Origin of the sequence: Corynebacterium sp. CCUG 51687 (assembly GCF_024453995.1) — a bacterium.
GTDB lineage: Bacteria > Actinomycetota > Actinomycetes > Mycobacteriales > Mycobacteriaceae > Corynebacterium > Corynebacterium pseudogenitalium.
In genome coordinates, this window is sequence record NZ_JAGPYT010000001.1 from 228,862 (window position 1) to 285,570 (window position 56,709).

Sequence of the window (56,709 nt, forward strand, 5' to 3'; positions counted from 1 at the left end):
TTCGCTTCGCCGATGCAGGGACAACCATAGATCTGCTGACAACGGTGTTGGGTAAGTTGGCGTCGTCAACGACGAGCCAACGAGTGCCGTCGCTGTCTTGCTCGACCGCAATTGTAGTTTTCGAAAGCCATGTCAAGAACCAAAAAACTAAACTTCCGATAACGAGCACGGGGATAATAAACCACCAAAAATTGCGGTTGAGCGTAAGTTGTGCCCCGATGAGCAGCGTTAATGCTGCACCGATGATCCACCAGTACCAAGGCACCCATTGACGCTCCGTATATAAGACTTTGGAACCACTGGATGCCGGTGCGTTTTGGTTGCTATTCATACCCTCATCAACTCGTCAATTCGATGTACTCCCGAATACGTTACCCAATAACACTAGGCGAAATTATCTTAAGAATGCACACGCAATGGAATCCCGTAAGGTGTATGAAGTGACCTCTCTTGAACCAATTTCAGTAAAACGTCTTGATCCAGACATGCCTCTTCCTAAACGAGCGCATGAAGGTGACGCCGGGGCGGACCTTTACTCCTCGGAAACACGGACATTGGCTCCCGGCGAACGGGCACTCATCGGTACCGGAATTGCTGTCGCGTTGCCCATGGGAACTGTCGGGCTCATTCATCCTCGTTCGGGACTCGCTGCCAAACACGGGATTTCTATTGTGAACACGCCAGGCACCATTGATGCCCAGTATCGAGGGGAGTTGAAGATTTGCCTTCTTAATACCGACCGTGAATGTTCGTTTACAGTTGAACGAGGAATGCGGATTGCTCAACTAGTGGTGCAAAAAGTCGAGTTGGTTGACTTCGTCGAAGTTTCCGAGCTTGACGATACCCAGCGTGGTGCCCAAGGATACGGATCAACGGGGCTCGCCTGAGGCCACATTGGGCCCGTACTAGAGTAATTCTCACCCGAAGAAACTTTTTTGAAATACACAACTTCACTCGAAAGGTGATCACCCATGGCATGGTGGCCATTTGGTAAAAAGAAGAAAGACCAGCAGAAGGAAGACGCTGCCCCAGCTCAGACGGAGGCAGAGACCAACGACGATCTAGAGGTCACAGCACCAAAGTCTCAGGACACGGGGATTGCAGCGGATACTGATCCATCCCAGACTCCATCAGCCACTGGTACTCTTGCCGATTATGATCCAATCAGTGGATCTACCGGTCCGTTCGACGGCGACAACGTCGACATTGAGGAGTTCGATTTTTCTGACTTCTCCCAGGTGAACCTCAACCTCGGATCAATGCAGATTCCGCTGCCAAAGGATTCGCAGGTGCAGGTTGAAATGGGCGAGAACGGCCCGAAGATGGTGCACATCGTTACCAGGTACGGTCGCATCACTCCGGTTGCTTTCGCTGCACCGCGTAACGGCGGCCTGTGGGCCGAATCGGCAGAAGAAATTGCCGAGGGCATGAAGAACGAGGACATGCCTGTCGAGTTTGAAGAGGGCCCCTGGGGAACCGAAATCGTTGGTACTGGCGCTAACGGCGTGATCCGCATCATCGGTGTTGAGGCGCCTCGATGGCTGTACCGTGTCACGTTGGCCGCTCCGGCGGGAATGGAAGAACAGCTTGCTGAGCTCGGGCGGGAAGTCGTAGCACGCAGCTTTGTTTACCGCGGTCCGGACCCAATTTTGGCGGGTAACTCTTTGCCAGTCGTCCTGCCTGCGCAGTTGGCTCGGCAGGTGCAGCAGGCTGTACAGGAGCGGGCTGCGCAGGAGTCGCAGCAGCAGAGCCCACAGGCTGGAAACCCGAACGCCCTGAGTGACGCGCTGAAACAGATCATCGCACAAAACAACGAAGCGAATAAGAATAATTAATGAGTGCCCAACCATCGCTGACACCAGGCGACAGCATTCAAGTCACATTCCACGCCTTTGCTCACGGCGGTGAGGCTATTGCCCTTGCCAATGACGGACGAGTTGTCTTCGTGCAAGGCGCTCTACCTGGAGAAACAGCGACCGTCAAACTGCTGAAAGTGAAAAAGCGGTGGGCTCGCGGTGAACTGCTCGAGATACAACAAACTTCACCAGATCGAGTGAAGGTAGGATGTCCTGCTGCTGCGGCAGGTGCGGGCTGCTGCGACTTTGCGCATATGAGTGAATCTCTGCAGCGGGCCGCCAAAACAGAGGTACTTGTTGGACAGCTTGAAAAAATGGCACGTCCATCTGGTGTGCCTGATGGCATTGATCTCACCGCCATTTCGGTTCAGGCTTTAGCGCCTACGACCGGATGGCGGACGCGTATCCGACTCGGCACTGATGCGCAGGGGCGTGCCGGTTTCAGGAAAGCACGTTCCAATGACGTCGTCGCCGAGCGTTGTACTCAGGCGATGCCGGAACTGTTTGACGGGATTGTTGGCGATGGGGCACGACGATTTACTCCTGGGTCTGAGATAGTCGTCGTCATCGATTCTCTCGGGAACCGGCATGTCGTTGAAACGAGCAAAGTCCAACGCGGACGGCGCGTGGAACGAATAGACCGTACGGTTGAAGGCTCCGGCAACATCGTAGAAATGGTCGGAAACGATAGGTTTGAGTTTCCGGCGACTGCGTTTTGGCAGGCGCACCGTAGTGCACCGTCGGCATATGCAGATCTGGTGCGTGAGTGGTCCCTTGCGGGGAGGCCTTATCAGAACAATTCCGGTTGGGACCTCTATGGCGGAGTAGGGCTCTTTGTTCCATCCATGTCCGCGGCACTCGGTGGTGGTCCGGTTGCAACCGTCGACTATTCGAAGTCCGCGATGGCGCATTCTCAGCCTGCACTTGCAAGCCTCGACGTCAACAAAGTCAACTCCCGGGTAGAAACAGGAATTCGATCCTTGCCCCCCGCGGGCCTGGTTGTGCTCGACCCTCCTCGAACTGGTGCTGGAGACAAAGTGATTCATGATATCGCAGCGGCGAGTCCGCAGCGAGTGATTCACATTGGGTGCGATCCGGCAACATTTGCTAGAGATTTAGCAAGTTGGGGAGCATGCGGATATCACGTAACTGAGATAAAAGTCATCGATGCATTTCCAGGAACGCATCACTTTGAAACGCTTGCATGCCTGGAGCCTCTGCGTCCTCATTAGGAATGGGGCGTGCGCCCCGCAAGGTGTAAACTAGCGTCAACTATTGCTTGTTCTAAAGGAGAAGTAGAGGACCGTGGGACTGATAGGTAAACTCAATTCGCCAGCGGATTTGAAGTCGTTGGCGCCTGGGGAATTATCAGATCTCGCTGATGAAGTACGCCAGTTTTTAATTGAGAAGGTGTCAGCAACGGGAGGTCACCTGGGGCCGAACCTCGGCGTTGTCGAGTTGACAATTGCACTGCATTACGTATTCGACTCGCCAACGGAACCGGTCGTTTTTGATACCTCTCACCAGTCGTACGTGCATAAAATTCTGACCGGGCGTGCTGGTCAGTTTGATTCCTTGCGTCAGAAAGACGGTCTTTCTGGCTATACCTCGCGCTCGGAGTCGGAACATGATTGGACTGAGTCATCGCACGCGAGTGCTTCGCTTTCAATTGCAGATGGCTTAGCGAAAGCCAAGTACATTCAGGGCAAGGGCGACGAAAATGTTGTCGTCGTCGTCGGTGACGGTGCACTGACAGGTGGGATGTGCTGGGAAGCGCTGAACAACATTGCAGCCGCAGAACGCAACGTAGTCATAGTCGTAAATGACAATGGTCGCTCGTATTCGCCAACTATTGGTGGTTTTGCGAACAACCTGACTCGCCTTCGTGATCAGCTCGCAGCTTTGCGCATGAAACCCGGCTACGACGACGTAATGGAATCCGGTAAGAAGACCCTCAAGTCGATGGGTTGGGTCGGAGAACGGACGTTTGAAGCGCTTCATGCGCTGAAAGAAGGAGTGAAGGCCCAGGTTATCCCAACAGAGATGTTCCCGGAGCTGGGGATGAAGTACGTTGGGCCAGTAGAAGGTCACGACCTCACGGCGTTGCTAAGCGCTTTCGAGTACGCGAAGACCTACGAGGGGCCCTTGATTGTGCATGTTGTGACTGAGAAAGGCCACGGCTTCGCCCCCGCAGTTAACAACATCGCCGACCAAATGCACTCCACTGATGCGATTGACCCTGTTACAGGAGAAACTCTGAAGAAGTCCAAGCCAGGGTGGACATCAATTTTCACCGAGGAACTTCTCGACGCCGCTAGGACTCGACGTGACATTGTCGCAATCACGGCCGCTATGGCTGGGCCGACAGGCCTTGCACCGTTCGCAGAGGAATTTCCTGATAGATTTTTTGATGTCGGTATTGCGGAGCAGCATGCGATTGCCTCTGCCAGCGGGCTTGCTCTCGGGGGACTGCACCCCGTTGTCGCGGTCTACTCCACATTTTTGAACCGAGCTTTTGATCAGCTCCTGATGGACGCAGCACTTATCAAGCAGCCGTTGACTGTAGTGCTCGATAGAGCGGGAGTCACTGGTACGGACGGCGCAAGCCACAACGGCGTGTGGGATATGGCGCTGACGTCAATCGTCCCAAATATTCGTGTCGCGGCGCCTCGGGATCCGCAGCAGCTAAGGGAACTGTTTAGGGAAGCTTTGACTGTTAAGGACGGGCCAACTGTTGTCCGGTTCCCTAAGGGGAGCGTCGGGGAGGACCTAGCAGCTATTAAGCGGCTGCCAGGTGGCGTCGATATTCTTCGAGAACCATCATCGACTGCGCAGAATGATGAAAGCGACCAGACAGTTGATGTGTTGATTGTTGCAGTGGGAGTTTTTGCGGATTCGGCACTACGGGTCGCTGAACGATTGGAATCGGACAATGTTCGAGTTACCCTGGTAGATCCCCGTTGGGTTGTGCCTGTTTCCCCTGATATTCTCGATCTTGCGGTTGAGTCCGATCTTGTCGTGGTGTATGAAGACGGGATCGTACATGGAGGCGTTGGTTCAGCAATTGCAGAAGCGTTGTCCTACGCTGAAATCGACACACCGCTGCGGCATATTGCATTTCCTCAGGTGTTCCCAGAGCACGCTTCCCGGGAACAGATCTTTGAAGAATTCGGTATGGACGAGTCAGCTGCGACGAAAAAGATTCGCGAGTGGGTACGCGGCCTTGAGGACCGCGATCAATAAGGCACTCGCTGCCTAGCGGCGAGGTTCCGGCTGTTCCGCCACGAAAATAGGTGCTAGGAAGTCTATTTGCCATTCGCGCAGTCCCATCTGCTTGAGCAGGGGACGGGTGTATTCCATTGGCCAATCTAGACGTTCGTGGAAGGCGGTCCATATGGTCCGTTCGAGGACCTTGTTCGTCAAAATCAGCTCTTTGCGGATCTTAAGAGTCTCGGCGATTTCGGTGACCCGATTGTTTATGTTTTGTCGCGTACGTAGCGCCACTTTGTTGTGCCTTGTCCACTCCCAAATGCTTTTCCTAGTAGGTAAGCGAAGTTGTTCCCTCAGTGCGGTTTCAAATGGGGATAACAGCGCATCATGGATTGTCTCGAGCCAGAAGTATGGATAGGTGGTGAGCGCATGGGTTGCACCGTCAAACGCCAGCAATTCGTCAACGGTCGTTGGGCGGGACTGAGCCAGTGGTACCAGCATCTTGTTCGGAAGTACTAATCCCGGAGCTATGTCTTGGTCGTAGGCAAAACAATCGCGAGCATCCCAAAGCCACTTCGTCAAAGTGAGCTCGAGATCCGACAATTTGTCCGAAACCTGGGGTATATCGAGCCAAGAATGTTTCTTTACCCCCGGGTTTGAACGCGTAGCTACCAAATGAGCAAATTCTTGATTCGCGTATTCAAGTTTGCCTTGCATATCGAGGAGGTGTACTAAGGCCTGTTCAAGGTGGGGCAGGTAAATAACGTCCTGCGCTGCGTACTCGAGCATTGAGTCGGTCAGTGGTGTCTGTGACCAATCGGCATCGCCGTGCTGCTTGGGAAGTGAGACTTGGCAAAACTCCTTTACCAACACGCCAAGTTTGGTTGCTGGGTAGCCTGCAAATCGTGCTGCAAGTTCGGTATCGAAAATAGTGGACGGACGTAATCCTAATTGCGCGAGACACGGTAGATCCTCTCTCGCCGCGTGTATTACCCACTCCTGATCATTGCAGACTGGTGCAAAGTACTGTTCGAACTCGTCTCGATAGTGCTCAGGGGCAATGAGGAACGTTCCCGCGTCTTTGCGGTAGATCTGTACGAGGAATGCTCGGTCATCGTAGCGGTACGCGCCGGCTCGTTCGGTATCGATACAAAAAGGACCAAGTCCTTCGGCTAATCGATCAGCTACCTCGGCAAACTGCGATGGATGATCGACAAAGGTGTAGGACAAATTCACTTCCATGCGTACACATACTAATGCTACGAAATGGTTCGCACACCTTCGGGTGGCAGACCCGCCACTAAGCTGAGGACATTTGCAAACGCTGCCACATGTGATGACAGATCAATTCCTTCAGCTGTCCAAGATGCGCGCATCTCCAATTGGTACGCCCGCGGAGGGCCGCCAATCTCCCCGTAGCGGACGGAAGCTGTGGAGGTTACCGTACCTCCAAGGTTGGTAAACCCGGCCCCATTGCCATCGAGCGACTCGTTAAGCCACTGCCATGCTACATCGGGGAGAAGTGGATCCGCCGCGACAGCATCGTCCATATCTGCCTGGATATAGGCGACTAGTCGCATTGAACCCTCCCAGGCGTCTTCGGCGTCGGGGGAATGAAGCAGGATGAGGCGACCGAACGCGTCACCTTGGTCTGGCTTGGTCTGGATAACCTCAAGCCCAACGGCGTGGCTAAACGGTGCAGGCCGCTGAGGAGGCCGAATGGTACCGATGGAGATTTCTGGGCGCACTTGAGCCTTATGCATCGATTCGACCGCTGCGGTGAACTCCGCAGGAGTCGACGCGCTCTCGCTTGGGGAGGTGGTATCCGAGTTCATCACGCCAACCAAGCTAATGAGGATGCGGCTTTGAGGGGGCGAGGCGCGCCGTATATTGGTTGGCAAGATTCAGCGTTTGCAGCGAAGTGTACACTGAACTAGTACTTTCGTTTGATGTATGTTTTTATAGCGACGGTTGGTCGCCTTGGCATCCAACGTGTTTCCGTGAATCTCAGAAGGAGAGTTTAAATGGCGAAGCTTGACTACGAAAAGCTGAACGCAACCCAGCGCTACCTGCAGTACGCGGTATTTCGTGCGATCCCAGGTGCACTTGGTACCGAGCGCGACGAAGTTATCGCAGAAGCGGAAAAGTTCTTTGAGCAGCTCAAAGAGGAAGGGAAAGTTGTCGTACGTGGTATCTATGACAACACTGGTATTCGGGCTGACGCGGACTTCATGATCTGGTGGCATGCGGAGGAATTCGAGTACATCCAGGATGCACTCGCGCGATTCCGCCGTGACACCGCGTTCGGTCAGCTGTTGGAGGTTTCGTGGCTCGGTAATGGAATTCACCGCCCTGCGGAGTTCAACAAGTCGCATCTTCCGAGCTTCATCATGGGGGAGGATCCGAAGGACTGGATTACGGTGTACCCATTCGTTCGTTCATACGACTGGTACGTAATGGAGCCTGAGAAGCGTCGCAAGATCCTAATGGAGCATGGCATGGCAGCACGCGACTATGCAGACGTTCGTGCCAACACCGTCGAGGCCTTTGTCCTTGGCGACTATGAGTGGATGCTTTCGTTCGAGGCGGACACGCTGGAGCGTATTGAGTCACTTATGAAGACGATGCGCTACACAGAAGCGCGCCTTCACGTCCGAGAAGAAATCCCGTTCCAAACCGGGCGCCGCGTTGCAAGCATTGCTGACGTCATAAAGGTTCTGCCGTAGCTGGCATTGCGAAATCAAAAACTCCCTCAGCGCATCTCGGCGCTGGGGGAGTTCTTTAATCGTCCTTTCTTGGGGCATCAAACTTCAGAGAAATTGAATTGATGCAGTATCTCTGATCGGTTGGTGTGTTGAAACCCTCACCCTCGAATACATGCCCCAGGTGGGAATGGCATTGAGCGCAAAGCACCTCAGTTCTTACCATCCCGAGAGAGTAATCGGCTCGCTTGATGACGGCGGCTTCGCTATCAGGAGCGTAGAACGCTGGCCACCCGCAGTGGGCGTCGAACTTCGTTGTAGAGCGGAACAACTCTGCGCCGCATGCGCGGCACACGTAGATGCCTTCTTCGAAATGGTCGGTGTACTCACCAACTCCAGGTGCTTCGGTGCCGGCTTGCCGAAGTACACGGAATTCCTCAGGGGCGAGGTGAGCTTTCCACTCTGCTTCCGTCATCTGCTGAAAACGATTCTCTGTCATGAGGGTCTCTGTCGCCTTTCTTTGTTGTGAACACTGTTGTGAGTACCCAGGTGGCCGTCGATACGATGAACACAGCCCAACCCAATGTGGGGAGGAATGTAGTAATCCAGTTCCCGATGAGAGGGTTTCGAAGTGTCGTCCATTGTAACGGTGCAAGGCAGAAAAATAGTCCGATCCAGGGGCCGCTGGTGTGCATTGGGCTTCGTGCTGAAAGAACAGTGAAAGCCGCCGGGAAGAGCATCATCGAGTAGTAAGCCTGGCCGAGGGACGAGAGCAAACATACACCCGCGAGTAAAACCGTGGAGCTAAACGTGAGCCATAGGAGCTCGTCTGACCAGCGCCAGCGGGCAAGCCCCAGGACCGCTATAGCGACAGTGATGCCGAAAAAGACGAATAGTGCGTCGTAGAACTGCGTCGGAAAGCCAAAGTAAGTCGTGAAGCCGGCAAGCGATGAATTGGCATAGTCGCGGGTGATCTTTAGATAGGGGACGACGACATCGATGTAATCGCGGGCGCCCGGTGTCATTGGCCATGCGACAACGTTGAAGAGCACGGGAACTAGGACACTCGGTACGACGCAACGCCAGCGGAGTTGCATGAGTGGCAACACCACCAAGGGGGCAAACATCGGCTTGACCAGTATGGCGAGGCCTAGGCAGACGCCGGCTAACACAAAGCGCCTGTGAGTATAGCTATAGAGGAATACGGTAAAGAGGAGCAGCAATACACCATTGATGTTCGAAAAGACGAGTGTGTTCACAACTGACTCGGTGCAGAAACTGAGCACGATGCTGATAGGTAGCAGCGGGTGGCTCAGCGGTTTTCCACTGAGCTTCGTGAGGATTCCAAGTGCCGCAAGAATGGCGGCGGTGTTTACTAAAACAAAGAGTGGACGGATCAGCGAGGCGTCGTCAAACAGGCCCAAAGGTGAGAGCAGTAGCGTAGCTCCAGGATTGTAAAGATAGTGCGGATCGACGTGGTGATACACCTCGTTGTAGACGGGGACGCGCTCGACAAAGCGACGGGTGGCAGCCCACACGGTGGTGAAGTCGTCGGTCTGGGAGCCGTGCCTTGCAAGAACGGCAACGCGGTGGATGATGAGCAGAAGTGCCAGTGGCCAGGCAGCTGCGTTAGCGGCGGTTTGTAGCGTGCGCGTTGCCGCTGTGGTGTGCGAGCCATTCTGTGGGGCAGGAGCGGTCCAGATGTTGTTCAGGCGCTGCGCCCAGGCGGGGGGAGTGTCTTGTGCGTACGTCACTCGCATAACAGTACCGAATGCAGTTACCCCTCGTGGGAAGCAGCAGTGCCCCACAGGCGGTAGCGCACGAACATCGTCGAGTCCTCGCTCACCCGCACGTCTTCGAGCTCGAGCGGGGTGACATAGTCTCCACCTCCGCCGAAGAGGGGCTTTTCTACCTTGCCTTGCAACGTAGGGTCGATGGTCAGGTGCAAAATGTCACCGAGCCCAGCAGTCAGGAGCATGTCGTAGAGTCCAGGTCCGCCCTCGCAAACGATGCGGTTAAAGCCCTGGGCGTGCAGGGCATCGATAATTGAGCGTGCAGTGCCATCGCCAGTGGACAGAATGCGGCCGCCCGCGTGCAGGAGTGCTTCTCGACGCTCGGCGAGCTCCGGATCGTCGACGTGGTGCTCCGGAGCGAGGAAAAGCGGAGGCACCTCCGTGTCGTAAAACAACTGTGTGTCCACGTCAAACTCGAAGCTTTCGGTGATGATCGCAAGCGGTGGGACCTCCGCCTGCCCGCGGGACCGACGTTCGGCCTTGTCCTCGTCGGTGCACTTGACTCCGAAGTAGTTTTCCGCCCGCGCGGTGCCTCCACCGACTAAGACAGCGTCGGACCACACACGCAGCAGGTTGAGCAGCGCGGCATCGATGGCGTTGCCAAGGGAGCGGGAGGTGCCATCGAGAGAGGCCGCGCCGGAAAGTGTCATGACCGCAAGCAGACGCAGTTCCGGGACTGAAGCGGGCAGCACAGTGCCCAGCAATTCAGCTGGTTCGAAAGTGCGGCTCGCGTCTATCATGGCGTCAAGCGTACACATCTGACTGCCAGGATTTTAAAAGGAGACAGCACGTGCTCGATCGTTTTCCGCTCGTGGAAGAGGCGCAGCGGGTATGGATAGGTGGCGAGAACCCTGACCGGCTCTTCGCAGCGCTCTTTGACCCAGACGTGGCAGATGCCGATTGGAAACAGCAGGTCTGCGTACTTGCAGACGCGGTGTTCGGTGAGACCGTCTACCGTGAAATCGATGCGTTTGAAGCGATGTTCAACGCCGTGACCGACGCAACATGGAAGGCACGTGAGCGCTGCCTCGGTGAGCACAACGAGGAATGGCTTCGGCTGTTGCCGGAATGGGCAAGGCAGTCTCGCACTGCAGAGTTCGCGCTCATCCTTATCGAGCTGCAACTCCATCGCTTCAACTTCGACCACGATGGCATCCGGCGCGTACTCGATATGGCGAACGATGCGCCCCTGCGCTTCCACAACCTGTCGGTGACCGTCAACCTCCGCTCAACCAGGTTTTTCTCACCTTCGCCAGGCTGCTCTCGGGTCGTAGGATTGACCCGCAGCACGTCTTCGACGCCGTGGGAGCCCCACCCAGCGACGGGAACGAGCATGCCGTTTCTCAGCTGGAACAAGTGCCACTGAAGCTCAAACATCTCATGCTCCACGGGTTGTGGCTCTACCCAGACACCGAGTATGGGGAGCAAATACTCGCCTTCTCTGAGGCAATCTTGCGCTATCACTCGCCAAACGACTACATCGCGCACTACCGGCGTGCCGAGGGATACCGCCGCATGGCAGCCATCGAAGCAGCACCACGCTCCGACGTGTTCTCGGGACACACGGTTCGTTCCCGGGACGACTTTTACGCCGAGGCACTTCACTCTGTGTAGATGGCCATTAAGAACCTACCCGCGGATGCCACAGCGCTGCACGGGGAGTTCGTCTCCTACCGGATGATGATTGCCACCGAACGGCAGGTACAAAACTCCATTCAAGGACGTGTAGATGCAGAGCTTGCGCACGTCGACGCCGAAGTAGAGCGGATGTCGGAGAGGATTGAAGCAGAGTCACGCAACAGTCTCTTACGGAGCATAGAGATTCTGTCTGTCTTCCTCGCTGTCATTGGGGTGCTGTCTTTCAACATCTCGCTCGCAGGGCTAGAACAGATTGGCACCTTTGAACGCTTCGGCCTGATCCTTACCGCCGGGGTCATCCTGGGCGCATTCTCCTGGATGGTGCACGTGGCGGTCTACCGCCATACGCACGCCGAACCGGTGGTGATGAAAACGCGACGGAAACAAATACGAGAGCTGCAGCAGCGAATTGCAGCGCTTGAGGAAAGGACGAAAATTGGCTGTGACGGATAAAGGCTGCGAATACGTCGCCGACGAGCGCAGCATCGAGCCAGGTACATACGAGATCACCGAATATGCGCCAGCTAAACACGCTGTCGTCGACTACCTGCGTGCACGCCTCACAGCGGTGCTCGGGCGCTGGCCGGGGCGCCCCACTCTCATGCTCTCCGGCGGCGTCGACTCGATCCTCATCGCCGCGGTGCTCGCCCAACTGCGTACCGACGTCCTCGCGGTGACGTTCAGCCAAGACTCCTCGCAAGAGGCAGCGGAGGAGACCAAGGTGGCGAGTGAGGTGGCCCGCGCACTCGGCTTCGAGCATCACGTCGTCGCCCCACGCGGGGAAGCGCTGGAGACGCTGCTCAAGGAAACCATCGAGCGCCTCGACACCGTGGAACCTTGGGAAGTGCTCTCTGGGGCCATTTTGGTAGCCATCGACACGTACAGGCAGGAGTGTCATGCCGACGGCGCACTCATCACAGGGGCAGGTGCGGACGCACTGTTTCTCGGCGGAAAAACCATCGATACAGCAGCCAACAATTACCTCCAACTGTGGGATGACCAGGTACGCCGAGGGATCAAGGCAAACTTCACCAGGCAACGTTTCATCCCGGACTTCTACGAGCGCCTCATCACAGACCCCGAGCGCCACATTCAGGTTTGGCAGACACACGAGGCAGTCGATCTCGCACTGCGCATCCACCCACGAGTCATCCGTGGGGCGGACATCGCACATGACAAGGCGCTCTTCCGTCGCATCGCTGCAGACATGGGAATCAGTCCGGAACTCGTGCAGACCACGAAAAACCCGATGCAAGTCTCATCAGGAGGCGTAGACGCCATTGTCACGCTCGTACGGGAACAGCTGACGCGCCGGGCGGGGGAGAAGACGTACTCCGACCCGATGAGGGAACCGTTGGAGTTTACGGTGGCTCGCATGTTCCTCGAACAGCTGAAAACCCAGGCGCGCGGTGAGTAGGAGGGCCCACGGCCCTAGATATATGTGGGCCAAGGCACACTGAAACCGCGGCGTCCAACCGATATGAGAAAACTCACGCCCTCGCGAATCCCGAGGGCGTGAGCCTATGTGGAGCGGATGACGAGACTCGAACTCGCGACCCTCACCTTGGCAAGGTGATGCGCTACCAACTGCGCTACATCCGCATGCACATTTTGAAAAGAGCTGTGCGGCTCTGTGCGCGATACTGGGATCGAACCAGTGACCCCTACCGTGTCGAGGTAGTGCTCTACCGCTGAGCTAATCGCGCGAGGTTGGAGGTGGATACGGGAATCGAACCCGTGTACACGGTTTTGCAGACCGTTGCCTAACCACTCGACCAATCCACCGTGAGTACCTCCGAAGTACTGAAAGTACTTGGAGCGGATGACGAGACTCGAACTCGCGACCCTCACCTTGGCAAGGTGATGCGCTACCAACTGCGCTACATCCGCATGCACATTTTGAAAAGAGCTGTGCGGCTCTGTGCGCGATACTGGGATCGAACCAGTGACCCCTACCGTGTCGAGGTAGTGCTCTACCGCTGAGCTAATCGCGCAGAGTGTCTAAAGACACTTGGAGCGGATGACGAGACTCGAACTCGCGACCCTCACCTTGGCAAGGTGATGCGCTACCAACTGCGCTACATCCGCATGCTCTCCGGAAGCGGAACCTCCGTTGTGCGTGAACAAACATTATCTGTTGGCTCTAAGTTTTCCAAATCGCCAGCACAGGGCCGGTCTTGGCAGGTGTGTACGATGGTGAGGCGCTGGGTTGGCAGGGAAATTGCTGTTACTCGGTGAAAGTGTTGCTGTACTGCGGATTCGTTGAAGGAGTGGAGGGGGTGTAAAGTAGTTCGCGTTCGGTCCTATGGCTCAGTGGAAGAGCGTTCCGTTCACACCGGAAAGGTCGCTGGTTCGATCCCAGCTAGGACCACTGAATGCCCGCCTTGCGGGCATTTTCGCTTTCTATGGTCCGGCACTGGGCATGCTGGGGAACTAATCCGCCATTCGTTACGACTAATGTTGTACTGGTTTAAAGTCAGTTCATTTTGTAGGAGGGATCCGAATGTCCAAAGCAGGACAAAGGGTACAGCGAACGGCATGGGCTATATTGAGTGCCGTATGTGTAGCTTCTGCGTTGGCCGGATCAGCGGAGGCACATGATGCCGTTATTGGGGGAGATCCATCAAACGGGTCCGTGGTAGCCGAGTTTCCGAAAGAGCTGTCGTTGGAGTTCTCGGGTCAACCCCAGGAAGGCTTCAACACGTTCGCGCTGTCGCGGGTATCGGACAACGAGATCCTCTTTACTGGAGAGCCAGTGCTCGACGGACGATTTGTGTCCCTTGAACTTCCAGAGAAAGTTCGCGAATCTGGTGACAAAGTGCCAGGAGAGTACCGGATCGGATTTCAGATTGTCTCTTCAGATGGGCACGCCACTAAAGGGATGACAACGTTTACATATGCGCCGGAAGGTTCACAAGTTGTCGATGAAACTATGGAAGATTCCGTGCCAACCGGAGAAGTGAGCGGTTCTTCATCCAGTTCCTTTAGCTGGCTTTTTGTCGGCGGACTAATCCTGCTTCTTTTCGGTGCTGTAACGGCACTTTTACTGCGTCGCGGCTCCTTGAGCAAAGATTGAGCCAGTACATACACAAGTTTTTAGCAACGACTAAGGAGAAATATGAAAAACATTTGCACTGCAGCTATTTCGGCACTTGGTGTCGCCGCTCTTGCCCTGACGGCTTGCTCGCCATCGCAGGAAAACCCGTCGACATCTGCGCCAACCGCTGCAGAGACAACAACCGTGGAGTCCACTACGACTGCTGCTCCAGACAATGACAAGCTTCAGGGCGAAGGCGATATCCGCGTTGAGTCCGCGGCTATTCGTGCGAAAGCAGAAGCAGGCGCGGAAGACGGAAAGTCCATGACCGGGTTCTTCGGTACGCTGCACAACACCTCTGACAAGGACATTCACATCGTTGGCTTCACTACGTCACTCGGCGACGCCACCTACGAGATCCACGAGGTGGTAGATGGAGTCATGCGCGAGAAAGAAGGCGGCATCGAGATCCCCGCCGGTGGGACATATGAGCTCAAGCCTGGCGGTGACCACTTCATGATCATGGGCTTCGACCCTGCAATTCCGGCAGGCGACGTGGTCGATGTAACGCTTGAGTTCGCCGACGGAACCGAGGAGCAGATTCCAGACGTAGCCGTTCGCTCTATGCTTCCGGGTGACGAAGACTATGGTGAGCACGGGGAGCTCCAGGGGCACCAACATGGGTCCATGGGGGAAGGCCACAACCACTAATTGAAGGAAAGTCGAATGCCTGTCAACCGTCGTCATTTTCTCGCCGGGACTCTGAGTGTTGCTGCCGCCGGGGCAGCCACAGCTTGCGCGGAAAGCCGCGATGCTGTGGTGAATGCTCAGCAAGAGCCTGCGATAGACCTTGCCACAGCAACGGTTCCGTTTGACGGCATACACCAGGCAGGCATTTCGACGCCTCAACAGTCCTCACTAAATCTGATTGGTTTCAATTTTAAAGATGGCGTCGATAAGCCTGCGATTGCTCGATTGATGCGACTGTGGACTGAGGATGCCCGTGCGTTGACAGCCGGCGAAAACCCGTTGGCCAGCCTGGAACCAGAGATGACGGAACACCCCGCAAACCTCACCATTACCGTGGGGTTGGGAGAGAAGTTTTTTGATATCGCCGCGCCTGAGAGCAAACCGTCGTGGCTCCACGACATTCCGGCGCTCTCGCGAGACGAGCTTTCACGGAAGTGGGGCCAGACTGACGTGGTGTTGCAGATTTGCTCAGATGACCCACTGATGTGCGCATGGGCGATGCGTCATATGGTGCGAGCTGGCGTCGATTATGTAGCTACCGCGTGGGTGCAGCAAGGGTTCATGAATAACCCTGCTGTACACCGCGAAGGAACCACGCCACGGAATCTCTTTGGGCAGATTGATGGCACGGTAAACCCTCACACTGATGAGGAATACGACGCCCAGGTGTGGGCAAAAGGCGCTGCAGAGTTTGAAGGTGGAACGTCGATGGTGGTTCGTCGAATAGCGATGAACCTTGACACCTGGGAAATGCTCGACCGGACATCCCGTGAAGAGGCCGTCGGGCGCAGGCTAGACAACGGAGCACCCCTTTCGGGCGGCGAAGAGTTCACTCCGGTAGATCTGGAAGCGCGGGACGAATATGGCCTGCCAAAGGTCGATAGAAACTCGCACGTTGCCAGGTCAATGGCGCCTGAAGGGCACCCGGAGCAGAAATTTAAACGGCGCCCTTATAACTACAATTTGCCGCCTGAGCCTGGGCAAGAACAGCTGTCCAACGCTGGCTTAGTGTTCATTGCATTTCAGGAAAACCCAGATACGCAATTCACTCCGGTCCTCAAAAGGCTCGATGAGGCTGACCGACTGAATGAATGGATCACGCACATTGGTTCGGCGGTGTACTGGATACCACCGGGCACGCAGGCGCAAGATGGTGCTCCGAGTTTCTGGGCCGAGTCACTACTCGCGTAGTGAACGCGGTATGATTTTTGCCATGTTTGCCGACCGCAATATTTAAAGGTTCCGGCGAGCTTGTACGAATCCAGCTGGGTGCGTCCAGGTATGACGTACCTCATTGAAGCGCAAAGGAGCGCACGAACATGACGAATAACGACCAAACCCACCTTGCAGCCCAGGCTTTCACGGTCCCGGCGAACACTCCTGCCGGGGTTGCGATGCGCGAATTGTCGCTGCCGAATAAGGGCCCGGAGGCGGTTGTCTGCGTGCAGTCTGAAGACGGGTCGTTGAAGGACCTGTCATTTACGCCGGATGTAGACACCACAGTAACTCCAGTCACCGCGAACACTGAGCTGGGTCGGTCCGTGATTCGCCACTCGTGTGCTCACGTGTTGGCGCAAGCAGTGCAGATTGAGTTTCCGGGGACGAAGTTAGGAATTGGGCCAGCCATTGAGGGCGGCTTCTACTACGACTTCGACGCAGCTGAACCGTTCACACCAGAAGACTTGAAGCTGCTCGAGCGCCGCATGAAGAAGATCATCAAGCAAGGCCAGAAGTTTGTTCGTGGAGTCTACCCGTCGGCTGAGGCTGCAGCAGAGGACCTAGCTGATGAGCCGTACAAGCTTGAGCTCGTGCAGGACAAGGGAAACGTGGACCCTGACTCGGACGAAGCTACTGAAGTCGGTCACGGAGAGCTCACCCACTACGACAATGTGAATCCACGGACGAATGAAGTCGAGTGGCGCGATCTGTGCCGCGGGCCTCACGTGCCAACTACTAAGTACATTCCGGCGTTCGCACTGACACGTTCGTCAGCTGCGTATTGGCGTGGTAACCAGAATAACGCCGGGTTGCAGCGTATTTATGGCACCGCCTGGGAGTCGAAAGAAAAGCTCGATGAGCACATGTTGATGCTTGCAGAAGCAGAGAAGCGTGACCACCGTCGTCTTGGCAATGAGCTCGATCTTTTCTCCTTCCCGGAGGAAGTTGGGTCTGGTTTGCCAGTATTCCACCCGGATGGAGGAATTATCCGGATGGTGATGGAGGAACACTCCCGACAGCGTCACCTCGAGGCAGGCTATTCATTCGTCAACACCCCACACTTGACGAAGGGTGAGCTTTTCGAAAAATCTGGCCACCTGGACTGGTACGCAGACGGCATGTACCCACCGATGCAGCTCGACGGCGAGACCGACGACGAAGGCAATGTGACCAAACAGGCAGTCGATTACTACGTCAAGCCTATGAACTGCCCTATGCACAACCTCATCTTCGATTCACGTGGACGCTCGTACCGTGAATTGCCACTGCGACTATTCGAGTTTGGTACCGTGTACCGCTACGAAAAGTCCGGCGTGGTGCATGGCCTGACTCGTGCACGCGGTTTTACTCAGGACGATGCCCATATCTACTGCACTGAGGAACAGCTTGAAGATGAGCTGACGAGTGTGTTGGAGTTCATTATTTCTCTGCTCAGAGACTATGGGCTTGATGATTTCTACCTGGAGTTGTCCACCAAGGATCCCGAGAAGTACATCGGTGATGATGATATCTGGGAGCGTTCAACGAGCATCCTAGAATCAGTTGCTACCAAGTCTGGGCTCGAGCTTGTTCCGGACCCAGCAGGTGCAGCGTTCTACGGTCCAAAGATTTCCGTACAGGCTCGCGACGCCATCGGTCGTACCTGGCAGATGTCCACGGTTCAGCTCGACTTCAACCTGCCTGAGCGTTTCGATCTTGAGTACACATCCTCAGACGGAAGCAAGAAGCGACCAGTCATGATTCACCGTGCGCTCTTTGGATCAATTGAGCGATTCTTCGGCGTGCTGCTTGAGCACTACGCCGGTGCATTCCCGGCTTGGCTGGCACCGCACCAGGTTGTAGGTATCCCCGTTGCTGACGATTTCGCTGGACACCTTGACGGCATCATCCAGCAGCTGCGGGCGCGCGGCATCCGAGCTGAGGTCGACCATTCCGATGACAGGATGCAGAAGAAGATTCGGACGCACACCACTCACAAGGTTCCGTTCATGCTGCTCGCTGGCGCGCGTGATGTGGAGGCAAACGCTGTAAGCTTCCGCTTCCTCGACGGCACCCAAATTAATGGAGTCGGCGTCGACGAGGCTGTCGAGCTTATCACCAACTGGGTGGACGAAAAGTTCAACGAACAACCAACGAAAGAGCTGGTTGAACAGCGCCAGGCTGACCAGTAGAAGTAGAGAGGCGCTCAGAAATGTATGAGGACATTGGAGTTGGTACTCCAGACAGACTTCAGCGTCTTTGGGCGCCGTACCGTTCGAAGTACATCGCGTCAACGCCACGCGATGAGAAGGGGTCAAGTGATCCTTTCGTGCAGATTCCTTCGATGAGCGATGAAGAGGGGCTCATCGTGGCTCGAGGGGAGACCGTTTACGCGGTGCTGAACCTTTATCCGTATAACGCTGGGCATATTTTGGTCGTGCCGTACCGTAAGGTGGCGGAGATTGAAGCCCTGACCGCGGAGGAATCAGCCGAGCTTATGAGGTTCGTAACGCTCGCAGTGAAAACTCTCAAGGCGGTATCAGACCCCGAAGCGATAAACGTTGGCATGAATTTAGGCAGGGCCTCCGGAGGCTCTATCGGAGATCACCTACACGTGCATGTGGTTCCGAGGTGGGCAGGGGACTCAAATTTTATGACAGTCATCACTGGCACCAAGGTGCTTCCGCAGCTGCTGCGTGAAACGCGCCAACTATTAGCAGAGAGCTGGAAAGAAGTGGCGGCTCAACAGACTGGAGGGGAGTAGGCAGATGCTCAGTGTCCATGGACGAAAACCTGCCGCCGTTGTCGTAGAACCGGTCGCCACTGCATTGCTTAAAGCTGGTCTAACACCGAACTGGACAACGCTTGGTGGAACAGCGCTCACTGTGTTGGTAGCCGTCGTGCTCATTCCAACTGACCATCTTGTTTTGGCAGCTATTCTGAGTGGTCTTTTCGCGGCTTTTGACATGGTGGATGGCACGATGGCCCGTCTCCGCGGGGGAGGGACTGCTTTCGGAGCTACGCTTGACGCAAGTTGTGACAGGATTACTGACGGAGCGCTCTTCGGTGCCATCGTGTTCTGGCTGGTGTACGTAGATCAAGCTTCTCCGGCGCATGTCGCAGTTTGCCTTGCGGTACTAGTACTCTCCCAGGTGATTAGTTACGTTAAGGCGCGCGCGGAGGCCGGGGGTATCAAGATTGTCGGCGGGCTGGTTGAGCGGCCTGAGCGTCTTCTCATCGCGCTTGTCGCGCTGGGATTGGAAGGCTTCGGTGTGCCGTACGCCATTGAATGCGGGCTTTGGCTGCTGTTTTTCGGCTCGATATATACGGTTGCGCAGCGACTCGTTATTGCAGCGAAGGATCCTGCATCAAAGCGGCAGATTGCCGCGCCAGCAGGAGCTAAAACGTTTGGGTCGCGCTAGGACCGAAGCGCGCATGCAAACGTTCAAGGATGAGTGCGTATATCGCAGCTACTGGATGGGGTGGAAGCTGCTATCAATGCTGCCTTACAGTATCGCCTACTGTCTGATGATGTTCGTTGCCGACATTTACTCTCGCAATGGGAGGTTACCGGAGCAACTTCGTAAGAATCTCTCGCGTGTGGTTGGACCTGAGAACGTCACGCGTTCGCTTGTGAAGAACTCGATGCGGTCATACATGCGGTATTGGCTCGAGGTCTTTTGCCTGCAGAAAGTAATCTCGAACGAACGGTTTCACAAGCAATTCTCTGCATCGATACAAGGAATTGAGCATCTGGAGTATGCGATTCAACAAGGCAAGGGTGTAGTGCTCGCATTACCGCACTCGGGGAACTGGGATCTTGCGGGTGCATGGCTTGCTCACCGATACGGGAGCTTTTCGACGGTCGCGGAGCGGGTAGAGCCCGAAGAGCTCTACGATGCGTTTTTGGAATTTCGACGTGGGTTAGGAATCCAGGTGATTCCTTCGCGTGGTGCGTCGAGACCTCCAATGCAACTCCTCGAGGAAGCTCTGTACAAACAAGGGATTGTCTGTTTGTTGGCAGATCGTGATCTCGGTGGGCACGGGGTGCCGGTAGCATTTTTTGGAGAGCAGACGACAATGCCCGCCGGTCCGGCAGTATTAGCGGAGAAGACTGGTGCGACACTGCTCGCAGTACACAATGCATTTGAGAGTTCAGGCAGCATGGATGGGTGGGTGACTAGCGTATCGCCGCCGATTGTTGCAGATTCCGTAGAAGGTAAAGTGGAAAAGCTTGCGGGCTGGTTTGAGCGCGGAATCAAAAAGCACCCACAAGACTGGCATGTGCTTCAGCCGTTTTGGATCGCAGACCGGAAGAAAAAGGTAGCGAAGGGATGAAAATTGGTATCGTGTGCCCGTATTCTTTCGACGAACCAGGTGGGGTTCAAGCGCACATCCTTGACTTAGCTGAATCACTTTTGCGCCAAGGGCATGAAGTGAAAGTGCTCGGGCCTGCGCGTGATGACACGCCTCTTCCCGAGTTTGTAAAGAAAGGCGGGCGTTCGTTACCTATTCCGTATAACGGCTCTGTCGCGCGCCTGGCGTTCGGCCCTAAAGTTTTTACGACTACTCGCGAATTCCTGTGTGATGGCGAATTTGATGTATTGCACATCCATGAGCCCAATTCTCCTAGCTATTCGCTCGCAGCGCTTATGTTGGCTTCGGGACCGATCGTCGCTACATACCACACGTCTACAACTGGGTCTCGCATTTTGCAGCTTGCACTGCCGTTTTTGCGGAAATATTTGGAAAAGATCCGCGGGGGTATCGCAGTAAGCGAGCTTGCTCGGAGGTGGCAGGTTGAACAGATCGGAGCCGATCCGATCGTTATCCCTAATGGAGTGGACACTCGGAAGTTCGTAGCCGCCCGGAAGCTAGCGCCGTTGAGCTCCGTCGGGCCTGTTCGAATCGCATTCTTGGGGCGTATCGACGAGCCAAGAAAGGGGCTAACGCTGCTTCTCGAAGCGTTCGATCACCTTGAAGGACGAGTCGAACTCACGGTGATCGGAAGCGGGGAGCCTCGGCAGATTCCAGGAGTGAACTTCGTCGGTCGCGTAAGCGAGGAGGAAAAGGCGAGATTGCTGGGGGCGTCGGATATATTTGTCGCTCCGAACACTGGGGGCGAATCGTTTGGCATCATTCTCGTGGAAGCGATGGCTGCGGGCTGCGCCGTTGTGGCCAGTGATCTAGAGGCCTTTTCGCTGGTATGTGATGCAGAATCATCTGACCCTGCCGGGATTCTTTTTCCTGTAGGTGATGTTGCCGAGTTGACAAAGGCGTTACAGGCTTTGATTGACGACGCTGCTTTGCGCCTGGAGATGGGCAGAAGAGGGCAACTGCGAGCCGCGCAGTATGACTGGTCGACAGTGACTGCTCAGATTATGGCTGTATACGAAGCAGTAAGTGTTGGTGAGAAGGTGACACTCGCATGACAACTATTGCCCTAGTGGTGTTCGCAGCGGTAATCACGTTGCTGTTTGCCTGGGCATATTTCACTGCGCAACGGCTACACCGCCTCCATATCCGTCTCGACCGTTCACGCGACGCACTTCAAGCTGCGCTCGACCAACGCTGTGCTGTCATTGCCGCACTGTATCCGGAAATGCGCGAGGAGTGCCGGATCATCGAATCATTGCGTTTGACTCCAGTTGACGTAGAGGAACGACTTCAGTCCGAACAAGAAATGCGGAAACACATCGAGAGACAAGGGACGATGCTTCCCGCTGATATTGACGCTGCAGATACTCGTGTGGCAATTGCACTGCGGTTTTATAACGACGCTGTCAGGGATGTTCGTTCGCTACGGCTACGGCCCGCCGTAAGGCTTCTTCGATTGGGTGGGACCGCAGCCCTGCCAGCCTTCGCTTCGCTTTCCCTTTAGCGGCTGAACCTTGCTCGCGGTTCTGCAGCTCAACCTGTTCGGGCGTATAGTAGGTTGACGTTCAATTACCAATAGTCAACCGTTTTAAGCGAAGGGATACCGGATGTCTGGCCACTCAAAGTGGGCTACTACTAAACATAAGAAGGCCGCGAACGACGCAAAGCGTTCCAAGCTCTGGGCGAAACTGATCAAAGATATCGAGGTTGCAGCTCGCACTGGTGGCGGCGATCCAGCAGGAAACCCGACGCTTGATGACATGATCAAGAAGGCTAAGAAGGCGTCGGTCCCGAACGACAACATCGAACGTGCGCGTAAGCGTGGATCGGGCGAGGAAGCCGGCGGCTCTGACTGGGAGTCGGTGATGTACGAGGGGTACGGCCCGAACGGTGTCGCTCTGTTGATCGAGTGCCTGACGGATAACCGTAATCGAGCAGCGACTGAAGTTCGTACGGCAATGACCAGGAACGGTGGCAATCTTGGTGAAACCGGTTCTGTGGGCTACATGTTCAATCGCGTCGGTGTCGTCACGGTGGCGAAAGGGGAGCTCACCGAGGACGATGTGTTGATGGCGGTACTTGACGCTGGTGCAGAAGAAGTTAACGATCTTGGCGAAGAGTTTGAAGTTACCTGTCAGCCGACCGACCTTGCCGCAGTCCGCGAGGCGTTAGTGGAGGCCGGTATCGAGGTTGAGGGCTCTGAGCAGGACTTCCGTGCTGACGTGGAAGTTGAACTGGATGCATCTGCAGCTGAAAAGAATCTGAAGCTGATTGATGCCCTCGAAGACTCTGATGATGTACAGAATGTGTACTCAAACATGTCTATTCCTGACGAGATCGCAGCCGAGCTCGACTTGTAAGGCGTAGTCTGTTTTTCAACCACCATTCGTTGCAGCGAGTGGTGGTTCTTTTTCAGACTATGGTAGAACATATGTGCCAGTACAATATTCGGCGGAAGGAAGCGCGGTGAACCTCCAAGGTCTGAGGGTAATGGGCATAGATCCTGGTTTGACCCGATGCGGCCTTTCGGTAGTTCAAGCGGGGAGAGGACGTCAGGTCATACCGATTGCCGTCGGTGTAGCGCGCACTCCTTCCGATGTGGAACTATCGGAGCGTTTATTGCGGATCTCGAAGTCGGTAAGCGACTGGATGGATGAGTATAAGCCCGACGTGGTTGCGATGGAGCGAATTTTCGAACGCAGTAACGTATCTACCGTGATGCATACTGCCCACGCCGTCGGGGTAATGGTCCTCGCCGCTGCAGAGCGCGATATACCAGTGCACATGTATACGCCCTCAGAGGTAAAAAAGTCAGTTTCTGGTAATGGGCGCGCTGATAAGAAACAGATGACTACGATGATTACACGTATTCTTGGTCTGAGCGAGCCACCAAAGCCAGCAGATGCTGCAGACGCGTTGGCCATCGCTGTTTGCCATTGCTGGCGAGCCCCGTTGCTTGCCCGAGCTTCCGCTATTGAAAAACTGAGAAAGAACTAGTTCATGATTGATTCCCTCCACGGTGACGTCCTTTCGATTGGCCTCGATCATGCTGTTATCGGCTGCGGGGGCGTTGGCTATCGCTTCTTGGCGACGCCACCAACGCTCAGTCGCCTAACTCGTGGTGAGCATGCGGATGTAGTCACCAGTCTGGTGGTCCGCGATGACGGTATGACCTTGTTTGGGTTCGCGGATGAGGACTCGCGGACTATGTTTCACAAGCTTCAAACCGTGAGTGGGCTAGGGCCAAAGCTCGCGATGGCAGCACTGGCAGTCTTTGGGCCTGGGGAACTGGCCGAATTGATTTCGAGTGGTGACGCGAAGAAGATTCAAACGATTCCTGGCGTCGGTAAGAAGATGGCAGAACGAATCGTGTTGGAGCTGAAAGATAAGGTTGTCGGCTTGTTTGAAACGGGCAGCGAAGCGAGCCACGGTGCAACGGCTCCGGCTGCTTCAGACTCAGGCATCAGTGAGCAGATTGTAGAAGCACTGGTTGGGCTTGGATTTACCGAGCGTAGTGCACGGACTGTCGTCGAACCTCTCGTTGCGGAACAACCGGATACTGATCCATCGAATCTGTTGCGCGAAGCGCTGAAGACGCTATCGAAAAAGTAGGTGGGGTTCATGTCAGACGTTGAAAAAACCGTATTCCAGTTGCCGGATGATCTTTCACGTCCCGATGGGGCTCCCGTCAGTGTCAATGCGCATAGTGATGAACACGATATTGAGAGGTCTCTCCGTCCGAAGTCGCTTGATGAGTTCATTGGACAGCCGAAAGTGCGTGAGCAGCTCAGTCTTGTACTCGCGGGTGCTAGTCAACGCAGCGTCACACCGGACCACATCTTGCTTTCCGGTCCGCCAGGGCTAGGAAAGACAACGATGGCGATGATCATCGCGCAGGAACTCGGAACTTCCTTGCGGATGACCTCTGGTCCAGCGCTTGAACGTGCTGGTGACCTCGCTGCGATGCTTTCGAATCTTATGGAAGGCGATGTCCTCTTTATCGATGAGATTCACCGTATTGCACGGCCTGCGGAGGAAATGCTGTATATGGCAATGGAGGACTTCCGTATTGACGTCATTGTTGGAAAGGGGCCCGGGGCGACGTCAATTCCACTTGAGATTCCACCGTTCACCCTGGTCGGTGCAACGACTCGCGCTGGTATGCTCACTGGTCCGTTGCGGGATCGTTTCGGTTTTACGGCACAGATGGAGTTTTACGAGGTTACTGACTTGAGGCACGTGGTCGAACGTGCTGCGAAGATCTTGCAAGTTGAGATCGACAAGGACGCAGCAGTCGAAATCGCTTCACGTGCACGGGGAACTCCGCGTATTGCGAATAGATTGCTGCGACGTGTTCGTGATTGGGCAGATGTGCATGGCAGCGGACGAATCGATATTCAGGCGGCGCGTGCTGCGCTGGAGGTGTTTGACGTTGACGACCTCGGGCTTGATCGGCTCGACAGAGCGGTCCTGAATTCGCTCATTCGTGGCCACGGTGGGGGACCTGTTGGCGTCAATACACTGGCAATTGCTGTAGGGGAGGAACCGTCTACAGTCGAAGAAGTATGCGAGCCTTACCTGGTGAGAGCAGGATTGATGGCACGTACTGGTCGTGGCCGCGTTGCTACGGTGGCTGCCTGGCAGCACCTTGGCATTGATCCGCCACCGGATGCTCCAGGACAGGCACTCGTTTCAACATAATTGGGAGTATGTCAATATAGAGCTATGGAAATCATCCTTATTTTGCTCGTCCTATTGGTGTTCATGCTTCCGTCAATCTTGATGATGCGAAGCCAGAAGAAGCGTCAGCAACAGGTGCAGGAGATGCAGTCCTCTATTCAGCCCGGTGACCATGTTGTGACGGTTTCTGGCCTTCATGGAGACGTTGTGGACGCAGATAACGCAACGCTTCGAATTGAAATTGCCCCTGGTGTTGTCGTCAAGATGGAGACCGCCGGAATTATGAAACGAGAGGCAGTCGAGACCGCGGTTCAGGAACCTGCAGCAGACGATTCGGAACAACGTCCGGAATAGTCCATCTCAGAGTTACGGCAAATGCTGTCTAGCTGTCTTTACCGATATGACAGTTGATGACGTACGATAAATCGATGTGCACCACACCCCGCTTTACCCAAAGTTTCGGGCAAAGCGGGGTGTGGCAGTGAAATAACGTAGAAATAGAGGAGTTAGCTCGGTGTCCAAGAACACTCAGCGTTCCGGCGAGTTGAGATCAAAGCGGAAGTGGCCTGCGCGCGCGCTGGCGCTTTTTGCGCTCATCGTCATTGGCGTGTACTCATTAGTATTTTTCACGGGCGATAAGTCCGCAACCCCGAAGCTTGGTATCGACCTGCAGGGCGGTACTCGCGTGACCCTCGTTCCGCAGGGGGACGAGCCAACTCGCGAACAGCTCGACGAAGCGCGAAACATTCTTGAGAAGCGTGTGAACGGCATGGGTGTTTCCGGCGCGACTGTCGTCGTTGACGGCAATACCCTAGTGATCACTGCCGCGGGCGACGACACATCGGAAGTACGCAACATTGGACAGACTTCGCAGCTGCTGTTCCGTCCGGTTATGCAACCGCCTGCACCTTCCGCGGATTCGATTGGTGAGGTCTTCGCAAAAACCGCGAACGATTGGATCCGGTATGGGGTTTTGACCGCGGATCAAGCCAAGGCGATTGGCGAACAGGTGAAGAAACAGGTTGCCGAACAGGGGCAAACCGTTGAGATTCCTGCTATTGATGCGAAACCGTTGCCTGAGCCGAATGGTCCTGTGGAGTCCTCGGAGCGCAGGGCTGACCAGGCTGAGATGCTCAAGGCAACTCGTCAGTCTGAGGACCCTACCCAGCAATTCGTTGCTATGTCGATGCTGAGCGCGTTGTGTGCCGTGCAACCTACTGATCCATTGGCCGGCACCGACGACGAAGCAGCACCACTTGTAGCCTGTGACCCTTCATCTGGCCAGGTACTGCTCCTCGGCGAGGTGCCATTGCTTGCAGGAGTTACCGATACGGACGGCCCGCGTCTCACCGGTGAACAGATCGACACTGGCCGCTCGATCACTGGTGGATTCAACCCGCAGTCGAGCCAGATGGAGATCAACTTCGCTTTCAGCCAGGCAGGCGAGTTTAATGGCTCGTCTACCTGGGCGCAGCTGACGAGTGAGATGATCGGGCAGCAGATCGCGATCACGCTGGACTCACAAATTATCTCCGCACCTGTCATTCAGGGCGCAACCCCAGTCGGTTCCGCAACCTCTATTACAGGCAACTTCACTCAGGAGGAAGCTGAGAGCCTCGCAAACAACCTGCGGTACGGTGCGTTGCCGCTTTCTTTCGCGGGTGAGAATGGCGAACCTGGTGGTACAGCGATGACAGTGCCGCCGTCACTTGGTCTGGCATCCTTGCAGGCAGGCTTCTATGCAGGCATTGTCGGTCTGATTTTGGTCGCAATTTTCGTGTTCTTCTACTACCGGCTCTATGGTCTTATTTCCCTGGCTACGCTTTTCTTTGCGGGTCTTCTCGTTTACGGCTCGCTAGTTCTGCTGGGGCGCTGGATCGGCTACTCGCTGGACCTCTCCGGCGTCGCCGGTTTGATCATTGGTATCGGCACTACTGCGGACTCCTTCGTCGTCATCTACGAACGCATCAAGGACGAAGTTCGTAAGGGCAAGACTTTCCGCTCTGCATCTGCCTCCGGATGGGATCGAGCGAAAGATACAATTATTACCGGTAACATGGTGACCCTGATCGGCGCGGTCATTATTTACTTCCTTGCGGTTGGCGATGTGAAGGGCTTCGCATTCACGATGGGCCTTACGACCGTATTTGACCTGCTAGTGACGTTCTTGGTCACTGCTCCGCTCATGGTGTTCGCTTCCCGGTCCCGATTCTGGTCGAAGCCAGCTGTCAACGGTATGACCAAAGTGTTTGCTGCGGCGCAGCATGACAAGGACGTGAGCGAGGAAGCTCATCAAGGCGTGGCTGCAGAAGCCGCGTCGGAAAGTATTGAGGTGAAGTAGCAATGTCGTCATCGCAAATTGAAACCGTTGCTTCCGTCGTACCAACTGTCGAGGAGCCCGGCCGTTGGGAGCGTCTGTACACCGGCGATGCGGCGATCGATTTCGTCGGTCGCCGTAAGCTCTGGTACGGGATCACCATGGCACTGGTAGTTATCTCGCTGCTTGCGATGCTGGTCCGTGGATTCAACCTTGGTATCGACTTCGAAGGCGGTACCAAACTCTCGATGCCGGCCGACGATCTCGTTGCCGAAGAAGTCGAGGAGACATTTATCGACGCGACTGGCGTCACTCCTGAACTGACTCAGATTATTGGTGCCGGTGATGCCCGGACACTTGAGATTAATGCTGAGCATCTGAGCCAGGAACAAATCGACCAAGCGCGGCAGGCGATCTTTGAGAAGCATCACACCAAGAATGCTGAAGGGGAAGTGTCTGCCGACGCAATTGGTGATTCGACTGTTTCCGAATCGTGGGGTGACACAATCACGAAGCGGATGTTGATGGCGATGCTGGTCTTCCTCGTCGCTGCAGCCGTGTACGTGGCTGTCCGCCTGCAACGAGAGATGGCCATCGCGGCGATGGGTGCATTGATCATTGACGGCATACTGATCGTAGGGTTCTATGCCCTCTTCGGGCTGGAAATTACCCCAGCCATGATTATCGGTCTGCTTACCGTTTTGACCTTCTCCATTTATGACACCGTGATCGTCTTCGACAAGGTGAAGGAGAACACTAGTGGTGTATTGGACTCGCGTCGTTCTACCTATGCTGAAGAAGCGAACCTGGCAGTGAATCAAACGGTCATGCGCTCGATTTCTACTTCCGTCATTTCTGCACTCCCGATCGTCGCGCTGATGATTGTGGCAGTTTGGATGCTCGGTGTGGGTACACTCCGGGATCTCGCCTTGATCCAGCTGATCGGCGTCATCGAAGGTATCTTCTCCTCGCTATTCCTCGCGACTCCGCTGCTGGTAACGCTTATGGAGCGCAAGCGCGCTTACAAGGAACACAACGTTGAAGTAGAGAAATACCGCGCCGGTGAGATCGTCGACCACGACGATGAAGCCACTGTAAAGCCAAAGCGCACCGTTGATACACCGGTTCGTAGTGCTGTGGAAGGCAGCGATGGAGACGAATCGCCGGCAATGAGCACTTGGCGGCCGTCGACACGCTAGGTAAACCAAGTATGAGTAGCGTATTTTCACGCGCCGTTGCTGCTTTTTCTGTAGTGTTGCTCGCAACGGCGTGTTCCGACGGTGGTGCAGCGTCGAACTCTAATAGCGAAGAGTTTGGCTATCAGGTACAAGCACCACTGGTCACAGTGAACGCGGGTAGCGCTGAGGGGCACTCGACGCTGGCGCAAGAACTATCTGGTCGTTTGTACCCCGGAGTTTACGTTCCGGGCCCCAACGGACAAATGATCCCCAATACCGACTTGGTAGAGACGCAAGTGCTGCCCGGCGACAGGCGTCAGGTGATTTACACCATCTCCGATGCGGCAGTGTTCTCCGACAATACCCCAGTAACGTGTAATGACTACCTGTTGACGTTCACAGCTGGGAAGCTACCAGAGCTCTTCGATTCTTGGATGCCTCTTTTCGACGACGCTGATACATTGGCATGTCAACCCGGATCAAAAACTTTCACTCTCACAATGAAGGAGAACCGTGGCGCCCGTTGGCGCGATCTTTTTGAACCCGGAACAGTTTTGCCGTCACACGCAGTTGCAGCGCGTGTCGGAATGTCGGCGGAAGAGCTCGTCGATGCGCTTACTGCACGTGACCCAATGAGCCTTCGAAGCATCGCAGATATTTGGCGTTACGGTTTTGATCTGAAGCAGTACGATCCTGAACTTCAAGTATCGTTCGGACCGTACAAGATTGAGAGTGTTGGCAAAGAAGGCGAAGTAGTCCTCGTCGCTAATGATTCCTATTACGGTGATGCTCCAGCGCTGCAGAAGATCGTGGTCTGGCCAGGGAATGCAGATTCCGGTGAACTAGTTGCCTCCGGCGGATTGAAAATCGGCAACCTCGAAGAACCCGCACCAGACTGGTACGACGTAAACGCAGAGAGAGAACCAGTTGATGTGACGAGCGTTGTGGGGGAACTCACTGACGCGTTGGTCATGGCCAAGTCAGGCCCCTGGGCAGAACCAGAACGGCGCAGAGCGCTTGCTCACTGTGTGAATCCGTCTGAAGTCGCACAAACTTCCTCGAAGATGTCGGGCCTAGAGGTTGCAGCTGCTCCAGTACAAGTAGTTGCGCACAGTGACCCGCTGGCGTCGAAAATTGAAAGTGTCGGTGAGACGGCAACTGAGTATGACGTCGAAAAGGCACGTGCTGCAAGTGGCAGTGTTTTGCGGATCTCGACGCCGATGCGGTCGGCACGGATCTCCGCAATGATTCAGACGATCCGAGCACAGTGCGAACCGGCGGGTATTGAAGTTCTCGACCAGTCGGAGAATCTGGCGACGTTGGCCGAGTTGCCGGGCTATGCCATGGACGAACAAGGCCAGATCGTAGAGAAAGAGGGCACCGTCGATGCGCTTTTGATGCCAATCGATTCTCAAGTTGAGTACCCAGCTGCGAACAATCGGGTGCAGGAACTCGACGCATTGCGGAGTCAAGAGAATTGGCTTTGGCGGGAGATTCCGATTCTGCCACTTTCAGCACAGCCTCGCTCGTTCGCGATTGATCAGCGAGTTGAAAACGTTGTTATGTACACAGGCTTGTCGGGAATTGGCTGGAATATGGATCGATGGTCCGTTGATGAGTAAAGAAATGAAGCTATCCAAGGAGAAACCCATGGGCGATTCGAAGGACACGTTTGAAAGCGCAAAGGAAGCGCTTCGAGAAAGGATCCGTAAAGTACCAGATTTTCCCGAAAAGGGCGTGTTGTTTGAAGACCTCACACCGGTGCTTGCAGATGCACATGCCTTGCGGGTTGTTATCAAAGAAATGGCGCGTGTATCTGAGAATCTTGGAGCAGACCTTGTTGGCGGCCTGGATGCCCGTGGTTTTCTCCTGGGCTCAGCTGTTGCATACGAGATGGGCGTAGGCATCCTCGCCATCCGTAAGAAGGGGAAGCTCCCTCCGCCGGTGATTACACAGGAATACAAAACCGAGTACAGCACTGCAGCTTTGGAAATCCCGGCGTCGGGAATTGACCTCGACGGTAAGAAGGTTGTTCTCGTTGACGATGTACTTGCTACAGGCGGAACTCTTTCCGCAGCAACCGATTTAATCCAACGCGCAGGTGGTAGCGTTGTTGGATACGTAGTAATGCTCGAGGTACAAGGACTGGACGGTAGAAGCCGCTTAGGAGATGTTCCCGTGGTAGTGCTCGACCAATAGGAGAGTTTGGAGGCGGACTGTGACTCAAGAGAAAGCACCGAAGAGGAATACACCCTCGATGCGAAGTGTGTCCGCAATACTTGCTCGTTCGCTCACTGGCGGTGTGCGGGTCCGTAGCAATCCGGTCCTGGACCCGCTGTTATCGATTCATCGACGGCACCATCCGAAGTGCGACGTCGCATTATTGAATCGTGCCTATGAGACGGCTGAGCAGCTTCACGATGGCGTGTTCCGGAAATCAGGCGACCCATATATTACGCACCCGCTTGCCGTAGCCACGATCTGTGGTGAAATTGGTATGGACACCACAACGTTGGTGGCAGCACTGTTGCATGACACCGTTGAGGACACTGACTACACCCTGGATGAACTTACTGCCGACTTCGGGCCTGAGGTGGCACGAATCGTCGATGGCGTAACGAAGTTAGACAAGGTTGCGCTTGGGGCGTCGGCAGAGGCAGAAACGATCCGGAAAATGATCGTTGCCATGGCGGAGGATCCCCGGGTACTTGTGATTAAGGTTGCGGATAGGCTCCACAACATGCGCACGATGCGCTTTCTTCCTCCTGAGAAGCAAGCGAAGAAGGCGCGCGAAACCCTTGATGTGATTGCACCGCTTGCACACCGCCTCGGGATGGCGACAGTGAAATGGGAGCTTGAAGATCTCGCGTTCGCGATCCTCTACCCGAAGAAATACGAAGAGATCGTGAGGTTAGTTGCTGACCGAGCGCCCTCGCGGGACAGAGCTCTTGCAGAGATTATTCGTGAGTTGCAAACCGAACTGAAGAAAAACGGTATCGACGCAGAGGTGATGGGGAGGCCGAAGCACTATTGGTCCATCTACCAAAAAATGGTTGTTCGAGGCCACGAGTTCGACGAAATCTTCGACCTCGTTGGCGTTCGCGTGCTCGTCGATAATCTCCACGACTGTTACGCAGCGGTCGGCGTCGTCCATGCTATGTATTCTGCAATGCCGGGCCGATTTAAGGACTATATTTCGAATCCGCGATTCGGTGTGTATCAGTCGCTGCACACGACGGTGATGACGAACAGCGGGCGAGCTCTCGAAGTACAGGTACGTACGCACGAGATGCACTACAACGCCGAGTTCGGTGTTGCAGCTCACTGGCGGTACAAAGAGACGAAAGGATCGCATAAGGGAGATCAGGCTGAAGTAGATCAGATGGCGTGGATGCGCCAACTGCTTGACTGGCAAAAGGAAGCTTCAGACCCAAATGAGTTTCTTGATTCACTGCGCTACGACCTGACAAGCAAGCAGATTTTCGTCTTCACGCCACACGGCGATGTTATCAATCTTCCTGCCGGTTCGACTCCTGTGGACTTTGCCTACGCGGTGCACACTGAGGTAGGCCACCGATGCGTGGGGGCAAAAGTTAACGGCAAACTGGTTGCTCTGGAGTCACAGCTGCAAAATGGTGACCGCGTCGAGATTTTTACCTCGAAGGACCCAAATGCCGGGCCTTCTCGTGACTGGCAAGACTTTATTGTTTCACCGCGTGCGAAAACAAAGGTGCGTCAGTGGTTCGCGAAAGAACGGCGCGAGGAACACCTCGAAGTCGGACGCGATGCGCTGGCAGCGGAAGTACAGCGGAGCGGACTTCCACTTCACCGGCTATTTACGCCTGAGTCAATGCGTGATATTGCACGCAGACTGCGTTACTCCGATGTAGATGCCCTGTACACGGCTATCGGCGCTGGGAATGTTTCGTCCCGGCATGTTGCAAAAATGCTGGTCGACCAGTTTGGTGACGTCGAAGACGCCGCAGATCTTCTGGCGGATCGGACGCCCCATTCAAAGATCATCCGACCAGAACCCTCGGGCGATGGCCCTGTAGTCTTGGTGCAGGGCAGCCCGGATGTAATGGCCAAATTTGCCAACTGCTGCCAGCCGGTTCCTGGCGACGATATCTTCGGGTTCGTAACCCGCGGTGGAGGGGTTTCGGTGCACCGCACAGATTGCACCAACGCGAACAAGCTCAGGCAAGAGCCAGAGCGGTTGATCGAGGTTTCGTGGTCCGGCGCTGGCGGCTCTGCGGGTACCTCTATCGTGACCGTTCAGGTGGAAGCTCTTGACCGGCACGGCCTCCTCGCGGAACTCACGGGGGTAATGTCTGAACAAAAATTGGCGATTCTATCGCTTTCCTCACAAGCGAAGGAAGACCGTATTGCCACGATTCGATTCAGCTTCCAGGTTTCGGATACGAAGCAGCTCGCTTCTGTGATGAATCTGATCCGGAATGTTGAAGGGGTATTCGACGTCTACCGCGTCGGTGTATAGAAAAGTGGGGTAACCCGATCACGGGTTACCCCACTTGGGTGCGCTAGTGGGAGATGCCAGTGTGGCACCTAGCCAGCGGTCTACTTGCGCAGGTACTTGTCCAGGAATGCGAACAGGGTACCGAGCGCACCGATGACGGCGGTGAACACTGCGATCCAGTCACGGATTTCAGATGGGGACATGTCCTTGACGGAGGAGCCCTCGTCGCTCGACTGATCCTTAGGAGCCTGCTTCGTGGTGGACTTCTTGGAGGTGGTGTTCTTCACCGTCGGGGCCTTCTCAGTCTTGGTGTTCGAAGCTGGCTTGGCCGTGGTGGTTGGGGTGGTGCTTTCTGCAGCCTCAGCAGCAGCAACGCCAGAAGTTGCGACAGCTACAGCAGTGGCTGCTGCAAGAATACTTTTACGGAAGTTCATGAGTTTTCCAATCTGACGGGATTGACAAATGTACGAGTGCAAACTCTAGTTGGCTATCAGACGTTTTGCAAGACTTTGAATAGACTGAAAACTGCTCCTGTGCAGCTGAGAGGCAACTGTGTAGTTACTTTACGGTTGCCGATTTGATGCGTACCTCTTCGGCTGGTGCGCCGTCTCGGCCGCCGCCTTCGACGCCCTTTTCAGCAATCTTGTCAAGGGTGTTCAAACCTTCTTCAGAGATTTGACCGAAGTAGGTGTACAGCGGAGGCAGCACTGAATCACCGTAGTTCAGGAAGAACTGGGACCCATTGGTATCCAAACCGGCGTTCGCCATAGCGATGGTGCCGCGCGCGTACTTCTGAGGGTTCTGCTGGAGCTCCATCTGCTTCATTTGCTCTGCTTCCTCGGGGGACACTCCGTCAGGAGCAGGCGCGTCCTTGAGCGCCTTGAGCGCTTCGTCAGTCGGGAACTCATTTGCGAACTGGAAGCCAGGACCACCGCTGCCTACGCCGGTCGGGTCACCGCACTGCAGTACTTTAAGGCCGTCGCCATCGGTGAGCCGGTGACAGACGGTATCGTTGAAGTAGCCAGCAGAGGCGAGGTGTTCGATCGCATTCACAGTGCATGGCGAGACAGAGCGGTCGAGCTCCATACCAATCGGCCCTGCACTGGTGTCGAGCTCGACGTTGACTGTCCCTGTCGTAGAGACGTTGTCGGTCTTCGGCAGGTCTGCTTTCTTGTCACCCTGTGCTGTATCGGGGGTGTATTCACACGAGACTGAGGCGGGGAGTGCTTCGGCACGCTTCGTCGCGATTGCCTCGTAGTTGTTGGCGTCGAATTCGCTTGGGGCGGTGGTTTCTTCAGCCGAGCTTTGAGCTTCGTTGGTGCTGTCGCCGTCCTGGTTCGCTAGGAAGTAGATGCCGCCGCCTAGCGCCACGATTACAACTGCGGAAAGCGCCGCGATCGACCAGGGCTTTGAGTTCTGCTTTCGATCGCGTGAATTCAATTCACGCTCCAGATGTTTAAGGGCTTCTTGACCGCGCTCTTTATTGCTCACCGTAGTACCTCTATTCTGACTAGTTGACTGGGAAATATTAGCAGGTGTAACTGTACCTGTCGTATTTTGCTGTGTTTTTTGCGACTGCTCGCTTCCGATAGTTCATGTAGGGTCGTGGACATGGCAAAGGTATTTTTTCAAGGTAATGAATCGCAAACATCTGGATCTCTTCCTAAGGTAGGCGACGCCCTTCCTGACGCCGTGCTAGTCGCGGGCGATCTTTCTGAAAAGAAGTTGTCCGAGTACGAGGGGAAGCGCCTGGTCCTTAACGTTTTTCCATCACTAGACACTGACGTGTGTGCAAAGTCTGTGCGAGCGTTTAATGAGCTCGCGGGATCTGCAGAAAACACTGCAGTGCTTTGTATCTCCAAGGACTTGCCATTTGCTCAGCAGCGTTTCTGCGCGGCAGAGGGCATCGAGAATGTAGAGGCGCTCTCTGCATTCCGCTCTGATTTCGGCACGGCGTTCGGCCTCACGCTTGACGGAACGCCACTCAAGGGGTTGCTTGCACGCGCGGTCATCGTGACTGACGCCGATCACCGCGTGGTGCACGTCGAGCTGGTCGAGGAGATCACCAACGAGCCCGACTACTCGGCTGCTGAACAGGCCCTTTCCTAATCGGAGAGGTTTAGGTAGACAGCGAGGTAGGCATTGCGAATCTTAGGTTTTACGTCGGGACCATTTCAGACGAACTGCTACGTCATCATCGATGATTCTGCGAAGCTAGCCTGCCTCGTCGATGCCGGCATGGGAACACACCAGGTCGTTTCTGCGTTTCTCAAGGAAGAGGGGCTGCAACTTGTAGCCATCTTTCTTACCCACGGCCATATTGACCATACGAGAGATGTTGCGCGGTACCAGGTTCCCGTATTTATTCACGCAGCTGACGCGTTCATGCTTGATCATGGACGCGGTCTTCCTGCCTCAACACTCGAGCTTTTCGACGCCGCTTCGATGGAGGCCGTATCGGACCTCCGCACGTTTGACGCAGATGGGCCACTTGAAATCGCCAGTTTTAGGGTTGATGTAACTCATACTCCAGGCCATTCTCCCGGCAGTGTCCTCTATCAGATGGGCGACGTCATGTTTTCAGGCGACGTGCTGTTCGCGGGGTCCGTCGGCCGGACTGACCTGCCACACTCCGATCCAGGGGCAATGAAAACCTCTTTGTGTGGACCGGTTTGGGCGATTCCTGACGAGACAACGTTGTTGCCTGGACACGGGCCCGGTACAACCATGGCGCACGAACGAACCACGAACCCGTTTCTCCTTGAGGCTCGTAATCAGTAGCCATGGCTGCGGTAGCGACGGAGAACAGCTAGACTCAGTCCCCGTGAGTGATACGAAGAAACCCCAAAAAGAAAAGTTCAAGGCACTGAGCGCTCCAAAGGGAGTGCAGGAGTACGTGCCCCCGGCGTCGTCGAAGTTCCTTTATGTCCGCGATGAGTTCGTGCGACAGGCGCATGTTGCGGGTTTCCAACACATCGAGCTTCCGGTTTTCGAAGACACAACTCTTTTCGCCCGTGGTGTCGGTGAATCTACCGATGTTGTGTCGAAGGAAATGTACACGTTTGCCGACCGTGGCGGGCGTTCTGTGACCTTGCGTCCAGAGGGGACTGCAGGCGTCATGCGTGCAGTGATCCAACACAACCTTGACAGGGGTTATCTGCCGGTGAAACTGAACTACGCCGGTCCGTTTTTCAGATACGAGCGTCCGCAAGCTGGCAGGTACCGCCAGTTGCAGCAAGTTGGTGTCGAGGCAATTGGCGTCGACGACCCCTTGCTTGATGCGGAGATTATCGCACTTGCGGATCGTTGCTACCGGAGTGTTGGGTTGAAAGGCTTTCGCCTCGAGCTGACAAGCCTTGGCGATCACACCTGCAGGCCCGCATACCGGGAAAAGCTCCAAGCTTTCCTCAAGAAGCTCCCGTTAGACGAGGAGACGCAGCACCGCGTGGAAATCAATCCGCTTCGTGTTCTGGACGACAAGCGTCCGGAGGTACAGGAGCTTCTAGCCGATGCGCCGTTGATGCTGGACCACCTCTCAGATGCGTCTCGCGAGCACTTCGAGACTGTTACCGGGACGCTGAAGGATATGGGGGTTCCGTTTGTGATTAACCCGCGGATGGTGCGAGGCCTTGACTACTACACAAAGACTACTTTCGAGTTTGTGCACGATGGTCTTGGGGCTCAGTCGGGAATTGGCGGAGGTGGACGTTACGATGGCTTGATGGCGCAGATCGGTGGCCAAGATCTGTCAGGCATCGGATTCGGGCTTGGCGTTGATAGGACAGTGCTCGCGTTGGAGGCTGAGGAGGTGGCGCTCCCGAATCTGGATCGTCGCGTTGAGGTGTTCGGCGTAGCAATCGGTGAGGAGGCTCGCCGCAAGATGAGCTCGCTTATCGACGAGCTCCGTGCCGCAGGAATTTCAGCTGACATGGCGTACGGTGGTCGCGGTTTGAAAGGCGCAATGAAAGGCGCTGACCGGGCGGGTGCGCGCTTTGCTCTCGTGCTCGGGGACCAGGAGCTGGCTAACGGGGAAGTGGCGGTCAAGAATCTGGAGAGCCACGAACAAGTTGCCGTTCCGCTTCAGGCTACGGCCATTATTCAGGCAGTGAGCTAGCCTGATTTAGCACTCTGTGATGTTGACCGGGAGGCCAAGCTGTACAGCGAGGCCTCCCATTGACGTCTCTTTGTACTTGCTCATCATGTCGTGGCCTGTCGCTGCCATCGTTTCTACTACATCATCGAGCGTGACTTTATTGGTTCCATCACCAAGCTTGGCTAGGCGGGCCGCGTTGATTGATTTCACCGCTCCGATGGCATTTCGTTCTATGCAAGGAATCTGCACAAGGCCAGCCACTGGATCGCATGTGAGTCCGAGGTTGTGCTCGAGGCCAATCTCGGCAGCGTTCTCTATCTGCTGCGGAGTGCCGCCCAGAATTGCGCACATACCGGCTGCGGCCATGGACGATGCGGACCCTACCTCGCCCTGACACCCGACTTCGGCACCGGAAATAGAGGCGTTCGTCTTAATGATGGCGCCGATCGCTCCAGCGGTCAGCAGGAACTGATGCGCAGCATCCCGGTCGAAGTCGTCGGTAAAATCCCGGCAGTAGTGCATGACAGCCGGGATAATCCCCGCCGCACCATTCGTCGGGGCGGTCACGATGCGCCCGTGCGCGGCGTTTTCCTCATTGACAGCGAGAGCGTACAAGTTGACCCATTCCATCGCGTCAAGGCCGCGAGATGCGGAGGCCTCGTATTCGGCCGTCAATAAGCGATGTAGCCGAGGAGCGCGGCGACGAACTGATAGTCCACCTGGAAGCTCGCCTTCCGTTTTTAGGCCGTGGGCGACGCACTCTTGCATGGTGTCCCAGACCGCGTCGAGGTGAGCATCCAGGACGTCCTTGCCGTGTATCGCTTCTTCGTTCGCACGCATGAGTTCTGCGATAGATAGCTGATGAGTTTCGCACTGGCGCATTAGGGACGCACCATCGGAAAATGGGTAGGGGACGTTAACCGCATCGCGTACGGTGGCGACGCCCGCCTGGTCGCGGTTTGCTTCCATCTGCGTGCGGTCGAGGATAAAACCACCGCCAACGGAGTAGTACTCTTTACGGGAAGCGATGCGCACGCCCTCGGCGTTCCACGCATCGAAAATCAGGCAGTTTGGGTGCTTAGCGACGGGCACCGGGTTCATCGCGACTTCATAGTCGAGTTCACGCTCTGGACCTTGGATGTGCCCTCGTTCTGGAATGAGCTCACCAGGAAGCGGCCGGGTGTCCGCAGAAGTAGTAAGTGGGGTATAACCGACAAGTCCCAGTAGCACAGCTCGGTCGGTTCCGTGGCCCACACCCGTTGCCGCCAAGGAGCCTCGCAGCTCAACCTTGACTGCGGCGGGCGCTTCACTCAAATCCTCGATAAATGCAAGCGCGGCACGCATAGGGCCCACCGTATGAGAAGACGATGGGCCGATTCCGATGCTGAACAAATCAACGACGCTGACTGCATTGTGTGACATGCGCGCGATGTTACATCACCAGAAAGATTTAGCCCTTGTAGACGCCACGGTTGAGAGTGTCGCAGGCGGACATTTTGCCGGTCCTGTACCCGGACATAAACGCGGTCTTTCGCTGCTCAGAAGAACCATGTGTCCAGGTATCGGGGTTGACGTCACCGCCCGAGCGGCGTTGGATGTTGTCATCTCCGATAGCCTGTGCGGTCTCAATTGCAGCCAGGACGTCGTCTTCAGTAAGCGGCTCAAGCAATGCGTTGTCACCCTTGTCCGCGTAATGCGCCCAGATACCCGCGTAGCAGTCGGCCTGCATTTCGATAGCTACGGCAGCAGAATGCTCACCAGGATCGTTGTAGTTGCTGAGACCGAGGGTGCCCTCAATCTGCTGTACGTGGTGTCCAAACTCGTGAGCCGTCACATACATTTGCGTGAACGGTGCGTCGTTCCCGCCGAGTGCATTGAGCTGCTCAAAAAACGTGGTGTCAAAGTACGCTGTTTGGTCGGCGGGGCAATAGAAAGGACCGGTAGCTGAGGAAGCATAGCCGCAGCCAGTCTGCGTCGCGTCCCGGAACAAGGTGAGGCCTGGTTCGGTGTAGTCAAGGCCAGCTTGCTCTGGCAAAAGCGTTTTCCAAACACCGTTGACGGATACGCCGGCTGCCTCGACCCGGCAGTCGTCGTATTTGTTAGCAGCGTTGTCCTCGTTGCAATGCTCCAAGGAGTAGCTCGAATCCGGCTCTGTGCCGGATGGAGATTGCTCGATGAGATCAGCCGGATTTCCGCCCAGTGCAATAAAGAGAACTATGAGTACAAGTCCACCAATACCACCGCCTGCGGCGATTGGGACGCCACGCCGCCCACCTGAACCAGTCTTTGCGTAGCCACTTCCGCGCTGATAGTTGCTGTTAAACGTCATGGGACAAGCATGCCATAGACGCAGGCGTTTATGGGGAATTGGTACGGTCTTCGGACCCGTCCCTTCGCATGCGAGACAAAGGGGGTACACTTTCAACAGTTAATGTTGTACCTCACGTGGAAGGACGTGGAACAGACTGTGCTGCGCACTCATCTCGCGGGCGAGCTCCGCAAAGACCTTGAAGGACAAACCGTCACGCTGGCAGGTTGGGTAGGCCGTAGGCGCGACCACGGTGGCGTTATTTTTATCGACTTGCGTGACCGCTCTGGCTACGCGCAGGTGGTTTTTAGGGATTCGGAAGTCGCTGAAGCTGCGCACGATTTGCGTAGCGAGTACTGCATTCAGGTAACTGGTGTTGTTGAACCACGCCCAGAGGGCTCGGCTAACCCGAACCTTGCGTCGGGTGAGATCGAGGTCAACGTTTCTGAGCTGAAGGTGCTCAACAAGGCTGCTGCGCTGCCGTTCCAGATTGAGGACGCCTCTTCGAACGAGGTAGGCGAAGAGACTCGCTTGAAGTACCGCTACCTTGACCTTCGTCGTGAGCGACAGGCCGCAGCACTTCGCCTCCGCGCAGCGGCGAATCGCGCAGCACGTAAAGTGTTGGATGCGAATGATTTCACGGAAATTGAAACGCCAACGTTGACCCGTTCTACCCCTGAAGGTGCGCGTGATTTCCTGGTGCCGGCGCGTTTGCGCCCTGGTACCTGGTATGCATTGCCGCAGTCGCCACAGCTGTTCAAACAGCTTTTGATGGTCAGCGGCATGGAACGCTACTACCAGATCGCGCGCTGCTACCGCGACGAAGACTTCCGTGCGGACCGCCAGCCGGAGTTCACACAGCTCGATATCGAGGCCAGCTTTATCGACCAGGACGACATCATCGCTCTCGCGGAGCAGATCGTTGTTGAGTTGTGGAAGCTGATCGGCTACGAGGTCTCTACTCCGATCCCGCGCATGACATACAAAGACGCGATGGAGAAGTACGGCTCGGACAAGCCTGACCTTCGTTTCGATATTCAGCTGGTGGACTGCACTGAGTTTTTCAAGGACACGACCTTCCGCGTCTTCCAGAACGACTACGTCGGTGCCGTTGTCATGGATGGTGGCGCTTCGCAGCCCCGCCGTCAGCTTGATGCCTGGCAGGAATGGGCAAAGCAGCGCGGCGCGAAGGGCCTGGCGTACATCTTGGTGCAGGAGGACGGCGAGCTCGGTGGTCCTGTTGCGAAGAACATCACCGAGGAAGAGAAGGCCGGCATTGCAGCACACGTTGGTGCGAAGCCTGGTGACTGCATCTTCTTCGCAGCAGGTGACGCGAAGAGTGCACGTGCATTGCTCGGCGCAGCGCGAGGGGAAATCGCTCGCAAGCTTGGCCTGATTAAGGAAGGCGATTGGGCGTTTACTTGGGTGGTTGATGCTCCTATGTTCGAGCCGTCCGCTGACGCGACAGCCTCCGGAGACGTTGCGCTTGGCCACTCGAAGTGGACCGCTGTGCACCACGCGTTTACCTCGCCGAAGCCAGAATTCAAGGCAGACTTCGAGAAGAACCCAGGCGAAGCTCTGGCATACGCATACGACATTGTCTGCAACGGCAACGAAATCGGTGGCGGATCCATCCGTATTCACGAGCGAGACGTCCAGCAGCGTGTCTTCGAAGTCATGGGCATCACCGAGGAAGAAGCCAAGGAGAAGTTTGGCTTCCTGCTTGAGGCATTTGCTTACGGTGCGCCACCGCACGGCGGCATCGCATTCGGCTGGGACCGCATTGTGTCCTTGCTTGGCGGGTTTGACTCCATTCGTGACGTCATTGCCTTCCCGAAGTCCGGCGGCGGCGTAGACCCACTGACGGATGCGCCTGCGCCTATTCCAGACGAGCAGCGTAAAGAGACTGGCGTTGATTTTAAACCGAAGAAGTAGCGTCGACATTGCGCACGGATGAGCCGGCGCAATGAAACAAACGCGTGCCGGAGCGTCGGCAACCGTGTAGGTTGTTGGGGCTCCGGCTTTTCTCACAGGTGGTCGGCCTGCCGGGACTGAGCGGTAGTTTTTGAGGAGAGTAAACATGTCGCAGGGTGATCTATTCGGTAACTCCTTACCGACTAGTGGCCAGCAGACTGCCAATGATGGTAGCGCACAACGTGGCTCAGACTTTTTTGCAGCAGGTCACGGTGCACCACTCGCTGCCCGAATGCGCCCTCAGAGTTTGGATGAAGTTGCTGGGCAGCAGCATCTTCTTTCCGAGGGCAAACCTCTACGTCGACTTGTAGAAGGATCGGGTGCAGCCTCAGTGATACTTTACGGTCCACCTGGTACTGGTAAAACAACCATCGCTTCGTTGATCGCTAAAACAATGGGGCAAAACTTCGTTGGTCTTTCTGCACTGTCTTCAGGGGTGAAGGAGATCCGCGCGGTCATCGATGCAGCGCGTAGAGATTTGATCTCGGGTGAGAGTACGGTCCTGTTTATTGACGAGGTTCATCGGTTTTCTAAGACTCAACAGGATGCGCTGTTAGCTGCCGTCGAGAATCGCACGGTGTTGCTTGTAGCGGCTACGACAGAGAATCCGTCGTTTAGCGTGGTAGCCCCGCTGCTTTCACGCTCGTTGCTTCTGAAACTTGAATCCTTGTCGGCTGAAGACCTCGGCGTGGTGATTGATCGAGCGATACAAGACGAACGTGGGCTCGCGGGTTCCGTGAAGCTTGCCGACGATGCGCGAGCACAACTCATAGCCTTGGCGGGTGGAGATGCACGCCGCAGTTTGACGTACTTGGAGGCAGCTGCAGCATCAGTCGAACCGGGGGAGACAATCACTCTTGATGTCGTGAGGGAAAGCGTGAACCGTGCGGTGGTGCGTTACGACCGGGACGGCGACCAGCACTACGACGTAGTTTCCGCATTCATCAAGTCGATTCGAGGCTCAGATGTCGACGCAGCGTTGCACTATTTGGCACGGATGATTGAAGCTGGTGAGGATCCTCGCTTTATAGCGCGCAGGCTGGTCATTCATGCTTCGGAGGACATTGGTATGGCCGATCCATCAGCGTTGCAAACTGCAGTTGCCGCAGCGCAGGCGGTACAGCTGATCGGGATGCCTGAGGGTCGACTGACACTTGCACAAGCGACGATTCATTTGGCTACCGCGCCAAAATCGCCAGCAGTGATTCAGGCGATTACGCGCGCCCAGGAGGACGTGCGCGCGGGAAAGATCGGCCCGGTTCCAGCGCATTTACGGGACGGGCATTATGAGGGCGCGAAAGCGATGGGCAATGCAGTCGGTTATGTCTACCCGCATGATGACCCGAAGGGGGTAGTACAACAACAGTACATTCCCGACGGCTTAGAGGATGCGGTCTACTACACACCAACGGACCACGGTGACGAGCGAAGAATTTCCGGGTTCTTGGGTAGGCTGCGTAGGTTAGTACGTGGTTGAGGGGTAGAGTAGTTCGAGATTGATTCGAACTTGAAAGGAAACTACTCCGTGCAAACCCATGAGATTCGTGAGCGCTTTACGCAGCACTTCGTTCGTGCAGGACATACACCAGTTCCGAGCGCATCGCTTATCTTGGACGATCCGACACTGCTGTTCGTGAATGCGGGCATGGTTCCGTTCAAGCCGTATTTTCTTGGCCAACAGAACCCTCCCTTTGAACATGGGAAAGCGACTTCGATTCAAAAGTGCGTGAGAACGCTTGATATTGAAGAAGTAGGTATCACGACTCGCCACAATACGTTTTTCCAGATGGCCGGCAACTTCTCCTTCGGCCAGTATTTCAAGGAAGGCGCGATTACTCACGCATGGGAGCTGCTGACGGGCAGCGTAGAGGATGGCGGTTACGGCCTCGACCCAGAGCGGCTGTGGGTGACGGTGTATCTGGATGACGACGAGGCTGCTTCGATTTGGGAAAACAAGATCGGGGTAGATCCGTCGCATATCCAGCGAATGGGCATGGAGGACAACTTCTGGTCCATGGGTATTCCTGGGCCATGTGGTCCGTGCTCGGAGATCTACTATGACCGTGGCCCTGAATACGGTAAAGAGGGCGGGCCAATCGCTGACGATAACCGCTACATGGAGATCTGGAACTTGGTCTTCATGGAGTCGATTCGCGGTGAGGGCGACAAGAAGGGCAACTTTGAGCTCGTCGGAGAGTTGCCAAAGAAGAACATCGATACCGGGCTAGGCATCGAACGCGTTGCCTGCCTGCTGCAGGGCGTCGACAATGTGTATGAAACAGATCTGCTCCGCCCGGTTATTGACGCGGCAGTTGAGCTTACCGGCACTAAGTACGACGCAGGAGTGCACGAAGATGATGTAAGGTTCCGCGTGATTGCGGACCACTCGCGTACAGGCATGATGATCATTCTCGACGGTGTTACGCCGTCGAACGAGGGGCGCGGTTACATTCTGCGCCGCTTGCTGCGCCGAATTGTTCGCTCTGCACGTCTTCTAGGCGCAACTGGGAACGTGCTTGAGGTCTTCATGAACACCATTATGGATACAATGACGCCGTCGTTCCCGGAGATCGCGAAGAACCGGGAACGTATCCTGCGGGTTGCTTTGGCTGAAGAACGTGCCTTCTTGAAGACCCTCGAATCCGGTACACACCGATTCGACGAAACAGTCGAGCAACTGCGTGCATCCGGAGCGAAGACTCTGCCTGGCCAGCAGGCATTCGAACTCCACGACACGTACGGTTTCCCAATTGACTTGACGTTGGAGATGGCGCATGAGGCCGGACTTGACGTCGATATGGACGCATTTAACTCCGCCATGCAGGAGCAGCGAGCTCGGGCGAAGGCTGACAATAAAGCGAAGAAGCACCGTAACGTTGATGAATCGCTCTATCGGGAGTGGGTGGACAACCACCCGACCGAGTTTGTGGGCTATTCAGAACTTGAGCATGATGCCCGAGTCCTCGGTCTCGTCCGCGACGGTGACAAGGTGAACGAGGCTGCGGAAGGCGATGAGGTCGAGGTTATTCTCGACGTCACTCCGATGTACGCCGAAGCCGGTGGCCAGATGGCCGACCGCGGTCTGATTCGCGTTGGCGATACGATGTTGCAAGTTCACGACGTGCAGAAGATCGGCAAGAAACTGTGGGTGCACAAGGCAACCGTGGAACATGGCGGCATTGGCCTCGGCGATCAGGTACAAGCTGAAGTTGATGAGAAGTGGCGTCATGGGGCGCGACAGGCGCATACCGCTACCCACCTCATTCACGCTGCGCTACGTCAGGTGCTCGGCCCAACCGCTGTCCAGGCTGGTTCGATGAACAAGCCTGGCTACCTGCGTTTCGACTTCAACTACACCGAACAGCTGACTGATGCTCAGCTCCAGGAGATTGCAACCATTACGAACCAGGCGGTGGACGCAGACTTCGCGGTTAACACCATCGAAACTTCGCTATCAAAGGCGAAGGAAATGGGCGCGATGGCGCTATTCGGCGAGAACTACGGTGACCAGGTGCGGGTGGTAGAGATCGGCGGGCCGTTCTCTATTGAGCTGTGCGGTGGTACACACGTTGAGCACTCGTCACAGATTGGACCTGTTGCTGTGCTCGGCGAGTCTTCTGTTGGCTCTGGCGCACGCCGTATCGAGGCGTACTCCGGCATGGACTCCTTCCAGTACTTTTCGAAAGAAGCTGCACTGGCCTCGGGGCTCGCTGCCGAGCTCAAGACTCCAACAGGCCAGCTGCCGGAGCGCATTGCGCAGCTCACAGAGCGGCTCCGAGCTGCTGAAAAAGAGATTGAGAATTTGCACCGTCAGCAGTTGCTGTCGAAGACTGGCGAGTTCTTGGACCGCGCAGAGACCATTGGTGCGTACAAGGTGATTGCTGCGAAGCTGCCCGACGGTATCGAAGCTGGCGATGTTCGCACCTTGGCGAACGACCTTCGCGGAAAGCTGGAAGGTGAGGCCGCGGTCATTGCGCTGGCCTCTGATAACGGCGGCAAGGTGCCGTTCGTGTTTGCGGCTACCAGTGCGGCGGTAGAGAGCGGGATCAAGGCTGGCGAACTTGTGAAGTCCTTCGGTGAATACGTCAACGGGCGCGGTGGCGGCAAGCCGAACCTTGCTCAGGGCTCCGGCTCTTCCGCTGATGGTATCGATGCCGGCTTCAAGGCAATCCGCGACGTACTTGGTGCCTAAGCCCCGTAAGCACGGATCAATAGTGCGACACGCCGTATTTGGATATCCGTTGTCCCAAAAAACCAGTAGGTTTTAAGGGAAGGCACAGAGTAAACGGTTGGAGTGATGGTATGACGGTGCAGCCCGATCGCCCCGGGGTTCAAGATCCCGGGCCGGGACGTCGCCTCGGAATTGACGTCGGTACAGTTCGTATCGGTGTCGCATCGTCAGACCGTGATGCAAAGCTAGCGACTCCACTTGAGACTGTTGCCCGTGTTACAGGATTTAAAGATCGCGACGGAGCAGATATCGATAGAATCATCGACATCATCGACGAGTACAAGATCGTTGAAGTTGTTGTTGGTCTGCCACGCGATTTAAAAGGTCACGGCTCACGTAGCGTCAAACACGCGAAAGAGATCGCGTTCCGGATTAGGCGACGATCTGGGCTTCCCGTAAGAATGGCTGATGAACGTCTAACAACTGTTGCTGCAGCTCACGCCTTGCGTGCGAGCGGCGTGAACGAGCGCGCTGGTCGTAGTGTGATTGATCAAGCTGCGGCGGTTGAGATTTTGCAATCCTGGCTGGACGGCCGAACGAATTACTTCAAGGAGAATCAATCGTGACGACCCCAACAACCTCGAAACGACGTACACGGGGCACGGCGGTGCTCGTAACGTCGATCTTGCTGATCATTGGATTGATTGCCTGGATCGCGGTGATGCGTAACGGCACGAACGCCGATTTTAACGGTACCGGTAATGGTGAGGAACAAGTCGTCGAGATCCCCGAGGGCTCGAACATTTCGTCGCTGGGTCCTGAGCTTGAAGAACGTGGCATTGTTGCTTCGAACGGAGCGTTCCAGACTGCAGCTGCGAATAATGCGGACTCGGACAACATTCAGCCTGGATTTTACCGCTTGGAAGGTGAGATGAGTGCGGACAGTGCCGTGGCTGCGCTGCTCGACCCATCTAAGCGCGTAACGCCACTACAGGTTTATGGGGGTGCAACGCTCATGGATGTCAACGTCGTTGGTGGGCAACGGCGTCTTGGTATCTTGTCCATGATTCAGCAAGTTTCTTGTGGTGAAGAAGTCAAACCTGGTTGCGTTACTGTTGAAGAGCTGCACCACGTTGCGGCCGATGCGGATCCGGCGAGCCTCGGCGTTCCAGAGTGGGCACTCGAGGTAGTGAACGCTCGAGCGGGAGACGCGAAACGTCTTGAAGGACTTATTGCTCCGGGTGAGTACATCGTGGATCCAGGGGCGTCTGCCGATGCCGTGCTCACTGATTTGATTACGCGATCTGCAAAGCAGTATGAAGCGACAGACATAGTCACGAGGGCAAAGTCAGTTGGATTGACTCCGTACGAACTCGTCGTAGCTGCATCTCTGGTTGAGCGTGAGGCTCCTGCCGGAGAGTTCGATAAGGTGGCTCGAGTTATCCTGAACCGTCTCAAAGAGCCTATGCGTCTCGAGTTTGACTCGACCGTCAACTATGGGTTGCCCTCTGTTGAGGTTGCGACGTCACGTGAGGACCGTGAGCGGGTCACTCCTTGGAACACGTACGCGATGGATGGACTACCGCAAACGCCGATTGCATCACCATCGATGGAAGCAATTGAGGCGATGGAGCGGCCTGCAGAAGGTGATTGGCTGTTCTTTGTGACCATCGATAAGGATGGCACGACAGTCTTTAACCGCACTTTTGATAAGCATTTGGAGGATACGCAGCGCGCGTATGACTCTGGCATTCTCGATTCTCAGCGCGAAGGAAATCGGGAGCAGTAATGTACCAAGCAGCCGTCCTCGGTTCCCCGATTAAGCATTCACTCTCACCGGTCTTGCACCACGCTGGGTATAAGGCTCTGGGGCTCGATGATTGGCGTTACACAAGGATTGAGTGCGTCGAAGCAGACCTTCCCAGGGTCGTGCTTGAGGCGGACGAGAGTTTCCAAGGGTTTTCAGTTACGATGCCCGGCAAGTTTGCTGCGTTAAAGGTCGCGGATCGGGCAACCGATCGGGCAATTGCGATCGGGTCCGCGAACACCCTGGTCCGCACACACCAGGGGTGGCGGGCGGATAACACTGACTGCGAAGGAGTGCTGTACGCGCTTCGCCGTTTGCTTGGCGGAGCAGATATCCAACGAGCGGTCGTGATCGGCGCCGGCGGTACTTCTCGGGCTGTGATTTGGGCCCTTCGGGAACGAGGGGTTGAGGAAATTACTGTTATCAATCGTTCAGATAGGAGCGGCGAGCTTCGAGGACTGACGGAAGGCATTAGGTGCAACTTCGTATCTTTTGACAGTGATCTTTTCAAAGTTACGGCTGCTGCTGACGTGGTTGTTTCGACTGTCCCCGCAGATACGCTGCGGCCCTATGTTCAGCAGCTGGCTCACGCCCCGTTGCTCGACGTCATATATGATCCGTGGCCGACTCCGCTGGTATCCCAATCTGCTGCGAACGGTTACAAAGCAGTCGGGGGGCTGACGATGCTAGCGGGGCAGGCGTTCTCACAGTTCGAACAGTTCACGGGACGCAATGCGCCGCGTGAAGAAATGGAAACGGCGCTCGTGGAGCATTGGAACGCGCTAGAGCAGCAAAGTCACTAGAAGATGGCGGGGGGAGTTGTTTGGGGCGCGGTCGCTCTGGGGTTGGCCTGGTCGATAGTGACATGCTGGTACGACCTGAAATACGCGCGGTTGCCTAATTGGCTCACGCTGCCACTGTGCGTTGTGGCTGTCATTGCCGTCGCGTTCGAGCCCTTCTTATCTGTGGGTATGCTTTGGCCTGCTACCTATTTGCTGTTTGGACAGGGCATTGGTGGCGGTGACATCAAACTCGCGCTTCCACTGGGCGTTGCTTCAGCAGCGGCTGGTGGATTCATCGGTGTTATGGCGGCGTTGTTTATAAGCAGCTTCTGCACGGTATGTTTCGCGTTACTCGTAAGGTCTCACCGTGTTCCACATGGCCCGTCGATGCTATTGGCGAGTTGGGCAGTAATTGGAATCTATGCCGGAAACTGCATCTTCTCATGAGAAGTGTGACAGAATAGCCATCATGTTTCGCTGGACCACTGCCGGAGAATCCCACGGCCAAGCCCTGATCGCACTTGTTGAGGATATGCCTGCTGGCGTGCCAATTACTGAGCAGGAGATCGCACATCAGCTCGCTCGTCGCCGTCTCGGGTACGGACGCGGCGCGCGGATGAAGTTTGAGCAAGACAAGCTGGAGCTGCTCGCTGGAGTTGTGCACGGCACCACGATTGGTAGTCCGATCGCGATTCAGATCGGCAATACCGAGTGGCCAAAGTGGACGACGATTATGTCTCCGCATCCGTTGGATACTTCGAATGAAGATGTGCAGAAGGCCATGTCGTCTGGGCGTGGTGCAAAGTTGACTCGTCCGCGACCAGGGCATGCGGATCTTCCAGGCATGATCAAATACGGATTCGATTCGGCACGACCTGTGCTTGAGCGTTCGTCAGCACGTGAAACGGCTGCGCGAGTCGCCGCAGGAGCGGTTGCGCGTGCGCTTTTGCGTGAGGCCCTGGGCGTTGAGGTGTTTTCGCACGTGGTTTCAATTGGGGACTCAGTGCCTGATCGTGACGTGTTGCCTTCCTTTGCTGACATTGATGCTATCGACGCCTCTCCGGTACGTGCCGCGAGCAAGGAAGCAGAAGCCTCGATGGTTGCGTGTATCGAATCCGCAAAGAAAGCAGGGGACACCTTGGGTGGAGTCGTCGAGGTAATTGTCGACGGCCTCCCTATCGGCCTGGGCTCCCACATCTCTGGGGAAGCACGCCTCGACGCTCAGCTTGCGGGCGCCTTGATGAGCATTCAATCCGTGAAGGGCGTCGAAATCGGAGATGGTTTTGAGACTGCTACGCGCAGAGGGTCGCAAGCGCACGACGAGATTACGTTGAAAGATGGCCGGGTTCAGCGGCTGTCTAACCGAGCCGGTGGCCTTGAGGGTGGTATGACCAACGGTGAGCAGCTTCGTGTGCGAGCTGCCTTCAAGCCGATTTCTACGGTGCCTCGCGCGCTGCAATCTATCGATATGGCTACCGGAGCGGAGGCCACAGGTATTCACCAGCGATCCGATATCTGTGCTGTCCCAGCGGGAGGCGTGGTTGCAGAGGCGATGGTGGCACTTGTGCTTGCGGAAGCGACATTGAAAAAGTTCGGTGGGGACAGTCTCGACGAGTTGAGGCGTAATATTGCGTCGTATCAGCAATACGTTGCGCAGCGCTTCCGTTTTGATGGGGAGTAGTCCGCAAAGAAAGGATGACTGTGAACGCAGATACAGGTTCCCGACCAGCCATAGACGAGGTTCTAGGGTCGTGCGAGTCCGGTATTCCAAAAGTCGTGCTTGTTGGCCCTCCAGGCGCTGGGAAGACGACGATTGGGCGTCGATTAGGGAGGGCATTGAACCTTCAGTTCGTGGATTCTGATTCGATAATCGAACAAGCTGAAGGTAAACCGTGCGGTGAAGTCTATGCATCGTTGGGGGAGGATGCGTTTCGTGATCTTGAGTACGAGGTTGTGAAGCAGGTATTAGGGAGCAAGGGCGTTGTGAGCCTAGGCGGTGGCGCTGTGGTTCGGCCTGAGACTAGAGCTCTGTTAGAAAACCACCTTGTCGTGTGGGTTGACGTCGGGGTGAAAGAGGGCACTCGACGGACTGCAGGAGACGGGACTCGTCCAGTGTTGGCAGCAGAAGACCCTGAAGCGCGTTACCAGGCGTTGCTTACTGAACGTGAGCCGTTCTACCGCGAGGTTGCTGACTACCGCGTCCGCACTGACGATCGTCCGCCACAGCGCATCGTTGCTGAAGTGTTAGGCGTCATCGATAGCGAATAGAACGATTCCTAGAGAGAAGAGAGGCAAGTCATGGCCGTAGTGGATGTTTGTGGGCCCCAGCCGTATCAGGTCTTCATCGACCACGACACAACTATGAAGGTCGGTATTCGCGTGCAGGAGCTTGGGGCGAGGAAGGCCCTGATCGTGCATCAGCCTCCGCTAGCTGCCGTTGCACGAAGTATCGCGCAAGACTTAGAAAACAATAACATTGAACCCCACCTGGCGGCCGTCCCTGATGCGGAGGACGGCAAGAGCATTGCGGTTGCAAGTGAACTTTGGGATGTTCTTGGGCGTGCCGGTTTCTCGAGGCAGGACGCCGTGGTCACTGTGGGCGGCGGTGCAGCAACTGATATGGGTGGATTTATCGCTGCTACTTGGATGCGTGGCATTGACGTCGTGCATGTCCCAACTACATTGCTAGCAATGGTGGACGCCGCAGTAGGCGGGAAGACTGGGATGAACACAGCGGAAGGTAAGAACCTGGTCGGTGCATTTCATGAGCCGAAGGGCGTCTTCATCGACTTGGAACGCGTGTACACCCTTCCAGAAGAAGAGATCGTGTCTGGCTCCGCGGAGTTGATCAAGACGGGTTTTATCGCTGACCCAAAGATTTTGGATCTATTCCAGGAGGGTGCCTCTCGTCACTGGTCTGAGCTCATCGAGCGCTCTGTCGCTGTCAAAGCAGGCGTTGTCTCCAAGGACCTCAAAGAGTCGGGGCTCCGTGAAATCTTGAACTATGGGCACACGCTTGGTCATGCAATCGAGCGACGCGAGCAGTATCGTTGGCGGCACGGAAATGCTGTTGCTGTGGGAATGATGTTCGTTGCGTACCTTGCGCTGCAGCGGGGACTTATCGACGAATCGGTTGTTTCGCTACACCGTACGATCCTTGAAGCGGCTGGGTTGCCAACGCGCTACGAACATGGCGTGTTCGATGAGCTCTATGAGGGAATGACCCGCGATAAGAAGAATAAGAACGGGCACATTCGGTTCGTGGTACTCGATGGTATCGGTTCTTGTACACGAATCGAAGATGCCACCAAAGAAGAGATGCGTGCTGCTTACGAAGCCATGATGGGGGACTAGCGCGATGATGATCCTTGTTCTCAACGGACCAAACTTGGATAGACTCGGCAAGCGGCAGCCCGAAATCTATGGCGCCGAAACCTTGGAGACACTCACACAGCGGCTGCAGAGCAAGGCTACAGCGGCAGGCGTGGATGTTGAGGTTCGTCAGTCCAACCACGAGGGCGACTTGATCGATTGGGTGCACGAGGCGGCTGACAGTAAATGGCCTGTCATCATTAATCCGGGCGGTTTTACGCATACATCAGTGGCGCTGCGCGATGCTGTTGTTGAGTTGGGAGACGGTCCGGGGTTTGTGGAGGTGCACATTTCGAATATTTTCTCGCGTGAGGCCTTCCGACATCATTCGTATTTGTCGCCGTTAGCGCGTGGCGTAATTGCCGGTCTTGGTCTGGAAGGTTACGAGCTTGCAATGCAAGTATTTATCAACGACTTGAAGGAGTCCCAATGGGTTTAGCAGATACTCGATTTGAAAACCGGCGCCGTAAGCTGGCGTCTCTTTTAGCTGGTCACCGGATCGACGACATGTTAGTAACCCATTTGACGCATGTCCGTTACTTGTCTGGATTCTCTGGTTCCAATGGTGCGCTATTGATCTCCAAAGACCGCTCAGCTCGTATCACAACAGACGGGCGATACGCGACGCAGGTCGCAGAAGAAGTTCCTGATATCGAGGCAACTATCACTCGAAAAGTCGCCACCGAACTGCTGAGCGTAGTTGTGGAGGGCCACCGCGTTGGGTACGAAGCAGACTATGTCAGTGCATCGCAGCTTGAGGCTCTGAAGCAGGCTTGTCCTGAAGGGGTGACGTTGGTGCCTGTCGCGCAACAAATCGAGGGAATTCGGTTAGTGAAAGATGAACTGGAGCTTCAACGCTTGGCTGAGGCCGCGGAGCTGGCATCGACAGCGCTTCGCGAACTAGTTGACGCCGGTGAGCTCGCAGCAGGACAGTCAGAGCGCCAAGTCGCTGCCAACTTGGAATACCGGATGCGATTGCTTGGCGCTGATCGCCCGAGCTTTGACACGATTGTCGCGTCGGGTTTGAATTCGGCTAAGCCGCACCATGGTGCCTCTGACCGCGTGATCGAAGACGGTGACTTTGTCACGATTGATTTCGGAATGTACCGTGCAGGGTTCAACTCCGACATGACAAGAACATTTGCGGTGGGGGAACCTTCTGCGTTTCTCCGCGAAATCTACGAGGTTACTCGTGAATCCCAGCAAGCAGGTGTCGAGGCGGCTGTTGCAGGTGCGAAGTTAGTCGACGTAGACAAAGCATGTAGAAGCATCATTGAAGACGCGGGCTACGGCGAATACTTCGTGCACTCGACGGGTCACGGTATCGGGTTGGATGTGCACGAGGGACCATACGCGGCGCTGACTGGCACTGGAGAGCTAGAACCATCGATGACCTTGACCATCGAACCGGGTATTTACGTTCCTGGGAAGGGAGGTGTCCGAATTGAGGACACCCTGATTATCACCAGCGGTGCACCACGTATTATCACCCAGTTCCCCAAGGAACTCATCGTGCTGTAGCATAATTGTGATTGCGAGAGCACATCTATTGTTAGAAAGAAGGAAGGCTTCAAGTGGCAACTACTGCTGATTTTAAAAACGGTTTGGTTCTGTTGGTAGATGGGAAACTCCAGCAGATTGTTGAGTTCCAGCATGTGAAGCCCGGTAAAGGCCCAGCTTTCGTTCGTACTAAGTTGAAGGATGTTGTCTCCGGCAAAACCGTGGACAAGACCTGGAACGCTGGCGTTAAGGTTGACACGGCAACGGTTGACCGCCGTGACATGACCTACCTGTACAACGACGGAACCAACTACGTGGTCATGGACGACAAGACCTTTGAGCAGTTCGAGCTTCCAGAAGAGAAGTTCGGTGATGCCGCAAAGTTCCTGCTGGAAAACATGCATGTCCAGGTCTCGTTCTACGAGGGCGACGCACTGTTTGCAGAACTACCGATCTCGGTCGATCTCAAGGTCGAGCACACCGAGCCGGGTCTGCAGGGCGATCGCTCCACCGGTGGCACCAAGCCTGCAACCCTGGAGACCGGCGCCGAAATTCAGGTCCCACTGTTTCTTGAGACCGGTAATGTAGTGAAGGTTGATACGCGTACTGGTGAATACCTTTCGCGTGTGAACAACTAATGGAGAATTTCAAACGCCATGGCGCACGATACCGTGCGCGTCGTAGAGCCGTCGATATCCTCTTTGAAGCCGAAGCTAGAGACATCGACCCGGTTGCTATTGTCGAAGACCGAGAGACGCTGTCTCAGAACCCGCTGAATCAAATTGCCCCGGTGGCTCCGTATACCCGGACCATCGTGGAGGGCGTGGCCCTTCAGCTCGATGATATTGACGACGCAATCGAGAAGTTTCTCAGCAGCGATTGGGAGTTGGATCGAATCCCCGCAGTGGATCGGCAGATCTTGCGCGTAGGTATCTGGGAGATCCTGTTCAACGCAGAGGTTGATGTCCCAATCACGATCTCGAATGCGGCTGAATTAGCTACGCAGTACTCAGGCGCGAAAGCGGCGCCGTATATCCACGCGGTGCTCGACGGAGTAATTCAATCGCAATCTGAAAATGCTCCAATGTCTCAGACTCACGCAGAAGAACCTGCTGACGGTCAGGAGGGCGAGGAAGCTTAACGAGTTTTCCGCTGTAAAAAAGTGGGAGGCAACGAATCAACGCGTTGCCTCCCACTTTTTAGTTTCCGCGTTGAGCGGCTTCAGCGATCGTTTCTGATAGCACTTTCATCATATTTTGTGCATAGAGCACCTGGTCGACACTACGGCGGAGAGCACTCGAAAGTTGTTCATCGGTCATGCCCGCGGCAACGTGTATCTCGCTTTCAGAACGGACAACTAGTGTCTCCCCTCTGTTTGCCACAACCGCGCGGCAACCGAGCAGCGAAGAGTTCGTCTGGTTCGCGGCGAGATAGAGTGAGGGATCTGTGGAGTCGGAAGGAACGTCTGTTTCGGCATCGGCGCGGACGATCAACACGGTGTCCAGGAGTACAAACAAGACATGGAAATCATTCAGGTTTGCATGCGCGACGCGCCCTGTCGGATCATCGGACAGTTCGATGCCGTGACCCCGCATTTGTTCAATGATGCGTTCGATCGTTACCTGGGGTGTAGAAGTACTAGTGCTCAACGTGGGGGTCCTTCCAGTTCACTAACGTGGGAAATGACGTTTCCAGAAAATCAAAAGCCTGCAGTGTTGATTCGATCGATGTGACGATAAATGCGCCCAATTGATCTGGTGTTAACCCGTTTGTGACGTCTGTCGTACGGATTGCGCTCACCGCCAGCGATGGTGCATCGCTTCCTGTTTCGTTTTCGAAGAAACGCAAGGTTGGCGCAAAATGGGTTTGGTTATGTTCGTTCATTGCCAAGAGCAAGTGTGAAGCCATTTCTTGTGGCACAGCACCGCGCCAAATGGATTCGAAAATCAGATAACTATCATCCAAAGCGCACACAGTCGCGCAGTTGACGAATCCGCTTCGCAAAATATTTTCTTCAATGCGGTACTCAAGGTCCTCATTTTCAAAAATGGCTGCAACATCTGCAAGCGAAACCGGACTGGGCTGGTCAGGGATTTGTTGCGTCGTCATTGTTCCAACCCTACCAATCATTCGTCGGCCAACTACCTATGCGGAATCCTGAGAAAACTTGGCGGGTACACCTGTATAGGGGAAGCGAGCAATCTAGTGAAGAGAATTATTGACCGATATAGCGAGACGCCTTTGTGAAGGTGCTAAGATTCTGACCAGTCTCAGCATAGACAAATACCAATTTCGACATCCTTTAAATTCCGCACAGCGAGGCGGGGAAGGAGGTTCGATGAGTGACAAGCAACGCGTGACGTCTGCGCTATTAAATGAGCGTGACGTTGAGCGAACAATTGCACGCATCGCGCACCAGATCATTGAAAAGAATGCGCTTGATTCGGAGTCTTCAGACACTCCAGTCCTATTGGGTATTCCTTCGGGGGGAGTGCCACTAGCAGAGCGGATCGCGGATGCGATTCAGTCGTTTACCGGGATCACCGTCCCCGTAGGCAGCCTGGATATTACGCTGTACCGAGACGATCTCCGAGACAAGCCTCATAGGGCGCTAATGCCGACGAACATTCCGGTTGAGATCAATAACGCAACGATAATCCTCGTAGATGATGTTTTGTTTTCCGGTCGGACCATCCGCGCGGCACTCGATTCGTTGCGGGATCTTGGGCGACCACGCACTATTCAGCTTGCAGTCCTAGTTGATCGTGGACACCGCCAACTACCAATTCGCGCCGACTACGTTGGCAAGAACATTCCAACCGCCATTGCTGAAGATGTCACGGTGTCTCTGACCCCAATTGATGACATCGATGCGGTGACGCTGACCAAGGAGGTCACCACCGAATGAAGCACCTGATTTCGATCGACGATCTCAGCGTTAACGACATTCACCTCATCATGGATGAGGCAGATCGGTTCCGAGAAACCCTCGAGGGTCGCGAGATTAAAAAGCTACCAACGCTGCGTGGACGTACGATCTTCACGCTGTTTTACGAGAATTCAACGCGCACGCGCTCCTCATTCGAGACTGCAGGTAAGTGGATGAGCGCTGACGTCATCAATATTTCTGCGTCCTCTTCTTCCGTGAAGAAGGGCGAGTCGCTGAAGGATACGGCCTCGACGATCGCTGCAGTCGGCGCTGACGCCATTGTCGTTCGCCACCCATCGTCTGGAGCAGCGAAACTCATTGCTGACTGGGTTCCTAATGTATCTGTCGTCAATGCGGGCGATGGCCAGAACCAGCACCCGACGCAGGCGCTCCTTGATGCGGTAACGATGCGTCAGAAGATTGGTGAAATCGCCGGCAAGAAAATCATCATTGTCGGCGATATTTTGCATTCAAGGGTCGCACGCTCCAACGTGCAACTGCTGTCGAAGCTTGGCGCGGATGTCGTACTCGTTGCACCACCAACCCTGTTGCCAGTTGGGG

The 56,709-nt window shown here is 55.4% G+C and carries 59 protein-coding genes and 7 tRNA genes (2 of these 66 cut by a window edge); 48 read left to right on the forward strand and 18 right to left on the reverse strand.

What is annotated here, in order from left to right; translation table 11 throughout:
• Window positions 1-331 carry the 5' portion of a DUF3093 domain-containing protein gene (locus tag KBX13_RS01075; RefSeq protein ID WP_071572569.1) on the reverse strand. 176 nt of this gene lie to the left of the window's left edge, so only the first 331 of its 507 coding nucleotides appear in the window; it begins with the start codon at window positions 329-331; its stop codon lies off the left edge, out of view.
• A gap of 85 nt (window positions 332-416) precedes the next feature.
• Here KBX13_RS01075 and dut point away from each other — a divergent pair, with 85 nt between their 5' ends.
• The 4 genes from dut to dxs all read left to right on the forward strand — a co-directional run bounded on the left by dut (window position 417) and on the right by dxs (window position 5,099).
• A complete protein-coding gene (dut, locus tag KBX13_RS01080; protein ID WP_070362355.1) occupies window positions 417-887 on the forward strand; it encodes a dUTP diphosphatase in 471 nt (156 codons plus the stop codon).
• An 84-nt stretch (window positions 888-971) separates the two neighbouring features.
• Window positions 972-1,835, forward strand: a complete 864-nt coding sequence (locus KBX13_RS01085; protein ID WP_070478954.1) for a DUF3710 domain-containing protein — start codon at window positions 972-974, stop codon at window positions 1,833-1,835.
• A complete protein-coding gene (locus KBX13_RS01090) occupies window positions 1,835-3,088 on the forward strand; it encodes a class I SAM-dependent RNA methyltransferase (protein ID WP_256020360.1) in 1,254 nt (417 codons plus the stop codon). The genes KBX13_RS01085 and KBX13_RS01090 overlap by 1 nt, the downstream gene beginning before the upstream one ends.
• 73 nt (window positions 3,089-3,161) lie before the next feature.
• Window positions 3,162-5,099 (forward strand): 1-deoxy-D-xylulose-5-phosphate synthase, encoded by a 1,938-nt coding sequence (gene dxs / locus KBX13_RS01095; protein ID WP_256020362.1) that lies wholly within the window; start codon window positions 3,162-3,164, stop codon window positions 5,097-5,099.
• Window positions 5,100-5,111: 12 nt separating this feature from the next.
• Here dxs and KBX13_RS01100 read toward each other — a convergent pair whose 3' ends face one another.
• Together KBX13_RS01100 and KBX13_RS01105 are read right to left on the reverse strand one after the other, a co-directional pair.
• Window positions 5,112-6,308, reverse strand: coding sequence for an HRDC domain-containing protein (locus KBX13_RS01100; RefSeq protein WP_256020364.1), 1,197 nt, complete (start codon window positions 6,306-6,308; stop codon window positions 5,112-5,114).
• 17 nt (window positions 6,309-6,325) lie between these two features.
• On the reverse strand, window positions 6,326-6,901 hold the full coding sequence (locus tag KBX13_RS01105) for a DUF3000 domain-containing protein (protein ID WP_256020449.1): 576 nt from the start codon (window positions 6,899-6,901) through the stop codon (window positions 6,326-6,328).
• A 189-nt stretch (window positions 6,902-7,090) separates the two neighbouring features.
• Between KBX13_RS01105 and hemQ the strand changes: the two genes are divergently transcribed.
• Window positions 7,091-7,792, forward strand: coding sequence for a hydrogen peroxide-dependent heme synthase (gene hemQ / locus KBX13_RS01110; RefSeq protein WP_070362360.1), 702 nt, complete (start codon window positions 7,091-7,093; stop codon window positions 7,790-7,792).
• Between the two features lie 55 nt (window positions 7,793-7,847).
• Here the strand turns inward: hemQ and msrB are convergent, their stop codons facing one another.
• From msrB to KBX13_RS01125, 3 genes are read right to left on the reverse strand one after another with little or no spacing between them, the layout of a single operon-like run.
• Window positions 7,848-8,267, reverse strand: a complete 420-nt coding sequence (gene msrB / locus KBX13_RS01115; protein ID WP_070976779.1) for a peptide-methionine (R)-S-oxide reductase MsrB — start codon at window positions 8,265-8,267, stop codon at window positions 7,848-7,850.
• On the reverse strand, window positions 8,206-9,522 hold the full coding sequence (locus tag KBX13_RS01120) for a glycosyltransferase family 87 protein (RefSeq protein ID WP_256020365.1): 1,317 nt from the start codon (window positions 9,520-9,522) through the stop codon (window positions 8,206-8,208). Before KBX13_RS01120 ends, msrB begins: the two co-directional genes overlap by 62 nt.
• Window positions 9,523-9,545: 23 nt before the next feature.
• Window positions 9,546-10,301 (reverse strand): pyrimidine reductase family protein, encoded by a 756-nt coding sequence (locus KBX13_RS01125; RefSeq protein ID WP_256020367.1) that lies wholly within the window; start codon window positions 10,299-10,301, stop codon window positions 9,546-9,548.
• 50 nt (window positions 10,302-10,351) lie between these two features.
• On the opposite strand from KBX13_RS01125, the gene KBX13_RS01130 reads away from it, so the two are divergent.
• Genes KBX13_RS01130 through KBX13_RS01145 form a run of 4 tightly spaced genes read left to right on the forward strand, consistent with a single transcriptional unit; the run spans window position 10,352 to window position 12,616 of the window.
• Complete coding sequence (locus KBX13_RS01130; protein WP_256020369.1) at window positions 10,352-10,927, forward strand: hypothetical protein; 576 nt, start codon at window positions 10,352-10,354, stop codon at window positions 10,925-10,927.
• On the forward strand, window positions 10,918-11,175 hold the full coding sequence (locus tag KBX13_RS01135; RefSeq protein ID WP_256020370.1) for a hypothetical protein: 258 nt from the start codon (window positions 10,918-10,920) through the stop codon (window positions 11,173-11,175). The genes KBX13_RS01130 and KBX13_RS01135 overlap by 10 nt, the downstream gene beginning before the upstream one ends.
• The gene (locus KBX13_RS01140) at window positions 11,176-11,652 is read left to right on the forward strand and encodes a DUF2157 domain-containing protein (protein WP_256020372.1); all 477 of its coding nucleotides are present in this window, start codon (window positions 11,176-11,178) and stop codon (window positions 11,650-11,652) included.
• Complete coding sequence (locus KBX13_RS01145; protein ID WP_256020374.1) at window positions 11,642-12,616, forward strand: asparagine synthase C-terminal domain-containing protein; 975 nt, start codon at window positions 11,642-11,644, stop codon at window positions 12,614-12,616. The genes KBX13_RS01140 and KBX13_RS01145 overlap by 11 nt, the downstream gene beginning before the upstream one ends.
• 109 nt (window positions 12,617-12,725) lie before the next feature.
• Here KBX13_RS01145 and KBX13_RS01150 read toward each other — a convergent pair.
• The 6 genes from KBX13_RS01150 to KBX13_RS01175 form a co-directional block, all read right to left on the reverse strand.
• Window positions 12,726-12,801, reverse strand: a tRNA-Gly gene (locus tag KBX13_RS01150).
• A gap of 32 nt (window positions 12,802-12,833) precedes the next feature.
• A tRNA-Val gene (locus KBX13_RS01155) sits at window positions 12,834-12,905 on the reverse strand.
• Window positions 12,906-12,910: 5 nt separating this feature from the next.
• Window positions 12,911-12,984: transfer RNA gene (locus KBX13_RS01160), tRNA-Cys, on the reverse strand.
• A gap of 29 nt (window positions 12,985-13,013) precedes the next feature.
• Window positions 13,014-13,089: transfer RNA gene (locus tag KBX13_RS01165), tRNA-Gly, on the reverse strand.
• A 32-nt stretch (window positions 13,090-13,121) separates the two neighbouring features.
• Window positions 13,122-13,193, reverse strand: a tRNA-Val gene (locus KBX13_RS01170).
• 18 nt (window positions 13,194-13,211) lie between these two features.
• Window positions 13,212-13,287: transfer RNA gene (locus tag KBX13_RS01175), tRNA-Gly, on the reverse strand.
• A 211-nt stretch (window positions 13,288-13,498) separates the two neighbouring features.
• On the opposite strand from KBX13_RS01175, the gene KBX13_RS01180 reads away from it, so the two are divergent.
• The 20 genes from KBX13_RS01180 (at window position 13,499) to KBX13_RS01275 (ending at window position 33,233) form a co-directional block, all read left to right on the forward strand.
• Window positions 13,499-13,570 (forward strand) — tRNA-Val (locus KBX13_RS01180).
• 132 nt (window positions 13,571-13,702) lie between these two features.
• On the forward strand, window positions 13,703-14,275 hold the full coding sequence (locus tag KBX13_RS01185; RefSeq protein ID WP_070362364.1) for a copper resistance CopC family protein: 573 nt from the start codon (window positions 13,703-13,705) through the stop codon (window positions 14,273-14,275).
• Between the two features lie 42 nt (window positions 14,276-14,317).
• Window positions 14,318-14,947, forward strand: coding sequence for a copper chaperone PCu(A)C (locus KBX13_RS01190; RefSeq protein ID WP_252930848.1), 630 nt, complete (start codon window positions 14,318-14,320; stop codon window positions 14,945-14,947).
• Window positions 14,948-14,962: 15 nt separating this feature from the next.
• Window positions 14,963-16,177, forward strand: coding sequence for a Dyp-type peroxidase (locus KBX13_RS01195; protein ID WP_256000240.1), 1,215 nt, complete (start codon window positions 14,963-14,965; stop codon window positions 16,175-16,177).
• A 128-nt stretch (window positions 16,178-16,305) separates the two neighbouring features.
• Window positions 16,306-18,375: a threonine--tRNA ligase gene (thrS, locus tag KBX13_RS01200; protein WP_070362367.1), complete on the forward strand. Its 2,070-nt coding sequence runs from the start codon at window positions 16,306-16,308 to the stop codon at window positions 18,373-18,375.
• Between the two features lie 20 nt (window positions 18,376-18,395).
• The gene (locus tag KBX13_RS01205; RefSeq protein ID WP_256000239.1) at window positions 18,396-18,947 is read left to right on the forward strand and encodes an HIT domain-containing protein; all 552 of its coding nucleotides are present in this window, start codon (window positions 18,396-18,398) and stop codon (window positions 18,945-18,947) included.
• Window positions 18,948-18,951: 4 nt separating this feature from the next.
• Entirely contained in the window at window positions 18,952-19,605 is a 654-nt protein-coding gene (pgsA, locus tag KBX13_RS01210; RefSeq protein WP_070362369.1) for a phosphatidylinositol phosphate synthase, read from the forward strand.
• 13 nt (window positions 19,606-19,618) lie between these two features.
• Entirely contained in the window at window positions 19,619-20,521 is a 903-nt protein-coding gene (locus tag KBX13_RS01215) for a phosphatidylinositol mannoside acyltransferase (RefSeq protein ID WP_256020376.1), read from the forward strand.
• Window positions 20,518-21,615, forward strand: coding sequence for a glycosyltransferase family 4 protein (locus tag KBX13_RS01220; protein ID WP_256005057.1), 1,098 nt, complete (start codon window positions 20,518-20,520; stop codon window positions 21,613-21,615). The genes KBX13_RS01215 and KBX13_RS01220 overlap by 4 nt, the downstream gene beginning before the upstream one ends.
• Window positions 21,612-22,064 carry a hypothetical protein gene (locus KBX13_RS01225; RefSeq protein ID WP_070976797.1) on the forward strand — a complete coding sequence of 151 codons (453 nt, stop codon included), beginning with the start codon at window positions 21,612-21,614 and terminating at the stop codon, window positions 22,062-22,064. The genes KBX13_RS01220 and KBX13_RS01225 overlap by 4 nt, the downstream gene beginning before the upstream one ends.
• 103 nt (window positions 22,065-22,167) lie before the next feature.
• Window positions 22,168-22,920 carry a YebC/PmpR family DNA-binding transcriptional regulator gene (locus KBX13_RS01230; protein ID WP_070362373.1) on the forward strand — a complete coding sequence of 251 codons (753 nt, stop codon included), beginning with the start codon at window positions 22,168-22,170 and terminating at the stop codon, window positions 22,918-22,920.
• 106 nt (window positions 22,921-23,026) lie between these two features.
• On the forward strand, window positions 23,027-23,557 hold the full coding sequence (ruvC, locus tag KBX13_RS01235) for a crossover junction endodeoxyribonuclease RuvC (RefSeq protein ID WP_070362374.1): 531 nt from the start codon (window positions 23,027-23,029) through the stop codon (window positions 23,555-23,557).
• Window positions 23,558-23,560: 3 nt separating this feature from the next.
• A complete protein-coding gene (gene ruvA / locus KBX13_RS01240) occupies window positions 23,561-24,172 on the forward strand; it encodes a Holliday junction branch migration protein RuvA (protein WP_256000234.1) in 612 nt (203 codons plus the stop codon).
• Window positions 24,173-24,181: 9 nt separating this feature from the next.
• On the forward strand, window positions 24,182-25,261 hold the full coding sequence (ruvB, locus tag KBX13_RS01245; protein ID WP_256020377.1) for a Holliday junction branch migration DNA helicase RuvB: 1,080 nt from the start codon (window positions 24,182-24,184) through the stop codon (window positions 25,259-25,261).
• 24 nt (window positions 25,262-25,285) lie between these two features.
• Window positions 25,286-25,594 carry a preprotein translocase subunit YajC gene (yajC, locus tag KBX13_RS01250; protein ID WP_256020379.1) on the forward strand — a complete coding sequence of 103 codons (309 nt, stop codon included), beginning with the start codon at window positions 25,286-25,288 and terminating at the stop codon, window positions 25,592-25,594.
• A gap of 160 nt (window positions 25,595-25,754) precedes the next feature.
• The gene (gene secD, locus KBX13_RS01255; RefSeq protein ID WP_256008140.1) at window positions 25,755-27,581 is read left to right on the forward strand and encodes a protein translocase subunit SecD; all 1,827 of its coding nucleotides are present in this window, start codon (window positions 25,755-25,757) and stop codon (window positions 27,579-27,581) included.
• Window positions 27,582-27,583: 2 nt separating this feature from the next.
• The gene (gene secF, locus KBX13_RS01260) at window positions 27,584-28,756 is read left to right on the forward strand and encodes a protein translocase subunit SecF (RefSeq protein ID WP_252930853.1); all 1,173 of its coding nucleotides are present in this window, start codon (window positions 27,584-27,586) and stop codon (window positions 28,754-28,756) included.
• Window positions 28,735-30,357, forward strand: a complete 1,623-nt coding sequence (locus KBX13_RS01265) for an ABC transporter substrate-binding protein (protein WP_240492807.1) — start codon at window positions 28,735-28,737, stop codon at window positions 30,355-30,357. The genes secF and KBX13_RS01265 overlap by 22 nt, the downstream gene beginning before the upstream one ends.
• Before the next feature lie 28 nt (window positions 30,358-30,385).
• Window positions 30,386-30,934 (forward strand): adenine phosphoribosyltransferase, encoded by a 549-nt coding sequence (locus tag KBX13_RS01270; protein WP_070363506.1) that lies wholly within the window; start codon window positions 30,386-30,388, stop codon window positions 30,932-30,934.
• Window positions 30,935-30,953: 19 nt separating this feature from the next.
• Entirely contained in the window at window positions 30,954-33,233 is a 2,280-nt protein-coding gene (locus KBX13_RS01275; RefSeq protein ID WP_083290771.1) for a bifunctional (p)ppGpp synthetase/guanosine-3',5'-bis(diphosphate) 3'-pyrophosphohydrolase, read from the forward strand.
• A gap of 80 nt (window positions 33,234-33,313) precedes the next feature.
• Here the strand turns inward: KBX13_RS01275 and KBX13_RS01280 are convergent, their stop codons facing one another.
• Window positions 33,314-33,646, reverse strand: coding sequence for a hypothetical protein (locus tag KBX13_RS01280; RefSeq protein WP_070976807.1), 333 nt, complete (start codon window positions 33,644-33,646; stop codon window positions 33,314-33,316).
• Between the two features lie 124 nt (window positions 33,647-33,770).
• Window positions 33,771-34,703, reverse strand: coding sequence for a peptidylprolyl isomerase (locus tag KBX13_RS01285; RefSeq protein ID WP_256020380.1), 933 nt, complete (start codon window positions 34,701-34,703; stop codon window positions 33,771-33,773).
• A gap of 120 nt (window positions 34,704-34,823) precedes the next feature.
• Between KBX13_RS01285 and tpx the strand changes: the two genes are divergently transcribed.
• The 3 genes from tpx to hisS are packed head-to-tail and all read left to right on the forward strand — an operon-like array spanning window position 34,824 to window position 37,326.
• A complete protein-coding gene (gene tpx, locus KBX13_RS01290; protein ID WP_256020382.1) occupies window positions 34,824-35,321 on the forward strand; it encodes a thiol peroxidase in 498 nt (165 codons plus the stop codon).
• A gap of 33 nt (window positions 35,322-35,354) precedes the next feature.
• A complete protein-coding gene (locus KBX13_RS01295) occupies window positions 35,355-35,993 on the forward strand; it encodes an MBL fold metallo-hydrolase (protein ID WP_256020383.1) in 639 nt (212 codons plus the stop codon).
• Window positions 35,994-36,036: 43 nt separating this feature from the next.
• Window positions 36,037-37,326 (forward strand): histidine--tRNA ligase, encoded by a 1,290-nt coding sequence (hisS, locus tag KBX13_RS01300; RefSeq protein ID WP_070362383.1) that lies wholly within the window; start codon window positions 36,037-36,039, stop codon window positions 37,324-37,326.
• A gap of 6 nt (window positions 37,327-37,332) precedes the next feature.
• Here the strand turns inward: hisS and KBX13_RS01305 are convergent, their stop codons facing one another.
• Both KBX13_RS01305 and KBX13_RS01310 read right to left on the reverse strand, forming a co-directional pair.
• Complete coding sequence (locus tag KBX13_RS01305; RefSeq protein WP_070362384.1) at window positions 37,333-38,727, reverse strand: L-serine ammonia-lyase; 1,395 nt, start codon at window positions 38,725-38,727, stop codon at window positions 37,333-37,335.
• 28 nt (window positions 38,728-38,755) lie between these two features.
• Complete coding sequence (locus KBX13_RS01310; RefSeq protein WP_256020450.1) at window positions 38,756-39,658, reverse strand: neutral zinc metallopeptidase; 903 nt, start codon at window positions 39,656-39,658, stop codon at window positions 38,756-38,758.
• A gap of 114 nt (window positions 39,659-39,772) precedes the next feature.
• Between KBX13_RS01310 and aspS the strand changes: the two genes are divergently transcribed.
• From aspS to nusB, 14 genes are all read left to right on the forward strand, one after another.
• On the forward strand, window positions 39,773-41,548 hold the full coding sequence (gene aspS, locus KBX13_RS01315; protein WP_070477189.1) for an aspartate--tRNA ligase: 1,776 nt from the start codon (window positions 39,773-39,775) through the stop codon (window positions 41,546-41,548).
• 145 nt (window positions 41,549-41,693) lie between these two features.
• Entirely contained in the window at window positions 41,694-43,064 is a 1,371-nt protein-coding gene (locus KBX13_RS01320; protein WP_256000221.1) for a replication-associated recombination protein A, read from the forward strand.
• A 48-nt stretch (window positions 43,065-43,112) separates the two neighbouring features.
• Window positions 43,113-45,779, forward strand: coding sequence for an alanine--tRNA ligase (alaS, locus tag KBX13_RS01325; RefSeq protein WP_070477035.1), 2,667 nt, complete (start codon window positions 43,113-43,115; stop codon window positions 45,777-45,779).
• A gap of 110 nt (window positions 45,780-45,889) precedes the next feature.
• On the forward strand, window positions 45,890-46,384 hold the full coding sequence (gene ruvX, locus KBX13_RS01330; protein ID WP_070362388.1) for a Holliday junction resolvase RuvX: 495 nt from the start codon (window positions 45,890-45,892) through the stop codon (window positions 46,382-46,384).
• On the forward strand, window positions 46,381-47,547 hold the full coding sequence (gene mltG, locus KBX13_RS01335; RefSeq protein WP_256020385.1) for an endolytic transglycosylase MltG: 1,167 nt from the start codon (window positions 46,381-46,383) through the stop codon (window positions 47,545-47,547). The genes ruvX and mltG overlap by 4 nt, the downstream gene beginning before the upstream one ends.
• Window positions 47,547-48,368 (forward strand): shikimate dehydrogenase, encoded by an 822-nt coding sequence (locus KBX13_RS01340; RefSeq protein WP_070976829.1) that lies wholly within the window; start codon window positions 47,547-47,549, stop codon window positions 48,366-48,368. The genes mltG and KBX13_RS01340 overlap by 1 nt, the downstream gene beginning before the upstream one ends.
• A gap of 3 nt (window positions 48,369-48,371) precedes the next feature.
• A complete protein-coding gene (locus tag KBX13_RS01345) occupies window positions 48,372-48,794 on the forward strand; it encodes an A24 family peptidase (RefSeq protein WP_256020387.1) in 423 nt (140 codons plus the stop codon).
• 22 nt (window positions 48,795-48,816) lie between these two features.
• Window positions 48,817-50,028: a chorismate synthase gene (aroC, locus tag KBX13_RS01350; protein ID WP_256008146.1), complete on the forward strand. Its 1,212-nt coding sequence runs from the start codon at window positions 48,817-48,819 to the stop codon at window positions 50,026-50,028.
• A gap of 50 nt (window positions 50,029-50,078) precedes the next feature.
• Window positions 50,079-50,615: a shikimate kinase gene (locus KBX13_RS01355; RefSeq protein ID WP_256020452.1), complete on the forward strand. Its 537-nt coding sequence runs from the start codon at window positions 50,079-50,081 to the stop codon at window positions 50,613-50,615.
• Window positions 50,616-50,645: 30 nt separating this feature from the next.
• Entirely contained in the window at window positions 50,646-51,701 is a 1,056-nt protein-coding gene (gene aroB, locus KBX13_RS01360) for a 3-dehydroquinate synthase (RefSeq protein ID WP_256020388.1), read from the forward strand.
• Between the two features lie 4 nt (window positions 51,702-51,705).
• Window positions 51,706-52,158: a type II 3-dehydroquinate dehydratase gene (gene aroQ / locus KBX13_RS01365; protein ID WP_070976837.1), complete on the forward strand. Its 453-nt coding sequence runs from the start codon at window positions 51,706-51,708 to the stop codon at window positions 52,156-52,158.
• Window positions 52,149-53,240: an aminopeptidase P family protein gene (locus tag KBX13_RS01370; RefSeq protein WP_256000217.1), complete on the forward strand. Its 1,092-nt coding sequence runs from the start codon at window positions 52,149-52,151 to the stop codon at window positions 53,238-53,240. Before aroQ ends, KBX13_RS01370 begins: the two co-directional genes overlap by 10 nt.
• 53 nt (window positions 53,241-53,293) lie before the next feature.
• Window positions 53,294-53,857: an elongation factor P gene (efp, locus tag KBX13_RS01375; RefSeq protein ID WP_070362395.1), complete on the forward strand. Its 564-nt coding sequence runs from the start codon at window positions 53,294-53,296 to the stop codon at window positions 53,855-53,857.
• Window positions 53,857-54,360: a transcription antitermination factor NusB gene (gene nusB, locus KBX13_RS01380; protein WP_256020390.1), complete on the forward strand. Its 504-nt coding sequence runs from the start codon at window positions 53,857-53,859 to the stop codon at window positions 54,358-54,360. Before efp ends, nusB begins: the two co-directional genes overlap by 1 nt.
• 58 nt (window positions 54,361-54,418) lie before the next feature.
• Here the strand turns inward: nusB and KBX13_RS01385 are convergent, their stop codons facing one another.
• Together KBX13_RS01385 and KBX13_RS01390 are read right to left on the reverse strand one after the other, a co-directional pair.
• The gene (locus tag KBX13_RS01385; RefSeq protein ID WP_070362397.1) at window positions 54,419-54,868 is read right to left on the reverse strand and encodes a YbjN domain-containing protein; all 450 of its coding nucleotides are present in this window, start codon (window positions 54,866-54,868) and stop codon (window positions 54,419-54,421) included.
• The gene (locus KBX13_RS01390) at window positions 54,858-55,328 is read right to left on the reverse strand and encodes a hypothetical protein (protein WP_070362398.1); all 471 of its coding nucleotides are present in this window, start codon (window positions 55,326-55,328) and stop codon (window positions 54,858-54,860) included. The genes KBX13_RS01385 and KBX13_RS01390 overlap by 11 nt, the downstream gene beginning before the upstream one ends.
• A 229-nt stretch (window positions 55,329-55,557) precedes the next feature.
• On the opposite strand from KBX13_RS01390, the gene pyrR reads away from it, so the two are divergent.
• On the forward strand, window positions 55,558-56,127 hold the full coding sequence (gene pyrR, locus KBX13_RS01395; protein ID WP_070362399.1) for a bifunctional pyr operon transcriptional regulator/uracil phosphoribosyltransferase PyrR: 570 nt from the start codon (window positions 55,558-55,560) through the stop codon (window positions 56,125-56,127).
• Window positions 56,124-56,709 carry the 5' portion of an aspartate carbamoyltransferase catalytic subunit gene (locus KBX13_RS01400; protein WP_071572590.1) on the forward strand. 335 nt of this gene lie beyond the right edge of the window, so the window shows 586 of its 921 coding nt (coding positions 1-586); it begins with the start codon at window positions 56,124-56,126; the stop codon falls past the right edge of the window. Before pyrR ends, KBX13_RS01400 begins: the two co-directional genes overlap by 4 nt.

Excerpts from the sequence above, each read along its gene's own strand:
- dut (WP_070362355.1), top strand. The coding sequence starts at position 417 with ATGGAATCCCGTAAGGTGTATGAAGTGACCTCTCTTGAACCAATTTCA.
- KBX13_RS01390 (WP_070362398.1), bottom strand. The coding sequence starts at position 55,328 with ATGACGACGCAACAAATCCCTGACCAGCCCAGTCCGGTTTCGCTTGCA.
- ruvA (WP_256000234.1), top strand. The coding sequence starts at position 23,561 with ATGATTGATTCCCTCCACGGTGACGTCCTTTCGATTGGCCTCGATCAT.
- nusB (WP_256020390.1), top strand. The coding sequence starts at position 53,857 with ATGGAGAATTTCAAACGCCATGGCGCACGATACCGTGCGCGTCGTAGA.
- KBX13_RS01270 (WP_070363506.1), top strand. The coding sequence starts at position 30,386 with ATGGGCGATTCGAAGGACACGTTTGAAAGCGCAAAGGAAGCGCTTCGA.
- KBX13_RS01340 (WP_070976829.1), top strand. The coding sequence starts at position 47,547 with ATGTACCAAGCAGCCGTCCTCGGTTCCCCGATTAAGCATTCACTCTCA.
- ruvX (WP_070362388.1), top strand. The coding sequence starts at position 45,890 with ATGACGGTGCAGCCCGATCGCCCCGGGGTTCAAGATCCCGGGCCGGGA.
- KBX13_RS01190 (WP_252930848.1), top strand. The coding sequence starts at position 14,318 with ATGAAAAACATTTGCACTGCAGCTATTTCGGCACTTGGTGTCGCCGCT.
- msrB (WP_070976779.1), bottom strand. The coding sequence starts at position 8,267 with ATGACAGAGAATCGTTTTCAGCAGATGACGGAAGCAGAGTGGAAAGCT.
- ruvB (WP_256020377.1), top strand. The coding sequence starts at position 24,182 with ATGTCAGACGTTGAAAAAACCGTATTCCAGTTGCCGGATGATCTTTCA.
- KBX13_RS01230 (WP_070362373.1), top strand. The coding sequence starts at position 22,168 with ATGTCTGGCCACTCAAAGTGGGCTACTACTAAACATAAGAAGGCCGCG.
- KBX13_RS01105 (WP_256020449.1), bottom strand. The coding sequence starts at position 6,901 with ATGAACTCGGATACCACCTCCCCAAGCGAGAGCGCGTCGACTCCTGCG.
- yajC (WP_256020379.1), top strand. The coding sequence starts at position 25,286 with ATGGAAATCATCCTTATTTTGCTCGTCCTATTGGTGTTCATGCTTCCG.
- KBX13_RS01185 (WP_070362364.1), top strand. The coding sequence starts at position 13,703 with ATGTCCAAAGCAGGACAAAGGGTACAGCGAACGGCATGGGCTATATTG.
- KBX13_RS01125 (WP_256020367.1), bottom strand. The coding sequence starts at position 10,301 with ATGATAGACGCGAGCCGCACTTTCGAACCAGCTGAATTGCTGGGCACT.
- KBX13_RS01280 (WP_070976807.1), bottom strand. The coding sequence starts at position 33,646 with ATGAACTTCCGTAAAAGTATTCTTGCAGCAGCCACTGCTGTAGCTGTC.
- thrS (WP_070362367.1), top strand. The coding sequence starts at position 16,306 with ATGACGAATAACGACCAAACCCACCTTGCAGCCCAGGCTTTCACGGTC.
- KBX13_RS01370 (WP_256000217.1), top strand. The coding sequence starts at position 52,149 with ATGGGTTTAGCAGATACTCGATTTGAAAACCGGCGCCGTAAGCTGGCG.
- aroC (WP_256008146.1), top strand. The coding sequence starts at position 48,817 with ATGTTTCGCTGGACCACTGCCGGAGAATCCCACGGCCAAGCCCTGATC.
- secF (WP_252930853.1), top strand. The coding sequence starts at position 27,584 with ATGTCGTCATCGCAAATTGAAACCGTTGCTTCCGTCGTACCAACTGTC.
- tpx (WP_256020382.1), top strand. The coding sequence starts at position 34,824 with ATGGCAAAGGTATTTTTTCAAGGTAATGAATCGCAAACATCTGGATCT.
- KBX13_RS01085 (WP_070478954.1), top strand. The coding sequence starts at position 972 with ATGGCATGGTGGCCATTTGGTAAAAAGAAGAAAGACCAGCAGAAGGAA.
- KBX13_RS01320 (WP_256000221.1), top strand. The coding sequence starts at position 41,694 with ATGTCGCAGGGTGATCTATTCGGTAACTCCTTACCGACTAGTGGCCAG.
- KBX13_RS01345 (WP_256020387.1), top strand. The coding sequence starts at position 48,372 with ATGGCGGGGGGAGTTGTTTGGGGCGCGGTCGCTCTGGGGTTGGCCTGG.
- KBX13_RS01305 (WP_070362384.1), bottom strand. The coding sequence starts at position 38,727 with ATGTCACACAATGCAGTCAGCGTCGTTGATTTGTTCAGCATCGGAATC.
- pgsA (WP_070362369.1), top strand. The coding sequence starts at position 18,952 with ATGCTCAGTGTCCATGGACGAAAACCTGCCGCCGTTGTCGTAGAACCG.
- KBX13_RS01140 (WP_256020372.1), top strand. The coding sequence starts at position 11,176 with ATGGCCATTAAGAACCTACCCGCGGATGCCACAGCGCTGCACGGGGAG.
- aroB (WP_256020388.1), top strand. The coding sequence starts at position 50,646 with ATGGCCGTAGTGGATGTTTGTGGGCCCCAGCCGTATCAGGTCTTCATC.
- KBX13_RS01220 (WP_256005057.1), top strand. The coding sequence starts at position 20,518 with ATGAAAATTGGTATCGTGTGCCCGTATTCTTTCGACGAACCAGGTGGG.
- KBX13_RS01205 (WP_256000239.1), top strand. The coding sequence starts at position 18,396 with ATGTATGAGGACATTGGAGTTGGTACTCCAGACAGACTTCAGCGTCTT.
- KBX13_RS01195 (WP_256000240.1), top strand. The coding sequence starts at position 14,963 with ATGCCTGTCAACCGTCGTCATTTTCTCGCCGGGACTCTGAGTGTTGCT.
- KBX13_RS01215 (WP_256020376.1), top strand. The coding sequence starts at position 19,619 with ATGCAAACGTTCAAGGATGAGTGCGTATATCGCAGCTACTGGATGGGG.
- hemQ (WP_070362360.1), top strand. The coding sequence starts at position 7,091 with ATGGCGAAGCTTGACTACGAAAAGCTGAACGCAACCCAGCGCTACCTG.
- pyrR (WP_070362399.1), top strand. The coding sequence starts at position 55,558 with ATGAGTGACAAGCAACGCGTGACGTCTGCGCTATTAAATGAGCGTGAC.
- KBX13_RS01100 (WP_256020364.1), bottom strand. The coding sequence starts at position 6,308 with ATGGAAGTGAATTTGTCCTACACCTTTGTCGATCATCCATCGCAGTTT.
- KBX13_RS01225 (WP_070976797.1), top strand. The coding sequence starts at position 21,612 with ATGACAACTATTGCCCTAGTGGTGTTCGCAGCGGTAATCACGTTGCTG.
- aroQ (WP_070976837.1), top strand. The coding sequence starts at position 51,706 with ATGATGATCCTTGTTCTCAACGGACCAAACTTGGATAGACTCGGCAAG.
- KBX13_RS01090 (WP_256020360.1), top strand. The coding sequence starts at position 1,835 with ATGAGTGCCCAACCATCGCTGACACCAGGCGACAGCATTCAAGTCACA.